62 protein-coding genes and 1 pseudogene (1 of these 63 cut by a window edge) are annotated in these 54487 nt (G+C 68.7%); 35 read left to right on the top strand and 28 right to left on the bottom strand.

What is annotated here, in order from left to right:
- Window positions 1-165: the 5' portion of a YciI family protein gene (locus ABZ321_RS45515; protein WP_354902306.1), read on the bottom strand. 207 nt of this gene lie to the left of the window's left edge; only the first 165 of its 372 coding nucleotides appear in the window; it begins with the start codon at window positions 163-165; its stop codon lies off the left edge, out of view.
- Between the two features lie 33 nt (window positions 166-198).
- Window positions 199-849: a DUF998 domain-containing protein gene (locus ABZ321_RS45510; protein ID WP_354902303.1), complete on the bottom strand. Its 651-nt coding sequence runs from the start codon at window positions 847-849 to the stop codon at window positions 199-201.
- Between the two features lie 150 nt (window positions 850-999).
- Between ABZ321_RS45510 and ABZ321_RS45505 the strand changes: the two genes are divergently transcribed.
- The gene (locus ABZ321_RS45505; RefSeq protein ID WP_354902301.1) at window positions 1000-1425 is read left to right on the top strand and encodes a hypothetical protein; all 426 of its coding nucleotides are present in this window, start codon (window positions 1000-1002) and stop codon (window positions 1423-1425) included.
- Window positions 1426-1599: 174 nt separating this feature from the next.
- Here ABZ321_RS45505 and ABZ321_RS45500 read toward each other — a convergent pair whose 3' ends face one another.
- On the bottom strand, window positions 1600-2610 hold the full coding sequence (locus ABZ321_RS45500; protein WP_354902298.1) for a hypothetical protein: 1011 nt from the start codon (window positions 2608-2610) through the stop codon (window positions 1600-1602).
- 601 nt (window positions 2611-3211) lie between these two features.
- Between ABZ321_RS45500 and ABZ321_RS45495 the strand changes: the two genes are divergently transcribed.
- On the top strand, window positions 3212-3424 hold the full coding sequence (locus tag ABZ321_RS45495) for a hypothetical protein (protein ID WP_344505989.1): 213 nt from the start codon (window positions 3212-3214) through the stop codon (window positions 3422-3424).
- A 752-nt stretch (window positions 3425-4176) separates the two neighbouring features.
- Here ABZ321_RS45495 and ABZ321_RS45490 read toward each other — a convergent pair.
- From ABZ321_RS45490 to ABZ321_RS45470, 5 genes are all read right to left on the bottom strand, one after another.
- Window positions 4177-9135 (bottom strand): carbohydrate-binding protein, encoded by a 4959-nt coding sequence (locus ABZ321_RS45490; RefSeq protein ID WP_354902295.1) that lies wholly within the window; start codon window positions 9133-9135, stop codon window positions 4177-4179.
- 10 nt (window positions 9136-9145) lie between these two features.
- Entirely contained in the window at window positions 9146-9910 is a 765-nt protein-coding gene (locus ABZ321_RS45485) for a sulfite exporter TauE/SafE family protein (RefSeq protein WP_354902293.1), read from the bottom strand.
- Window positions 9907-10560 (bottom strand): hypothetical protein, encoded by a 654-nt coding sequence (locus ABZ321_RS45480; RefSeq protein ID WP_354902291.1) that lies wholly within the window; start codon window positions 10558-10560, stop codon window positions 9907-9909. The genes ABZ321_RS45485 and ABZ321_RS45480 overlap by 4 nt, the downstream gene beginning before the upstream one ends.
- A 164-nt stretch (window positions 10561-10724) precedes the next feature.
- Window positions 10725-10901 carry a hypothetical protein gene (locus ABZ321_RS45475; protein WP_354902289.1) on the bottom strand — a complete coding sequence of 59 codons (177 nt, stop codon included), beginning with the start codon at window positions 10899-10901 and terminating at the stop codon, window positions 10725-10727.
- A 258-nt stretch (window positions 10902-11159) separates the two neighbouring features.
- A complete protein-coding gene (locus ABZ321_RS45470; RefSeq protein ID WP_344505993.1) occupies window positions 11160-11687 on the bottom strand; it encodes a GrpB family protein in 528 nt (175 codons plus the stop codon).
- A 276-nt stretch (window positions 11688-11963) separates the two neighbouring features.
- Between ABZ321_RS45470 and ABZ321_RS45465 the strand changes: the two genes are divergently transcribed.
- On the top strand, window positions 11964-12320 hold the full coding sequence (locus ABZ321_RS45465; RefSeq protein ID WP_344506036.1) for a VOC family protein: 357 nt from the start codon (window positions 11964-11966) through the stop codon (window positions 12318-12320).
- Window positions 12321-12472: 152 nt separating this feature from the next.
- On the top strand, window positions 12473-13234 hold the full coding sequence (locus tag ABZ321_RS45460; RefSeq protein ID WP_354902286.1) for a hypothetical protein: 762 nt from the start codon (window positions 12473-12475) through the stop codon (window positions 13232-13234).
- 166 nt (window positions 13235-13400) lie between these two features.
- On the opposite strand, the gene ABZ321_RS45455 is transcribed toward ABZ321_RS45460, so the two are convergent.
- Window positions 13401-13829 carry a hypothetical protein gene (locus ABZ321_RS45455; RefSeq protein ID WP_354902283.1) on the bottom strand — a complete coding sequence of 143 codons (429 nt, stop codon included), beginning with the start codon at window positions 13827-13829 and terminating at the stop codon, window positions 13401-13403.
- A gap of 405 nt (window positions 13830-14234) precedes the next feature.
- The gene (locus tag ABZ321_RS45450; RefSeq protein ID WP_354902281.1) at window positions 14235-14540 is read right to left on the bottom strand and encodes a hypothetical protein; all 306 of its coding nucleotides are present in this window, start codon (window positions 14538-14540) and stop codon (window positions 14235-14237) included.
- Window positions 14541-14613: 73 nt separating this feature from the next.
- Between ABZ321_RS45450 and ABZ321_RS45445 the strand changes: the two genes are divergently transcribed.
- The 4 genes from ABZ321_RS45445 (at window position 14614) to ABZ321_RS45430 (ending at window position 17136) form a co-directional block, all read left to right on the top strand.
- Window positions 14614-14739, top strand: a complete 126-nt coding sequence (locus ABZ321_RS45445) for a hypothetical protein (RefSeq protein ID WP_354902278.1) — start codon at window positions 14614-14616, stop codon at window positions 14737-14739.
- Window positions 14740-14766: 27 nt separating this feature from the next.
- Window positions 14767-15201, top strand: coding sequence for a hypothetical protein (locus tag ABZ321_RS45440; RefSeq protein WP_354902276.1), 435 nt, complete (start codon window positions 14767-14769; stop codon window positions 15199-15201).
- A gap of 494 nt (window positions 15202-15695) precedes the next feature.
- Complete coding sequence (locus ABZ321_RS45435) at window positions 15696-16640, top strand: M15 family metallopeptidase (RefSeq protein ID WP_354902273.1); 945 nt, start codon at window positions 15696-15698, stop codon at window positions 16638-16640.
- Window positions 16641-16752: 112 nt separating this feature from the next.
- Window positions 16753-17136, top strand: coding sequence for a VOC family protein (locus ABZ321_RS45430; RefSeq protein WP_344505999.1), 384 nt, complete (start codon window positions 16753-16755; stop codon window positions 17134-17136).
- 76 nt (window positions 17137-17212) lie between these two features.
- On the opposite strand, the gene ABZ321_RS45425 is transcribed toward ABZ321_RS45430, so the two are convergent.
- Window positions 17213-17920 carry a hypothetical protein gene (locus tag ABZ321_RS45425; protein WP_354902270.1) on the bottom strand — a complete coding sequence of 236 codons (708 nt, stop codon included), beginning with the start codon at window positions 17918-17920 and terminating at the stop codon, window positions 17213-17215.
- A 126-nt stretch (window positions 17921-18046) separates the two neighbouring features.
- Between ABZ321_RS45425 and ABZ321_RS45420 the strand changes: the two genes are divergently transcribed.
- From ABZ321_RS45420 to istB, 9 genes are all read left to right on the top strand, one after another.
- Window positions 18047-18355, top strand: coding sequence for a hypothetical protein (locus tag ABZ321_RS45420; protein ID WP_354902268.1), 309 nt, complete (start codon window positions 18047-18049; stop codon window positions 18353-18355).
- A 5-nt stretch (window positions 18356-18360) separates the two neighbouring features.
- Window positions 18361-18522, top strand: coding sequence for a hypothetical protein (locus ABZ321_RS45415; protein WP_354902265.1), 162 nt, complete (start codon window positions 18361-18363; stop codon window positions 18520-18522).
- A gap of 397 nt (window positions 18523-18919) precedes the next feature.
- Window positions 18920-19561 (top strand): PadR family transcriptional regulator, encoded by a 642-nt coding sequence (locus ABZ321_RS45410; protein WP_354902262.1) that lies wholly within the window; start codon window positions 18920-18922, stop codon window positions 19559-19561.
- Window positions 19562-19665: 104 nt separating this feature from the next.
- A complete protein-coding gene (locus ABZ321_RS45405) occupies window positions 19666-20631 on the top strand; it encodes an ATP-binding cassette domain-containing protein (protein ID WP_344506004.1) in 966 nt (321 codons plus the stop codon).
- Window positions 20628-21473, top strand: coding sequence for an ABC transporter permease (locus ABZ321_RS45400; protein WP_354902259.1), 846 nt, complete (start codon window positions 20628-20630; stop codon window positions 21471-21473). Before ABZ321_RS45405 ends, ABZ321_RS45400 begins: the two co-directional genes overlap by 4 nt.
- Before the next feature lie 103 nt (window positions 21474-21576).
- Entirely contained in the window at window positions 21577-21999 is a 423-nt protein-coding gene (locus ABZ321_RS45395; protein WP_074946215.1) for a DoxX family protein, read from the top strand.
- Window positions 22000-22026: 27 nt separating this feature from the next.
- Window positions 22027-22860, top strand: coding sequence for an alpha/beta hydrolase (locus tag ABZ321_RS45390; protein WP_069111012.1), 834 nt, complete (start codon window positions 22027-22029; stop codon window positions 22858-22860).
- Window positions 22861-23281: 421 nt separating this feature from the next.
- Window positions 23282-24958: an IS21 family transposase gene (istA, locus tag ABZ321_RS45385; RefSeq protein WP_354902256.1), complete on the top strand. Its 1677-nt coding sequence runs from the start codon at window positions 23282-23284 to the stop codon at window positions 24956-24958.
- Window positions 24955-25734, top strand: a complete 780-nt coding sequence (istB, locus tag ABZ321_RS45380; RefSeq protein ID WP_106536463.1) for an IS21-like element helper ATPase IstB — start codon at window positions 24955-24957, stop codon at window positions 25732-25734. Before istA ends, istB begins: the two co-directional genes overlap by 4 nt.
- A gap of 639 nt (window positions 25735-26373) precedes the next feature.
- Here istB and ABZ321_RS45375 read toward each other — a convergent pair.
- Window positions 26374-26859, bottom strand: coding sequence for a hypothetical protein (locus tag ABZ321_RS45375; RefSeq protein ID WP_354902252.1), 486 nt, complete (start codon window positions 26857-26859; stop codon window positions 26374-26376).
- A gap of 337 nt (window positions 26860-27196) precedes the next feature.
- Here ABZ321_RS45375 and ABZ321_RS45370 point away from each other — a divergent pair, with 337 nt between their 5' ends.
- Window positions 27197-27697 carry a hypothetical protein gene (locus ABZ321_RS45370; protein WP_344506008.1) on the top strand — a complete coding sequence of 167 codons (501 nt, stop codon included), beginning with the start codon at window positions 27197-27199 and terminating at the stop codon, window positions 27695-27697.
- A 184-nt stretch (window positions 27698-27881) separates the two neighbouring features.
- Here ABZ321_RS45370 and ABZ321_RS45365 read toward each other — a convergent pair whose 3' ends face one another.
- Complete coding sequence (locus ABZ321_RS45365) at window positions 27882-28643, bottom strand: DUF4240 domain-containing protein (RefSeq protein ID WP_354902249.1); 762 nt, start codon at window positions 28641-28643, stop codon at window positions 27882-27884.
- A 223-nt stretch (window positions 28644-28866) separates the two neighbouring features.
- Here ABZ321_RS45365 and ABZ321_RS45360 point away from each other — a divergent pair, with 223 nt between their 5' ends.
- Complete coding sequence (locus tag ABZ321_RS45360; protein WP_354902246.1) at window positions 28867-29502, top strand: hypothetical protein; 636 nt, start codon at window positions 28867-28869, stop codon at window positions 29500-29502.
- 492 nt (window positions 29503-29994) lie between these two features.
- On the opposite strand, the gene ABZ321_RS45355 is transcribed toward ABZ321_RS45360, so the two are convergent.
- The 4 genes and pseudogenes from ABZ321_RS45355 to ABZ321_RS45340 form a co-directional block, all read right to left on the bottom strand.
- On the bottom strand, window positions 29995-31116 hold the full coding sequence (locus ABZ321_RS45355) for a HEAT repeat domain-containing protein (RefSeq protein ID WP_354902243.1): 1122 nt from the start codon (window positions 31114-31116) through the stop codon (window positions 29995-29997).
- 92 nt (window positions 31117-31208) lie between these two features.
- The gene (locus ABZ321_RS45350; RefSeq protein WP_354902241.1) at window positions 31209-31514 is read right to left on the bottom strand and encodes a hypothetical protein; all 306 of its coding nucleotides are present in this window, start codon (window positions 31512-31514) and stop codon (window positions 31209-31211) included.
- Window positions 31515-31907: 393 nt separating this feature from the next.
- Window positions 31908-32243, bottom strand: a pseudogene (locus tag ABZ321_RS45345) (DUF4240 domain-containing protein); the annotation flags it as partial.
- A 12-nt stretch (window positions 32244-32255) separates the two neighbouring features.
- A complete protein-coding gene (locus ABZ321_RS45340) occupies window positions 32256-32402 on the bottom strand; it encodes a hypothetical protein (protein ID WP_354902238.1) in 147 nt (48 codons plus the stop codon).
- A gap of 376 nt (window positions 32403-32778) precedes the next feature.
- On the opposite strand from ABZ321_RS45340, the gene ABZ321_RS45335 reads away from it, so the two are divergent.
- The gene (locus ABZ321_RS45335) at window positions 32779-33267 is read left to right on the top strand and encodes a hypothetical protein (protein WP_354902236.1); all 489 of its coding nucleotides are present in this window, start codon (window positions 32779-32781) and stop codon (window positions 33265-33267) included.
- A 265-nt stretch (window positions 33268-33532) separates the two neighbouring features.
- Here ABZ321_RS45335 and ABZ321_RS45330 read toward each other — a convergent pair whose 3' ends face one another.
- Window positions 33533-34090 (bottom strand): dihydrofolate reductase family protein, encoded by a 558-nt coding sequence (locus ABZ321_RS45330; RefSeq protein ID WP_344506015.1) that lies wholly within the window; start codon window positions 34088-34090, stop codon window positions 33533-33535.
- A gap of 414 nt (window positions 34091-34504) precedes the next feature.
- Between ABZ321_RS45330 and ABZ321_RS45325 the strand changes: the two genes are divergently transcribed.
- Complete coding sequence (locus ABZ321_RS45325) at window positions 34505-34801, top strand: DDE-type integrase/transposase/recombinase (protein WP_354902233.1); 297 nt, start codon at window positions 34505-34507, stop codon at window positions 34799-34801.
- Window positions 34764-35048, top strand: a complete 285-nt coding sequence (locus ABZ321_RS45320; protein ID WP_354902390.1) for a DDE-type integrase/transposase/recombinase — start codon at window positions 34764-34766, stop codon at window positions 35046-35048. Before ABZ321_RS45325 ends, ABZ321_RS45320 begins: the two co-directional genes overlap by 38 nt.
- On the opposite strand, the gene ABZ321_RS45315 is transcribed toward ABZ321_RS45320, so the two are convergent.
- Window positions 34973-35326, bottom strand: coding sequence for a hypothetical protein (locus ABZ321_RS45315; RefSeq protein WP_354902231.1), 354 nt, complete (start codon window positions 35324-35326; stop codon window positions 34973-34975). The two genes, ABZ321_RS45320 and ABZ321_RS45315, sit on opposite strands and share 76 nt — an antisense overlap.
- Window positions 35327-35511: 185 nt before the next feature.
- On the opposite strand from ABZ321_RS45315, the gene ABZ321_RS45310 reads away from it, so the two are divergent.
- Window positions 35512-36633: a glycoside hydrolase family 19 protein gene (locus tag ABZ321_RS45310; protein ID WP_354902228.1), complete on the top strand. Its 1122-nt coding sequence runs from the start codon at window positions 35512-35514 to the stop codon at window positions 36631-36633.
- Between the two features lie 420 nt (window positions 36634-37053).
- On the opposite strand, the gene ABZ321_RS45305 is transcribed toward ABZ321_RS45310, so the two are convergent.
- Together ABZ321_RS45305 and ABZ321_RS45300 are read right to left on the bottom strand one after the other, a co-directional pair.
- Window positions 37054-37662, bottom strand: a complete 609-nt coding sequence (locus ABZ321_RS45305) for a TetR/AcrR family transcriptional regulator (RefSeq protein WP_354902226.1) — start codon at window positions 37660-37662, stop codon at window positions 37054-37056.
- Between the two features lie 74 nt (window positions 37663-37736).
- Entirely contained in the window at window positions 37737-38030 is a 294-nt protein-coding gene (locus tag ABZ321_RS45300) for a putative quinol monooxygenase (RefSeq protein ID WP_354902223.1), read from the bottom strand.
- 108 nt (window positions 38031-38138) lie between these two features.
- Between ABZ321_RS45300 and ABZ321_RS45295 the strand changes: the two genes are divergently transcribed.
- Entirely contained in the window at window positions 38139-38744 is a 606-nt protein-coding gene (locus ABZ321_RS45295; RefSeq protein ID WP_354902221.1) for an NAD(P)H-binding protein, read from the top strand.
- Between the two features lie 271 nt (window positions 38745-39015).
- Here the strand turns inward: ABZ321_RS45295 and ABZ321_RS45290 are convergent, their stop codons facing one another.
- A complete protein-coding gene (locus ABZ321_RS45290; RefSeq protein ID WP_354902218.1) occupies window positions 39016-40239 on the bottom strand; it encodes a D-alanyl-D-alanine carboxypeptidase in 1224 nt (407 codons plus the stop codon).
- Between the two features lie 230 nt (window positions 40240-40469).
- Window positions 40470-41444: a WYL domain-containing protein gene (locus ABZ321_RS45285; protein WP_354902215.1), complete on the bottom strand. Its 975-nt coding sequence runs from the start codon at window positions 41442-41444 to the stop codon at window positions 40470-40472.
- 62 nt (window positions 41445-41506) lie between these two features.
- Between ABZ321_RS45285 and ABZ321_RS45280 the strand changes: the two genes are divergently transcribed.
- Together ABZ321_RS45280 and ABZ321_RS45275 are read left to right on the top strand one after the other, a co-directional pair.
- The gene (locus ABZ321_RS45280) at window positions 41507-41956 is read left to right on the top strand and encodes a hypothetical protein (protein ID WP_354902212.1); all 450 of its coding nucleotides are present in this window, start codon (window positions 41507-41509) and stop codon (window positions 41954-41956) included.
- 308 nt (window positions 41957-42264) lie between these two features.
- Window positions 42265-42771, top strand: a complete 507-nt coding sequence (locus ABZ321_RS45275; RefSeq protein WP_354902209.1) for an SMI1/KNR4 family protein — start codon at window positions 42265-42267, stop codon at window positions 42769-42771.
- A gap of 209 nt (window positions 42772-42980) precedes the next feature.
- On the opposite strand, the gene ABZ321_RS45270 is transcribed toward ABZ321_RS45275, so the two are convergent.
- The 3 genes from ABZ321_RS45270 to ABZ321_RS45260 all read right to left on the bottom strand — a co-directional run bounded on the left by ABZ321_RS45270 (window position 42981) and on the right by ABZ321_RS45260 (window position 45189).
- On the bottom strand, window positions 42981-44153 hold the full coding sequence (locus ABZ321_RS45270; RefSeq protein ID WP_354902207.1) for a hypothetical protein: 1173 nt from the start codon (window positions 44151-44153) through the stop codon (window positions 42981-42983).
- Window positions 44154-44235: 82 nt separating this feature from the next.
- Window positions 44236-45042 carry a hypothetical protein gene (locus ABZ321_RS45265; protein ID WP_354902205.1) on the bottom strand — a complete coding sequence of 269 codons (807 nt, stop codon included), beginning with the start codon at window positions 45040-45042 and terminating at the stop codon, window positions 44236-44238.
- Window positions 45043-45189 carry a hypothetical protein gene (locus ABZ321_RS45260; RefSeq protein WP_354902203.1) on the bottom strand — a complete coding sequence of 49 codons (147 nt, stop codon included), beginning with the start codon at window positions 45187-45189 and terminating at the stop codon, window positions 45043-45045.
- Between the two features lie 207 nt (window positions 45190-45396).
- On the opposite strand from ABZ321_RS45260, the gene ABZ321_RS45255 reads away from it, so the two are divergent.
- The 4 genes from ABZ321_RS45255 to ABZ321_RS45240 all read left to right on the top strand — a co-directional run bounded on the left by ABZ321_RS45255 (window position 45397) and on the right by ABZ321_RS45240 (window position 48242).
- The gene (locus tag ABZ321_RS45255) at window positions 45397-45669 is read left to right on the top strand and encodes a hypothetical protein (protein WP_354902200.1); all 273 of its coding nucleotides are present in this window, start codon (window positions 45397-45399) and stop codon (window positions 45667-45669) included.
- A gap of 335 nt (window positions 45670-46004) precedes the next feature.
- A complete protein-coding gene (locus ABZ321_RS45250; RefSeq protein WP_354902197.1) occupies window positions 46005-46577 on the top strand; it encodes a hypothetical protein in 573 nt (190 codons plus the stop codon).
- Window positions 46578-46818: 241 nt separating this feature from the next.
- Entirely contained in the window at window positions 46819-47169 is a 351-nt protein-coding gene (locus ABZ321_RS45245; protein ID WP_344506030.1) for a PadR family transcriptional regulator, read from the top strand.
- A 56-nt stretch (window positions 47170-47225) separates the two neighbouring features.
- Complete coding sequence (locus tag ABZ321_RS45240; protein ID WP_354902195.1) at window positions 47226-48242, top strand: hypothetical protein; 1017 nt, start codon at window positions 47226-47228, stop codon at window positions 48240-48242.
- 173 nt (window positions 48243-48415) lie between these two features.
- Here the strand turns inward: ABZ321_RS45240 and ABZ321_RS45235 are convergent, their stop codons facing one another.
- On the bottom strand, window positions 48416-48727 hold the full coding sequence (locus ABZ321_RS45235) for an EthD family reductase (RefSeq protein WP_354902193.1): 312 nt from the start codon (window positions 48725-48727) through the stop codon (window positions 48416-48418).
- Window positions 48728-48739: 12 nt separating this feature from the next.
- Window positions 48740-48955 (bottom strand): hypothetical protein, encoded by a 216-nt coding sequence (locus tag ABZ321_RS45230; protein WP_354902190.1) that lies wholly within the window; start codon window positions 48953-48955, stop codon window positions 48740-48742.
- Between the two features lie 168 nt (window positions 48956-49123).
- On the opposite strand from ABZ321_RS45230, the gene ABZ321_RS45225 reads away from it, so the two are divergent.
- From ABZ321_RS45225 to ABZ321_RS45205, 5 genes are all read left to right on the top strand, one after another.
- Window positions 49124-49411 (top strand): helix-turn-helix domain-containing protein, encoded by a 288-nt coding sequence (locus ABZ321_RS45225; RefSeq protein WP_354902188.1) that lies wholly within the window; start codon window positions 49124-49126, stop codon window positions 49409-49411.
- 81 nt (window positions 49412-49492) lie between these two features.
- On the top strand, window positions 49493-49702 hold the full coding sequence (locus tag ABZ321_RS45220; protein ID WP_354902186.1) for a hypothetical protein: 210 nt from the start codon (window positions 49493-49495) through the stop codon (window positions 49700-49702).
- Window positions 49702-50592, top strand: a complete 891-nt coding sequence (locus ABZ321_RS45215; RefSeq protein WP_354902183.1) for a PhzF family phenazine biosynthesis isomerase — start codon at window positions 49702-49704, stop codon at window positions 50590-50592. The genes ABZ321_RS45220 and ABZ321_RS45215 overlap by 1 nt, the downstream gene beginning before the upstream one ends.
- A 280-nt stretch (window positions 50593-50872) precedes the next feature.
- The gene (locus ABZ321_RS45210) at window positions 50873-51742 is read left to right on the top strand and encodes a DUF1152 domain-containing protein (protein WP_354902180.1); all 870 of its coding nucleotides are present in this window, start codon (window positions 50873-50875) and stop codon (window positions 51740-51742) included.
- Between the two features lie 378 nt (window positions 51743-52120).
- The gene (locus ABZ321_RS45205) at window positions 52121-54280 is read left to right on the top strand and encodes an FAD-dependent oxidoreductase (RefSeq protein WP_354902177.1); all 2160 of its coding nucleotides are present in this window, start codon (window positions 52121-52123) and stop codon (window positions 54278-54280) included.
- Window positions 54281-54487: the final 207 nt, after the last annotated feature.

The raw sequence follows: 54487 nt of genomic DNA, 5'->3' as shown, positions 1-54487 counted from the left end.
CGGGTGACCGAGCCCCTCGCTGCTGACGAACTCGCCGGTCTCGACCAGCTCCTGTTCGAACCGCTGGTACGCGGCGAACGCGGCCAGCGCCTCGTCAGACGGGGTGTCGGCGGTCGCAGCGTCCCAGGCGGCGGCCGGCGTGTAGCTGAGCAGCAGATACTTCATGGTCATCCTCGTGCTCGCAGGGCTCGGATCACGCTACGCCGACCAGCTCGAACGGCGCAGGGAGACGGCGACGACCGTCGTCCAGGTGAAGGCGACCAGGCCGTTCACGGCGATCTGGATACTCATGTGGCTCGGCGACATCGGCATCAGCAGGATGAGCGCGGCGAGGCCGTTCAGCACCGCCGGCAGGGCAGTGCGACGGCGGGCCTGACGAACAGCCAGCACGATGGCTGCGGCGGCCAGCGCGGTGAAGGCGACCGCGGCCGCCGCCGAGTGCGCGATGCTGTGCCAGGACATCTCGCCGACCGGCCCGTCAGCAGTCCCTACCGGGAAGCCGTACTCCGGATCCATGGTGAACACCCCCGCCGCGACGAGCCCGGCACCGAAGATCCCGACGAAGATCGGCAGCACACGCCGGCCGGTGCCCTCGGTGAGCGTGCGTCGGACACCGACGGCGAGGGCGATCCCGCCGAGGCCGGCGAGCACGAACGTGGTGATCTGGATCCAGCCGAGACCTCCGGTGGCCAGCTGGCTGATCGGGTGCCGCGTGATGTCGTAGCCGTCCCGGGTGAGCATCTGCGTCGCGGCCGAAGCGAAGAAGACCGGCCCGGCGAGGCTGCCGGCGAGGAGCAGGCGGTCGGCCGAGCGGCGGACGGCGGGACCGGTGGCGGCGATGGTGGCCATGACGTCCTCCGTGGTGAGTGGTTGCCGCTACCTCGTGGCCGCACCGCGAACCTTGACGCCCAGGAGGGGTGTCCTGGGTCACATCACGGAGATGTCAAAGCCCGGGCGTCACCTCCGAGGTACCGGCAAGCACCCGCCGAGGAGGACACGATGACTGAGAACACCCAGCCGAGCGCCGAACTGACCGCCCTGGACCGTCTGGTCGGCACCTGGTCGGTGACCGGCGGCGCCGAGGGAACCGTGCGGTACGAGTGGATGGACGGCCGGTTCTTCCTGCTCCAGCACGTCGAGCTGAGCCAGTTCGGCCAGGCCGTCACGGGGCTGGAAGTCATCGGTAACCTGCACCCGTTCGGTGAGCCGGCCGGCGCCGACGTGGTGTCGCGGTTCTACGACGCGGCCGGCAACACCTTCGACTACGTCTACGAACTCGTCGGCGACAAGCTGACCATCTGGGCCGGGGCGAAAGGCGGCCCGGCCTACTACGAGGGCACATTCAACGCCGACGACACCACGGTCACCGGCGAATGGACCTACCCCGGCGGAGGCGGCTACGCCTCCGCCATGACCCGGATCTGAGATCGGAAGGCCGCAGCGACCCGGACGTTCCCGGACGTCCGGATCTGCCGCTGAGAGGCGCTCAGCGGTGGGCCGACGGTAACTGGCTCTCAGTCAGCGGAGCGCCCTTTCATCGGCAGATCGGTAACTCGTTCAGCGACGCTCGCCGGGGCCGGTTCTGCCTGCGACGGCGGGTCATCGGCGATGATGCGGCTCGTCGAACTTCGGCCATCGAGGGGCGGGCCAGTGCCTACGGGTGATCGCCTCCAACGCCGCGGACAATTCACGACGGGTGATGCCGGTCTGCTCTCGCGCGCGGAACCAACCGTCCTCGCGTTGCAGCTTGACGTGTTTCTTGCTGAGGACCGCCTTACGGCAGTTCTTGCTGAAATCCTCGGCGACGAAGAACGACCAGGTCCGCATCACGCTCGTGGCGAATTGTCCTCGGCCGAGCGGTTCGGCCAGCGGAAACGCGACCGAGCCGGCGCACCGCTGGAGTTGCTCGCTGCCCCGGTCATCCCAGCGGAGCAACGTCCAACCTGGCCACAACCGCGGCCAGGATTCGGACAGCCCGCGCAGCGGTCGCACCGCGCTCCACACGCCGGCGGTGAGACTGACCGGGTCGAGGTGCATGCCCGCCTCGGGCATGGTCGCGGCGGCGGTGATCCGGTCGCCGGGACGCAGCTGCTCCTGCAGCCCGGCACCCACCTCCCACGGCTCGACTGCGTTCCACGCCAGGCCATACGCTTGCGTCTCACCGATGGTGACGACATAGCGCAGGTCCATCCGCTCGATGCCGTCGTGCCAGTACAGGGCCTTCGGTTCGGTGCGCTTGCGACGAACCTGCGAGACTTCTCCGCCCACGTAGTCGACCAGATCGGCGATACCGTCGTAAGCCCAGCGCACCTGCCAGCCCGGCCACGTGCGAGTCACTGCGTCCAGGCATGCCACCCTCAGCGCCGCCCCCCGCTGGGTGCTGAACATCATCAGCACCTGCTGATCGAAATCGACCAGCAGGCCGCCGTCGCTATCGGCGTTGTCGGTCCACTCATCCCACGGATCGAGCTGCTGCCACGCCTCAAGAAACCGGCCGACCACGTCCGGGCCGAGCACACTGATCTCAAGGATCTCGTACCCGCCGACACGGTTATAAGCGACGGTGATCTTTCCGTCGCGCACCGTCACGTAGGTCGCTGGTACCGCCATAGCCGGCGATCGTATCCGGGCCACCCGGCAGAACACATGGCGCTCGTCGGCACGAGCGACGAGCCGACCCGACGACAGCGCCACGTATGCAGCCACAGGGCGTGGCGGTCGTCGGGTTGATTATCGACGCGGCACTACGCGAGGTCACACCCGCGGCAACAGAGGCTGCGGCACTCTCGGGCCGTGAGCGCGAGACCTTCGTGCGGACGACCAAGCCCGAGGTCTGATCAGTGTGAATACACCGGACCCTCCGTCGGTCATGTCCCGGGCATAACCGACGACGAGATCATCGCCGCCACGCGAGGGAAACCCACCTCGCCGACACGCGGATCACCCGAAGCGGGGCGGAGACGCAGGTGCTGCCTTCCGCCCCTGGGCCGTTCTTGATGATCAGGCGCGCAACGTTCGGCACGACCGGAGGCCCCCAGGGCGCCGTGCCAATTGCCGTTGGCAACGACCCGTTCCGACACGAAGCGCGCAGCGGCATGAGCGTGCGTGTGACCTTGAGTGGCGGCGCTGCCCCAACTCTCCGCTGAGGGCCTTGTATCCATTGGGCTGGCCGGGCATTGGCGAAAGCCGGCAGCGTGCGGAAGATGTGGAAATGAGCCGCCTCGTGCCCGCCGAGCAGCTGTCCGTCGGCGACGTCGTGCTGCTGTACATCAGCACCGGCGATCGGCGAGTGCGGCTTGAGGTCGTGCAGCAGCGAGCCAGCAGCGTCAAGCTAATCGGGCGCAATCTCGACGGCGGGTACGTCGTCAGCTATCACTTCGGGATGAAACACGGCGAGCTGGCAACCGTCCTCGACGAGGAGTAGTTGCACCCCACACCCGTCGCGCATCACGCCCGCATCACCACGCCAACCCGTACGGCGGATCGCAGCAGGACCGTCGACCGACCAGACCGCAGTTTCCGCCGCAATCTGTTCGCGCTCATCGGCCACGAGTGCATGGCAACGGTCTCGGCCGAAAGGCCAACGCGACAGTGGGTGGGGTGCGCCGAGCCATGATCGAATTCTGTTCCGACCCGACGGTGACGAGCCGTTTCCCTCAGGACCGGGGTTCGTGCGCCGACCAAAGGCGTGAGCCCGTGAGAGTCGGAGTCAAATGGAGCAACATCGGACACGCTGGCGACGTCTGCGGTACCGGCGCTCCCTGCCGGTCCTGACAGCCGGGATCGCCGCACTCGTGCTGGGTGTCACTGCGGCGGACTCGTCTGGACCGGCCGTTGAGGCACGGCAGCGTCCGCGCGGCTTCGCCTGCACGTATGTGGCGCCGGCCCCTTCGGAGGACTACTGCGACCGGCTCGGTAAGGACCGTTTGCAGCGGGTACCGACGCCGGACGGCAGCACCACGGTCGACGAGGACACCGTCAAACGCGTTCAACGAGCAGCGGTCTATGGCAGCTGGTGCCCGACACCTGTTGACGAGTCCTGCCACACCAGGCCGCCCGAGCACGCACCGACCGGAACGGATGAGCGAGCACACACGATGCGCAAAAGGGTCCGGGTCCTGCTGCTGGTGCGCCCGGCATCAGGGACGGCACCAGCAGCAGGACTGCATGGCTGATTTAGCTGACCAGCTTCCAGGGGCCATTCTTGTCGCCCGGCTTCTGGTTGCGGGTGTACCACTTCGCCTCGTACACGTGGTTCTGGTACGTCACCCGGTCACCGGCGTTGTAGACCCGCGTCGGTGCCCACGCCGCCGGGCCGCCGCCCGGCGGCGGCGGGGCGATCTCCTCCCACGGGCCGTTCGGGTCGCCCGGTGCCTGGTTGCGGGTCCACCACATGGCACGCCACTGTTTGTCCTGGTACGTGGCGTACTCGCCGTTGTTGAAGATCCGCGACGCCGTCCACAGCGCGGCGCCGTCCTCGGCCATGGCGATCTCCTGCCATGGGCCGTTCGGGTCGCCGGGCTTCTGGTTCTGCGTCGCCCAGGCCGCCTGGTACACCTTGCCCTGGTAGGTGACCCGGGCGTTGAACTTGTACTGCGTGGTCGCGACCCAGGTCGGCGGCAGGTTCACCGTCACCGCGACGCCGGCCTCGGCCGGCTCGTAGCCGTCGGTGCCGAGGTAGGCCGCGGTCAGGTTGTGGACGCCGCCGGACAGGCCGGCCGGCAGGGTGAAGCTCGCCTTGCCCGCGGCGAGTTCCGCGGTACCGCGCGGCGTCGTGCCCTCGCGCAGCTCGACCTTGCCGGTGACCGGCAGGCCGCCGGCGGCCACGGTGACGTCCACCTTCGCCGCGGTGCCCCAGTCGACCGGCGCGGCCGTCGCCGTCACCTGCGGCTTGGCCTTGACCGTGCGGAAGACCGCCGGCTGGGCCACCGCCGCGCCGCCGTCGGCGCTCGTCGCCGAGACGATCCAGCCGTACGACGTGGCCGGCGCGAGCCCGGACCAGGTGACCGTCGCGGTCCCGTTCGCCATGACCTCCTGCTGCGCGATCGTGCCGCCCGGCACGTACAGCGCGAGGGAGTCGGTGGCGAACGACGTCTTGCGGGTGGTGAGGTCGACCGGCAGGGTCAGGTTGTCCTCGGCCCCGTTGTACCGCGGCTTCGTCTGGCTGCCGTCGGCCCGGATGTCGTACTCGGTCGCCCCGAAGTTGTTCAGGAACGGCGAGTACGTGTCGATGTGCACCTCGGCCCGGTCGACGTCGAACTGCAGCAGGCGCAGGAAGCTCGCGCCGAACTGGAGGCGGTCGGTGGCCTTGTGGTCCACCGTGCCGTCGCCGTTGACGTCGATGTTGCCGCTCGCGTCGACCCGGCCGGGCCACAGGTCACCGGCGGACACCGTGTAGAACTGGTAGTCCGCCAGCAGCTCCACGACGTCGTGGGTGACCGTGACGCCGACCTTCGACTTCACGTTGGTGCCGACGCCGTGCTCGTGGCCGGCCAGCACCAGGAAGACGTTCGGGTTGGCCTCGACGACCTGCTTGTAGAGCGGCGAGCCGTCCGGCGCCGAGAAGTCCGCGCCGCGGCCGTCCGGGTTGACCGACGGCTTCAGGTAGTCGTGCGACAGCAGGATGCCGTTGCGGTCCTTGTACCGCTTGAACACCGAGTCGGCCCACCTGGCTTCCTGCGGCGTCACGCCGTAGGACAGGCCGACCGCGACGAAGTCCAGGCCGCCGGCGGAGAACAGCACGTAGTTGTTCTGGTTGTCCTTGCCGGGGATGACGCTGCCGTCGGCCGCGACCTGCTCGTCCCAGGCGTGGTACTCGGTGCCCGCCGGCCAGCTCTTGGCGACACCGTAGTACCGGTCGGCGCTGAACGTCTTGCTGAACCGCGAGTCCGGACCGGTCTCGGCGCCCAGCTGGTCGTCGTGGTTGCCGGCGATGACCTGGTTGACCACGCCGTTGTCGTCGAGCACCTTCTGGTACTCCGACGCCGCCGTGAACTCCCGCTCGACCTGCTCGTTGAGGCCGGGCCGCAGCAGCGTGCCGTCCGGGTTCTTGGCGAGCGGGTCGTAGTAGTCGTTCTCGATGATGTCGCCGGTGTGCGCGGTGTACGCGATCTTGCGTCCCTCGCGGTTGTCGGCGATCCACTGGGTGGTGTTGCGGTACGCCGCGGCCCAGATCGCCTGCTCCTCGGCGGCCATCACGTCGGAGGGCTCGGCACGGCCGTCCCAGTCGTCGTAGGTGCCGCCGGCCGCGCCCTCACTGAGGTACTGCGTGTCGGTGAAGTGCGCGAGCGCGAAGTCGTAGGTGCCCGGGTCCTCGAAGCGGTCCTTGTCCTGCTGCGCCGTCGCGTCGCGGGGCGACAGGTCGTCGGCGAAGGGGTCCTCGCCGGTGACCAGGACGTGGACGGTCCCGCCGTCGCGGTGCTCGGCGCCGACCGGCGCGGCCAGCACCGTGGTGTGGCCGGCCTGCCCGCGGGAGCTGGTGAGCACCGTCCAGCGCTTGGCCGCCGGGTCCCACACGCGCAGCGCCACGACCCGCTCGGGGTCGATGCTGCCCTCCCACCGCAGGATGGGGTCCTGCGCGGTGCCGACGCTCAGGTCGTAGCGCTGGAACACCACGTCACGCCCGGACGGCGTGTCGATCGTCCGGCCGTCGAGCGGCTGGAGCGACGCCAGCTGTACCGCGGCGTCGTGGGCCACGTCGAGCGTGGTCGGCACCGACGTCGCCGTGCCCTGGTAGCCGCCGGTCGGCAGGACCTGGTCGGCCTTGGTGAAGGTCGCCGTGAGCGGCACGCCGGCCGGGCCGGGGATCTTCGCCGACAGCGTGGCGCCGGGCGCGTTGGGGTCCCCGACGGTCGCGGTCAGCTCGGACGGCACGTCCGGGATGCTCGCGCTGGTGAAGTGGATCTCCCGGGTGGCCGTGTTGCCGAGCACGTCGGCCACAGTGACCGCGATCGTGTGCGCACCGGCGGCCAGGCCTCGGCCGATCAGGGCGCCCTGCGCGACGGCCTTGCCGTCGAGCGTGATCACCGGCGTGCCGGCGACCCCGGAGGCGTCCTTGACCTGCACCACGAGCGCGACGGTCGACGTGAGCCGCTGGCCCTCGGCCGGCACGCTGTCGGCCACCTCCGGCGCGGTGTTGTCGACGGTGAACCGCCGGGTCGAGGTCTTGTCGCCGACGACGGCCGTGATGCTGTGCCCGCCGTCGCCGAGCTTGGTGGTGTCGACGTCGGCGCGCCGGCCGAGCGCGGGCAGCGCACCGCCGTTCTCGGCGGTGACGTCGAACAGGACGGTCTTGGTGAGCACGCCGTTGCTGCTGCTGCCGCAAGTGCCGTCGCCGATGTACACGGTCACCGGCTGGCCGGCCGGGTAGCTCGCCGAGCCGATCGTGACAGTGTTCTCGGCGATCTCGCGGCTCAGCAGCGTCGCCTTCGCGCCCGCCGGGGCGAGCTGGAAGTCGCGCAGCGTGAAGTCGTCGTAGTTGTCGCAGCCGCCGGCCTTGGCGCTGCCGTGGTCGCTACCGGCGACGAACTCGACGACGTTGACGCCGGGGACGAGCCACTCGTTCGGGAACGCGAGGTCGGCGACCTCCTTCTCCCAGATGCCGAGGCTCAGCGGGATGCCGTTGATCCGCACGACGTTGTCGAAGCCGCTGTCGGCGCCGTTGCCGCCGACGAACACCCGCAGGTGGGCGTCGGTGCCCGCGCCGAGCGTGTCGACCGTGCGGGTGGTGGGGGCGTCGGCCACGTCGAAGTGGAACTCGGCCTCCTTGTTGGCGCCGCAGGTGCCGTCGCCCAGGGCGAGGGAGGCGGCGGTCGTCGCCTCCCTCGTCACCGCGCCGCTCGTGGCGGTGGTGACCAGGTACGTCGGGCCGGCGGTGACCGTCCCGGACGTGCCCAGCGTGAGGCTCACCGACGCCCGGGTGACCCGGAAGTCGTCGTGGTTGGCGCAGGTGGCGCCGCTGAGGGTGCCGTTGTAGTCGCCGGTCTTGAGCAGGATGGTGTTGTCGCCGGACTTGAGGTACCGGTGCGGCACCTTGAGCGTCGCGGTCTCGGCGCCGGCGACGCCGTAGTCGCCGCCGAGGTCGACCCGGTTGCCGTTGACGAGCAGGTAGTTGTGGTACTTCGCCTCGGCCGAGTTGCCGGCCTCGACGGTCAGCGCGAGCGTCGCGGTGCCGGCCGCGAGGGACTCGGCGTTCTCGGCCGGGCTGCCGTCGATGGCCAGCGACTGCACGCTGCCGACGCCGGGCGCGCCGGCGAGCGCGGCGATGACCGGCCGGGTGCCACGCACGAGCGAGCCTTCGGCCGGGGAGATCTTCGGGGCACCAGCGGGCGCGTTGTTCACGGCGACGAGCGCCTGCGCGGTGGCGCCGGACCTCGTGGTGGCCACGACCGTGTGGGCGCCGTTGTCCAGCGTGCTGGTGTCGAGGTCGACGCCCAGGCCGGCGGTCGAGCCGGGCTCGCCGGAGACGACGAACGTCAGGTCCTTCACCAGCAGGTTCTTGGAGCTGCCGCAGGTGCCGTCGCCGAAGCTGTAGCTGAACGCGTTCTGCTCGCCGTCGGCGACCACGCCGAGCAGGCTGAGGGCGAGGCTGCTCAGCGGGAAGTCGTCGTAGTTCGGGCAGCGCAGGCCCTCGCCGAACGGCAGCGTCTCCACGCCCACCGCGTTGGCGTTGGTGGTGTCGACCCAGTTCGCGCCGGCGTGCACGGTGACCGTGTTGACGCCCGCGTGCAGCCAGGCGCCGGGGAACTCCAGGACGCCGCTGCGGCCGCCGGGGATGTCCGGGAAGTAGACCCGGTCCGCCTCGGCCGTGTGGTCGTTGACGGTGATGTAGTTGTGGTAGCGGGCCTCGGTACCGTTGCCGCCCATGTCGAACGCGAAGCGCGCGGTGCCCTTCGTCGGCGCGGCCCCGACGGCCTTGCCGTCGACGGTCAGCGCGACGACGGAGTCGTTCTCCACGGTCGGCTCGGCCTCGACCCGGACCCGCCCTTCGAGGGTCTGCCCGTCGCTCAGGTTGAGCACGGGCGCGCCGCCGGTCAGCGGCGGTGCGTTCTCGGCGACGGCGTCCGTGGGCACGGACCCGCCGGCGAGGACGACGGCGAGCGCGATAGGGAGCGCCCGCCGTAGTCGGTGCCTCATGGTTCTCCTTTTATGTGACAGTGACGAGGTGCATCGCGGCGAACGCGACGATGCCAGCGCCGAAGACGGTGATGCCGCCGGCGGCGAGGACGGGGGCCACGCGGGCGGCGGCGTGGAGGCGCGGTGTCCGGCTGAGAACGGTGCGGCCGGCGATCGCGAGGACACCGACGCCGAAGAGGACGACGGCCATGCCGGCGCCGAAGGTGAGCACGAGCAGCAGCGCGAACCCGGCGCGACCGACGAACAGGCCGGTGGCGAGGACGAGGAACGCGGCCGGCGAGGGGGTGAGCCCGCCGGACATCCCGAGCAGCACCAGCCCGGGCTTCTTCACCTGGCCGTGCCCGTGGTCGTGCTCATGGCCGTGCTCGTGGTCGTGGTCGTGCGCGTCGTGATGATGGTGATGATCGTCGCCGTGATGATGGTGATGACCATGCATGTTGCGGCGGATCAGCCAGATGCCGGTGCCGATGACGAGCAGGCCCGCGACCAGCTGGAGCCAGCCGGTCAGCTGCTCCATCCGGACCAGGTCGGACAGCGAGAAGAACGTCCAGGCGACGCCGATGGCGAGCACCGACACGGTGTGCATCGCGGCGACCGTGCCGCCGAGCCAGGCGGCGTCGCGGACCCGGCCGCGGGAGCCCGCGAGGTACGCCGCCGCGAGGCTCTTGCCGTGCCCGGGCCCCAGCGCGTGCCCGGCGCCGGCCAGGAACGCGAACAGGAACGCGAGCGGCGCGATGCCCGGAGCGTTGACGAACTCCTGCAACCGGTCGCTCATGCCGGTGCCCTCCTGCGCCGCATCCGACGGCCCACCAGCCAAACGACAGCGATCGCGACCAGCACGCCGGCGACGACCGCGCCGAGCTGGATCGCGGCACTACTGCCGGACGCGGGCACGGTGGCCGGCGAGTCGCCGAGGGGCCAGTCGTGGGAGTCGGCGCCCTGGCGGTACACCGTCCGCTGCCCGTCGGGCCCGGTGGCCAGAGTCTGGTAGGCCGGGTGCAGGTCGGTCAGCGTCCGCACGGCGACCGACGCGGTCCCGACCGGCCCCGGGCAGGTGTAGTCGATCGTCACGCCCCGCTTGGCGAGGTCGTCGATCGGCTGCAGCACCCCTGGACAGGCCTGACGGTTGGTCTGGACCGTGATCCGTTCGAGGAGGTACTTCGCGAACGCCGGCGCGGGCGCGATCGCCGCCGCGTCTGTGTCGCGGTAGAAGACGGCGCCGTCGAGCATGACCCGGTCCTGCGGCAGGATGCCGAGCGACACCCCGAGCAGCGTCAGGTCGTCGGACCCGCCGACCCGCCACCGCACCCGCACGACGTCGGGCCGGTCGTCGCCGAGGCCGACGGCGACGGTCTGCGGGTCGCCGAACGGGTGCGCCGCCGCCGTCCCGGGAACGGCGAACCCGGCGAGGACCGCGAGCGCCACCAGGCACACCGCTCCCCGCCAATGCCGTCTTCCGCGCGTGGCCAAGGCAGTACTCCGAATAGAGGATCTTGGTTCGCGCTGAGTCTTGCCGATCGTTGGCCAGCAGGAGGGAACACCCGGATGAACATTCGGGTCCGGCAGTTTCGTCACACAACTGTCATGATTCAACGGCAATTCGGCCATTGGGGGTCGCCGAGGCACGTGTAGCCGTATGCGGTGCAGGTCTCCGGCTCGTACTCGCAGATCCACCAGTCGCAGCTACCGATGAAGTAGTGCACGGCGACGAGCTTGTCCGGGGCGGCGATGTGCTCGGTGGCGTACAGCCGCGGCAACGCGTCCACCGGCGATGGATAGAGGCCGTTGCCGCGGCTGGACGCGGTCCTGGCTCGACTGGCTCGACGCGCGGCCCGTCGTCTGCGGTGAGCGGAGCCGGCGCACGCTGAGAGCGTTCCCGTGCGCCGGCAGGGCGACAACGAGTTGCTCACCGTGCGGACCCAGCCCTATAACGTGCCGGGCGAAGACCGGCCCCGCCCACATCGAGCACCGCAGCCATCGACACAACGATGTTCAGCGAGGATCGCCGGGATCCGGCATGTTGATCACGGGGTGGCGGGACGCGGGGCCAGCGTGATGCCTGCGGAGGCGAGTACCCGTGCAACGAAGCCCCGTTTGTCTGCGGTGTAGCCGTCGACCACGTCGTGTGATTCCGCCAAGCTGAGCTTCAGCGCCTGGTACTCCTGGCGAAGAGCGGGGTTACCGCGCAGTGCGTCACGGAAGGCGAGCCGCTCGCGCCACAGGTCGCTGCCAGGTTCGGTCAGGTGCAGGTGGTGGGTGTGCTCGGCTGAGCGCGTCGCCGTTCTGTAGAACCAGTAGGCCCGTGGGCGGTGCGGTGCATGCACGTACCCGTGCTCAGCCAGCACCCCGATAGCCGGCGCCGCGCCGGCCAGGTCCTGGACGCCTGCCACCATGTCGATGATCGGCTTGGACGCCAAACCCGGCACAGCCGTCGAACCGACGTGGTGTACCCCACCTGCCAGCCAAGGCGCCAGCACCTCCTCCAACACGGCACGTTCCCGCCTGAAGCGCAACGGCCAGTCCGGGTCGTACGCCACCACGGTGATCGGCATACATGCCAGGCTGCCACATGCGCCGCCGGACCGAGGCGGCTCGGCCTGCCGCATCGACATGTGCCGCCGGTCTACAGCACTGTGAGGCTCCACCACGGCATGATCGGGTGCGCGCTCATCGGCAGGACAGGAAGCCAGCGTCGCCGGGGCCTGTCACTCGCTGTGACGACCGCAGTTCTGCCGTCGCGCGAAACCCGCGGCAGCACAGGTCGTTGCGGCGGCCGGCGGCGCTAATTGCGTTAGATGCCGACCTGATCATGGCCTACGGTGCTGCGGATGAGACTACGTCATGTGACCGTCGATTGTGCGGACCCCTACGAGCTGGCCACGTTCTGGAGCCGGTTGACCGGCTGGCCGATTTCCGGGATCGATCAGCCGGGCGACGACGAGGTGCTCGTCGAAGCGCCGGACCCGCTGCCAGGTCTGCTGTTCGTTCGAGTTCCCGAGCCGCGCTCGGCCAAGAACCGGGTCCACCTCGACTGGAAGCCCGACGGGCGGACCCGCGACGAGGAGGTCGAGCGGGCCGTCAGCCTCGGCGCCACGATCCACGAGGACCACCGCGGTCCCGAGGACCGCGGATGGGTAACTTTGCGCGATACCGAGGGCAATGAATTCTGCATCGAGCGGCACTGAATCGCGTGCACCAAGACCGGCTGCACGCTCATCGGCTAGATCCGGTAGCGCCGCGGACGGCTCGGCGACCGCGTCGTAAGCGGCAGATGCGGATGCTGGCCTTGCCGTGTATTCCATGGACATCTGGCTTGGACGTGTGCACACTCCGCGGAGTGCGTACCTCGGATGCGGACCTGGCCCTGCAATGGCTTGCCGGGGCAGGGATAACACCGCTCGCCCCCGGCCGGTGGCTGGACCGTGAGCCGCCCGGCGTGACGGAGATGTCGAACGACGACGTGGCGTTCGCGTGCGCGTACAGCATCCTGGACGACGACGAATCAAGTGGTGTACAGCGTGTTCACACCGCGCTGGGCCTGCTGGACCTGACGGGTTCGTTCCAGGTGATGATCTTCATGAACGGCTACGTCCACGACCACGACGACCCAGCGGTCATCGACGCCTTCTGGGCCGGCTGTCGAACCCGTCTGGAAGCAGCCGATCCGATCGAGCACCTGCGACTGTCCCTACGAACGTACTGGTTCCTCGGCAGGACCGCAGAGGCCGCATTCGCCGCGTTGCTCGGCGACGACGTACGCCGTCTCGCCACGAACGGTCGCCTGCCTGAACTGGCCCACGGTCCGCTGCACCACCGCGCCCGTCACGTGCTGGAAGACTCCGGCACGATCCGCTGGACCCACAAACACCACATCTTCCAGGCCGTCACGACCGTCACCACCGAACTCCACCCGGCGGTCTTCCTCGGCCTGCTGGACGGCTATCACGAGCTCTACGGCGACCTGCAACCGGCGGACGCGCTCACGCTGCTGGAGCGCCTGCACCTTCCAGCCGACACCGAACACCTCTCACAGTTGCGGACGGTGCTGGCCAAAGGCGCCAAGAACCACCGCGACGACCCAGCGTTATGGAATGCGTAGCACCTGCATGTTCGTGACCCAATAAACATGATCGATGCTCGCTCATCGGCAGTTCAGGAAGCCACCAGTGCCGCCTGGTCGATCACCAATCGTGACGAGCAGTGATCGGTCGCCGCACACGATCGGCGGCAGATCCGGACGCCATGATCATCGTCAGGAATTGGCCTCATTCCAATGTCTTCCAACCCTGATCTACGCCCAGGCAACCGATTACAACGGTCGCGGACAGGTTCAGGAAGAGTTGGAAGTGATACGACGGATGCTGTACATCGACAGCGCCAATCCGCACGAGCTCGTCGCCGCACGCACGTAGCGCCTGTACCGCCTCGGCGAACCCGACCTCCGGGGTACCTCGCTGGTGGATCAGGCGCAGCCGCCGCACGTAGATGGCGGCAAGTGTGGAGGCCGGCGTGCCGCCGTCCCAGACCCGGATGACGGCGCCGGCCGCCACTTCGCGCCGACACGCCGCGAACGCCTCGCCGTCCCGTTCGGGGTCCATGGCGACCTCGAGGAGCGCGCGGTGCAGCGTATCTGCCGCGACTGAGCACTTCATCGCGGACAGCGGCGCGTACTGGGACCAGATGAAGCTGGCCATCATGGTCTGCGAGTGCGACGGTGATGGCGACGAAGAGCACTTCAATGTCGCCGTGGGGTATTTCCTCTACGCCGACAACGCGGGCATTCGCGCGTTGTCGGTCACGAGTCGCTGCGTCGCGTGGGCGGCTCGGCTACTGGATCGACTGGATGGTCCGTACCGGCCGCATGGAGCTGCTGGATCTTGCGTAGGTCCGTCGGGCAGCAGGAACGGCTCATCTCGGCACCGGCGCACCGACCGCAGACCCACCCGTCATCCTGCGAAAAGTGGCGGCTATTGGAGGGCCGCGTGCACGATCCGCGGCTACCGGACGCCGGTTTGATCAGTGGCAGTGCCTCGCTGACCGTCTGGGGATACGGTGCGTTCGGATGGTCGGTGCTGGTTGATCCACGCATAGCTGTGGGTTCATCTGATGGTGCTGTGGTCGGCGGCCGCGGCGCCGATCTCGAACTGGTGCGCCCGGATCGCCACCATCGTCAGGATCTCCGGCTGGCCGGTGTCGTAGCGCTGCCGCAGCACAGCGGTCCAGATCTCCTGCGCGGTGGCGATGAGGCTCGCGTCGGTCGTCTCGGGCTCCGCCGGCGCCGGCTCGACGAACCGAAACGCTTCACCACCGAAACCGTCTACGCGATCACCGATCTCCAAACCCCACCAAGCCAAACCATGGCACCTGGCCGACTGGATCCGCAGCCACTGGTCGATCGAGAACAAGGTCCACTGGGTCCGCGACGTCACCTACGACGAAGGCCGCTCCCAGATCCGCACCGGTACCGGACCCCAAGTCATGGCCGCCATCCGCAACGCCGCCATCGGCGCCCTACGCCTCGACGGCACCACCAACATCGCCGCCGCCAACCGCCACTACGCCCGCAATCCCAACCGCTCGCTGGCCCTGCTCGGCATCACCTAACAACGTGCCAGGGTCATACTCGGCGCCATGGACGACTGGGATTCGGTGGCGCGGGCCGCACAGGAGCGTGATGACTGGGATGAAGCCATCGCGGTTGCCGGCTCCGCTGCCGAGTGTTACAGCCCGGACCCCTACCTTCACAACGCACACCTGTGGCACATGGACCTGCTCGCGAAGGCGGGGCGGCTCGATGAACTCGCCCGCCGGGGCGAGAGCGATCGGTGTGCACGCCGACGGCTGAACCGCCTGCTGTACGAGCAGGGGCGCGGCAGCGACCTCCGACATCGCGCCGAACGCGGCGACAAGACCGCGTTCTACATGCTTGTGCGCCTGCTCCGTGATCGGGGCGACGAGACAGCGGCTCGCCAGGCGGTCGCCGACATCGATCAAACAGACGTGTACGCGACGCAACTCGCGCACGAGCCGCGCACGCGCGTTGAGCGGAACGGCAGCGATGAATGACAGTGATCGACACTTCGGGCGTCATCGAGCCGACTTTGCCGGGGCCTGGTAGGGTCCGCCTCCGGCGGTCGCTCGGCGATCGACCACGGTCTCCTGTTCGGCGCCGGCGCCACCGTCATGCGCTGGCCGTCGGTAGCCGTGCCCAGTTCGCCGACATGAACCGCACCATCGCGGCCCATCGCCTCAGGCCCGTCATCGACCGCGTCTCCCCTTCGCGGAGGCCGCCGCCGCGTACCGCTACTACGAGTCGGGCAGCCCGTTCGGAAGGTGGTCGTCCGGACCAGGTAGCGGACGTGTCGCACAGGCTGCATCCCCGAGCACAGCTGACTCCACGCAGGGCCTTGAACGTGGTCTCCGGACGAACCGCAGGCGAGCGCCCGAGCCGCTGCGGCCCGGAGCGACCAGGTGGCAGCACCGCCCTGCGGCAGGTAGGAGGGGCGCCGACCGTGCGGCTCGCGGGCATCGACCACCGTACAAAGCACAATAATCTGCGCATGTACCTCACGACAGGCGGGCCCACAGCGTCCGGTCGGGCGGCGGCGACCGGGGCCGGCGCACGCCGGCGTGCCGGGCACTGCGTCCGCGTCCTGGCCGCCGCTGTGGCCTGCACACTGATCGCCGCGTGCGGCGGACCTGCCCGGCCGACGCAACCGCCGCCCGCCCCGACGATCCCGGCCCCGGCCCGCGAGTCGTCCCCGCCCGCCGCGGGCGACACGTCCCCGCCGGCACCGCCGAGCCCGTCCACGGCCGCCGCGGCTCAGCTCCCGCCGGGATTCGTCTCGCTGCCCGACATCGATCCCAGCATCCTGACCGACATCCGTTACGCCACCGCCCACAACTTCGTCGGCCGGCCGATCACCGGCTACCAGCGGCCACGCTGCCTGCTCACCCGCCAGGCCGCCGAGGCGCTGCACCGGGTGCAGACAACCGCGCTCAGCAAGGGGTACAGCCTCAAGGTGTACGACTGCTACCGGCCCCAGCAGGGCGTCGACGACTTCGTGCACTGGGCGACGACAGCCGACCAGCGGATGAAGGCGGAGTTCTACCCCGAGGTCGACAAGTCCGTGCTGTTCGACGACGGATACATCGGCGGGCCCACCGCGCACAGCCGGGGCAGCACGATGGACCTGACACTGGTCGCCACCCCCTCGCGCGCGGAACCCTCCTACCGGACGGGCGAACCGCTCCTGCCCTGCACAGCGCCGGCGGCGCAGCGGTTTCCCGACAACAGCATCGACATGGGAACCGGCTTCGACTGCTTCGACCCACTCGCACACACGATCACCGCGGGCCTGAGCGGCTTGGCGAGGAACAACCGGGCGCTGCTCACCGGCCTGATGGCACAAGGCGGGTTCACCAACTACCCGAAGGAATGGTGGCACTACACGCTCGACAACGAGCCGTATCCAAGCACATATCATGACTTCCCGGTGGCGTAGCGACACCCTCGCACCGGCGAGGAGCATCCCTGCCCGTTCGCCGACCGACCGGTCGCCGCGTGCACCACGTGGATCCGCTGCGGAGTGGCCGGAGGGCGGGGATGATCGAGCCGTGGAGGTACTGAGCAGCCGCATTCTGCTGCGCCCGGCCGATTTCGGGCGCAGCCGGAGCTTCTACCGCGACATCCTCGGCCTGGCGATCTACCGTGAATTCGGACCGGCCGAGCACCCGGGCGTGGTCTTCTTCCTCGGCCAGGGGCTCCTCGAAGTGTCCGGTTCGCACGATGAGCCCGGCGGACCGCTGCAGTTGTGGCTGCAGGTCCGTGACGTCCGGGCCGAGTACGAGCGCCTGCGGGCCGCGGGGGTGACGGTCCTCCGGGAGCCCCGGCGGGAGTCGTGGGGGCTGGTCGAGGTGTGGATCGAGGACCCGGACCGCGTGCCGATCGTGCTCGTCGAGGTCCCTGCCGACCACCCGCTGCGGCGCGACCCGCGATGACCGTCGGCGCCGGCGCTCCGGACGGCCGCAGCACCGCAACGCGAGCCACCGCTACCTGCCGGCGCAGCTGATCGGCTCAGCTGCGGCCGGCTCCGGACGACCGCGCGTCGCGACGCCCCTCCTCCCGCCCGACCCAGGCGGCGCACTCCTCGATCGCGTCCACGAGCAGCGCGCGCAGCAGGCGGTCCCGATGCGGCATGCAGGTCGCGGCGACCCCTTCCACCGCCGAGCGGACGGCGTGCGGCGCGACCCGCCGGCGGAAGGCCGCCGCCGATGCCGCAGGCACGCCACGGGTGAACTTCCCGGCCCACCGGGTGGCCCTGGGGGCCTGCGCCAGCGCCTCCTGAGAGCGCTTCTCCAGCGTGTCCGGCGACCGCCCGTCGAGAACGGCAAGCATGTGATCACAGGCCAGCACGGAGACCGCCATGGCGCACTGCCGCTCCGCGGCCACGACCGGCAGCGCCGCCGTCGCCAGCCGGAGCGCGATCCGCGCGTCGACGCGCAGGTCGGCACTGACCAACCCGATCACCGACGGGACCAGGCCGGCCAGCTGCTGACGGCCGGCATCGGAGGTGTTGTCGTTGACGAGACGGGCCACCCCGGCGAGCAACGGGTGGGTGCAGACCGGATGGTCGCTCCACCGCCCACCGGCCAGAAACGACGCCAGTTCCATGAAGCAGGCACCCTTGCCCGGATGGCGATGCTTGCCTCGCGACAGCATCGGAACCGCGTCCGGCGCCCGGACATCCTTCATCAGCACGGAACACCTCCTTGCCGACACCATCCGCTGTTCTCTTCCCCGCGCCCCGCGCCAGTAACTCGGCGTGTTCGACTCATCTACCGATCTTGCGCGCTCCTTCCGTGCTCGGCCCGGCATGCACACTGAGATGATGGCGGAGCGCCTGATGCCATGTGGCAACGACTGTGCGACGTCGCGCGGACGATGCCGCCCCGCCGGCGCCGCGCCGTCGCGATCACACTCATCCTGCTCACCAGCGCCGTGTGGGCGGTGAACTCCGCACCACTGAGACAGACCACGCTGCCGCCCCTGGAGCCGGTGTCGCCGCACGACGAGCACAGCCCCCCAACCGACGCACTGCCCGCGGATCTGCGGCGCGGCCACTACCACCCAGCGATGCAGCGCTTGGCGAGCCTCACAGCCGCCTACCCCGACGACCTGAATCTGCGTGCTGAGCGTGCGGCTCTTACCGGCAGGTAGGCAACTTGGTTGAAGCCGGACGCTGGGGCTTCCTCACGGAGGATGCCACCGAAACGGAGATTGCCGCATTCGAGAAGGCCAATCCTGGTGCCTGGATGCGCCTGCTCGTGTTGAGGGTCAATACAGACCCGACTGGCTTTGGAGGTCTCCACCAGCACCGTTTGTAGGTCAGTGCTGACACAACCCGGACCAGGAGGGCACCCTAGTGTTGGCGGGAGTTGACACCACCCTGGCGGGCGCGCAAGCGGAGCTCGTAGAGCAGGCCAAGTGGCGGGAGCACCCCAATCGGGACACCCCCGAGCACGTCCGCGATCAGGCCGAACTGTGGGCGGGACACGCACGCACCGAACTGGAGTGGGCGAAGAGCCTGAGCAAACGACTGTCTGAGGGCGCCTACACCATGGCCGATGATCCGGGTTCGTGGCGAACGGTCCCCGATCACCTCAAGATGCGCTTCTAATCAAACTTGACTAGATGTTTCCTCCTCGTGTACTTTGGCCAAGTAATCAAACTTGACTAGCCTCAACCAATCCGTTCGCAACACCGAGAGAAGGAATCGAACCCATGGGAAAGCTCGCGATCGAGACGAGAGGGTTGAGCGGAGGTGGGCGCGTGTCGGCGACGAAGCTCCTGGTGCTCGGTATCGTGCACCTCTCCGGCGGCGCGCATGGCTACCAGGTGCGGTCCGAACTGCAGAGCTGGGGTGCGGAGAGTTGGGCCAAGATCAAGCCCGGCTCGATTTATCACGCGCTGAAGAAGGCGGCGGCTGATGGCCTCCTCACCGAACACGCCGAGCCGGGCAACTCTGGGCCGGAGCGCGTTCTGTACCGCGCGACAGCTCGGGGACGTGACGAGATGGTCGAACTGGTCCGCGACGGTCTGCGGCGCACCCACGACCCGGACATGCTCAACGCGTCCATCGCCATGTTGCCCATGCTGACCAGGACAGATGCCATCGCGCACGTTAACGAGCGGGTCGCGCGCCTGGAAGCGGAGCTCGTAGTGCAGGCCAAGTGGCGGGAGCACCCCAATCGGGACACCCCCGAGCACGTCCGCGATCAGGCCGAACTGTGGGCGGGACACGCACGCACCGAACTGGAGTGGGCGAAGAGCCTGAGCAAACGACTGTCTGAGGGCGCCTACACCATGGCCGATGATCCGGGTTCGTGGCGAACGGTCCCCGATCACCTCAAGATGCGCTTCTAATCAAACTTGACTAGATGTTTCCTCCGCGTGCACTCTGGCCAAGTAGTCAAACTTGACTAGCCTCAACCAATCCGTTCGCATCACCGAGAGAAGGAATCGAACCCATGGGAAAGCTCGCGATCGAGACGAGAGGGTTGAAGAAGAGCTTCGGCAAGACCCACGCGGTCGCCGGTGTGGACCTGGCCGTGAGCGCCGGGGGCGTGTACGGCGTGCTCGGTCCGAACGGGGCGGGCAAGACCACCGCGATCCGTATGCTGGCTACGCTCCTGCGCCCCGACGCCGGAGAGGCGCAGGTGCTCGGCTACGACGTCGTGCGTGACGCCCAGGCGGTGCGGAGCAGGGTGGGCCTCACCGGGCAGTTCGCGTCGGTCGACGAGGACCTCACCGGGGTGGAGAACCTGTTGCTGCTCGCCAGGTTGCTCGGCTACTCACGCCGCCGAGGCAGGGAGCGGGCGGCCGACCTGCTCGACGCGTTCGGTCTTGCCGAGGCGGCCGACCGGCAGGTGAAGAAGTACTCCGGCGGGATGCGCAGGCGCATCGACATCGCGGCGAGCCTGGTCGTCACCCCCGAACTGATCTTCCTCGACGAGCCCACGACCGGGCTCGACCCGCGCAGCAGGAACCAAGTCTGGGAGATCGTCAGGGGCATGGTCGCCGAGGGCGCCACCGTGTTGCTGACCACGCAGTACCTCGACGAGGCCGACCAGCTGGCCGACCGGATAGCGGTGATCGACCACGGGAAGGTGGTCGCCGAGGGCTCGAGCGGCCAGCTCAAGGCATCGGTCGGCGCCGGCTCGCTGCACATACGGCTACGTGCGCCCGAGCAGCGGGCCGAGGCAGAGCGGGTCCTCGCCGGCGTCCTCGAGGTGCCGGCCGAGCCGTCCGCTGACCCGGCCGCGCTGTCCGCGCGGATCTCCGACCCCGACCGGGTCGCCCGTTCCCTGGCCGAGCTGTCCCGCAGCGGCATCGACGTCACCGAGTTCGCGCTCGGTCAGCCGAGCCTAGACGAGGTGTTCCTCACCCTGACCGGACACGTCGCCGAGGAGACACCCGAGGAGGATGCCGCATGAATGCCACGACTGCGGAGCAGGCGTCGGCGCCGGTCACCGAGGACGCGCTGCGCAGTGTGCTGTTGGCCGGTGAGCGGCCGTCTCGGCCCGGCCCGGTGCTCACCTCGTTGACATTCGGCTGGCGGGCGCTGCTGAAGATCAAACACGTGCCCGAGCAGCTCGTCGACGTGACCATGTTCCCGATCATGTTCACGCTGATGTTCACCTACCTGTTCGGTGGCGCGCTCGCCGGGTCGACACAGGCGTACCTGCAGTTCCTGCTGCCCGGCATCCTGGTGCAGGCGAACGTCATGATCACCATGAACACCGGCATAACGCTGAACACCGACATCCAGAAGGGGGTGTTCGACAGGTTCAGGTCACTTCCGGTGTGGCGACCGTCGCCGCTGGTCGGCGCCCTGCTCGGCGATCTGGTGCGCTACTCGATCGGGTCGGCGATCGTGATCACGCTCGGCCTGGTCCTAGGGTTCCGGCCGGAGGGTGGCGCCGTCGGCGTGGTGCTCTCGGTGGTGCTGCTGCTCGTGTTCTCGTTCTGCCTGTCGTGGCTGTGGACGATGCTCAGCCTGATCCTGCGCACGCCGAACTCGGTGGCGGGGGTCAGCATGATGGTGATGTTCCCGCTGACGTTCGGGAGCAACATCTTCGTGGACCCGAAGACGATGCCCGGGTGGATGCAGGCGGTCGTCGAGGTCAACCCGATCACCCACCTGGCGACCGTGGTACGCGGCCTGATGCACGGCTCGGTGCCCGCCGGGGAAATCGGCTGGGTGCTCGTCTCGTCAGCGCTGCTCGTCGCGGTCTTCGGTCCCATCACCATGGTCCTCTACCGCAACAAGAAGTAGATGCCGCTCCCGCGAGCACTTGGTCGAAATCAACTCCGACAACCCGGCCCACTCGGCCAACGCCATCACCGGTACCAGGCCCGGACACGACAAGGAGAGCCGAATGAGCACCATCCCCAAGAACAACTCGGAAACCGTTGCGCACACGCCCGGGCGGGCGAGCAGCATCGGGGTCTGGATTCTGCAAGTCGTGCTGGCGGCGATAATCGCCGGCGGCGGAATCTCGAAGCTCGCCGGCGACCCGGTCATGGTGGACATGTTCGCCGACATCGGGGCTGGCCAGTGGCTCCGGTACCTGGTCGGAGCGCTGGAGGTCGCGGGAGGGGTTGGACTTCTGATCCCGGCTCTGGCGGGCCTGGCCAGTCTCGGGTTGGCGGCATTGCTGACCGGTGCTGTCATCACCGATCAGTTCGTGCTCGAGCAGAGCCCTTGGCTGCCGCTCGCCTTACTCGTCGTGGCGGCCGTGATCGCAAGGACGCGGTGGTCGCGCACCGAGGCCGTCGTCGGCACGCTGCTCAGGCGCTGAGACAAACCTCTCGAACGGAGATGTGAGATGAACGAGATGGCCTTTCGCGTGACATCAAACGATGGCACCACCATCGCCTACGACAGGGAAGGAAGCGGTCCGGCCGTCATTCTGGTGGGCGGAGCACTCGACGAAGGGGTGGAGAACGCTCCCTTGGCGCCAGCTCTCGCCGAGCACTTCACGGTCTACAACTATGCCCGTCGGGGACGCGGCGCGAGCGGCTTCACCGAGCCGTACGCCGTGGAAAGGGAGATCGAGGACCTGGATGCGTTGATCGCGGAGGCGGGCGGCTCGGCACACCTGTTCGGGGCGTCCTCAGGCGGCGCGCTGGCGCTGGAAGCCGCCGCGGCCGGGTCAGCCATCGACACGATCGCCGTCTGGGAGGTGCCCTACGCGGTCGGGGACGACATACGCCCGCGATTCGAGGAGTACATCGCGGACACCCGACGCGCCTTCGACGCCGGGCGAGACGAGGAGGTTCTCGAACTGTTCATGCGCATGACCGGCGCCTCCGACGACAACATCGCGGCCAGGAAAGCGGCAGGCAAGCAGACGGCGCATTGGGCGCATTCGGTCGCCCTCGCGCCCACGCTGGTCCACGACAGCGTCTTCCTCAATCGCTACCAATTGCCGGCCGATCGACTGGCAACGGTCACCCAACCGGTCCTGGTCACCACCGGAGGGCCGATCACGGTCCCTTATATGGCAGGCCTGCCCTCGGACTTCTTCGACCGCGCAGCCGACGAGCTTGCAGACCAATTACCCCACGCTCAACGGGAGACCCTCGAGGGGCCGGATCACGTCGTCGACCCACAGACCGTCGGCCCGCTGTTGCTACGGTTCTTCAGCACCGAACACTGAGGGGCCCGCGAGGTGTTGCGGGAATACCGATTAGGCACCGCGCAAGCAGATCTTCGTCGCGCCAGGGACACGGGGCGGACAGGTAGTGTCGAGGTTGATGTCGTCGGCGGCATCACAGGCCTGATCCTGGGCGTGCTCGTCACCAACGTCTTCGTCACCACGCAAGGCCGGGCCGTCGTACTGACCTGGGCCTCAGTGGGACTCGACCTGGCCTACTCGCTGCTCATCGGCTCCGTCGTCGGTCGTACCCCGCACTCCGGGCCGACTCAGTACCGCCCACCGAAGCCCTGCGCAGCACATGACCAGGCACCTCGGTAGGGCCAGTCATTCCGGGCTGTGGTCGCATGCGGTCACCGTTCCCAGGCGGTGGCCCGGTGCCGAAAGTCGTGCCCACGGCGTGCTCACGTCAGGAGTGCCACCGATGACGCAGCCGCGTTCCCGGGTCGACCTGTACGCGGCGATCCGACGGGATGCCCGATCTGGGATGTCCAACCGCGCGCTGCAGCGCAAGCACGGCGTCGGCTTCCGAACCGTGACAGCGGCGCTGGAATCTGCATGGCCGAAGGAGAGAAAGCAGCCGCCCAAACGCGGCTCACGGCTTGACGCGTACCGAGTGGTGATCGACGACTGGCTGCGCTCGGACCTCGACGCGCCGCGGAAGCAGCGACACACGGCGAAGCGGATCTTCGATCGACTGCTTGACGAACATGACGGGGCCGGGGTGGTGTCGTACTGGATGGTCCGCGAGTACGTCGCCACCCGACGCCGCGAGATTCGCGTCGAGGTCGGACGGGAACCTGCCAACGCGTTCATCCCGCAAGAGCACCTCCCGGGCCGCGAGGCCGAGGTTGACTTCGGCGACGTCGCCATCCGCCTGCGCGGCGAGCTCGTAACCTGCGCGCTGTTCAGCCTTCGGCTCTCCTACTCGGGCAAGGCCGTGCACAGGGTCAGTGCCTCGGCTGGGCAGGAAGCCTTCTTCGAGGGTCACGTCCACGCCTTCAACGTGCTCGGCGGGGTGCCGACCGGGAAGATCCGCTACGACAACCTCAAGGCCGCCGTCGCGAGCGTGATCGGGTTCTCCCGCCAGCGGGTCGAGGCCGACAGGTGGACCGCCGTCCGTTCCCACTACGGCATCGAAGCCTTCTATTGCCAGCCCGGAATCCAAGGTGCGCACGAGAAGGGCGGCGTCGAGGGGCAGATCGGCTGGTTCCGACGCAACCACCTCGTCCCCATCCCAGAAGTCGACTCCCTCGCCGAGCTCAACGCTATGGTCGACGCCTGGGACGAAGCCGACGACGCCCGGCGGATCGGGTCCCGCGCCCGCACGGTCGGGGAACACTTCGCCACCGAGCAGCCACTCCTCGCGCCCCTTCCGACCGAGCCGTTCGAGACCGGCCGCTGGTTCACCCCGCGCGTGGACCGGTACGCCCAGGTCACGGTCCGGATGAACAAGTACTCCGTGCCCGCGCGCATGGTCGGCCGTCAAGCCCGGGTGCTCCTGAACGCCAGCGACCTGGTCGTGTTCGACGGCAGGACCGAGATCGCCCGCCACGAACGGCTCATGACCAAGGGCTCGACCCGGGTCGACCTGGACCACTATCTCGAGGTCCTCCTCCGCAAACCGGGCGCGCTACCCGGTGCGAAAGCGCTGGAGCAGGCCAGGGCATCCGGGCGGTTCACGCCCGTTCACGACGCCTGGTGGGCCGCGGCCTGCAAGGCCCACGGTGACGCCGACGGCACCCGTGCCCTCATTGAGGTCCTGATGCTGCACCGGCACCTTCCACACGACCACGTCGTCGCCGGACTCGCGACGGCGCTGCGTGCAGGCGCGCTCACCGCGGACGCTGTCGCGTTGGAAGCGCGCAAGTACAACGACACAGCAGATGGCGGAGCCGACGACACGACAGCGAACCACCAGTCCCTGATGAGCGGCGACAGGGCACGCGGAGAAGGCGAGATCCCTGCCGTGCGATCGCTGACCGAGCGCCGGCTCCGCGCCCACATCCCGGCCGACACTCGGCCGCTGCCGAGCGTGGAGAAGTACGACCAGCTGTTGGCCAGCCGACGTGACACCCCGAACGAAGGAGCCGCACCGTGACCACCAAGCGCCGTGGAATGACCGAAGAAGCAGCCGACGCCGCGATCGACCAAGCGTGCCGGATGCTGCGAATGCCCACCATCCGCAACTCCTTCACCGACTACGCCGACCGGGCAGGGCGTGAGCAGATGTCTTACCGCGGGTTCCTCGCCGAACTATTGCTTGCCGAGTGCGACGATCGCGCCCGACGCCGGTCCGAACGCCGGATCAAGGCCGCCAAGTTCCCCCGCGAGAAGTCCCTGCGGGCCTTCGACTTCGACGCCAACCCCAACATCGATCCCGCCGTGATCCACACCCTCGCCAAGTGCGAATGGGTCCAGAAGGGACAGCCGCTGTGTCTGATCGGGGACTCCGGCACCGGCAAGTCCCATCTGCTGATCGCACTCGGCACCGAGGCCGCCATGGCCGGCTACCGGGTCAAGTACACCCTGGCGACCCAGCTTGCCAACGAGCTCGTCGAGGCCGCCGACGAGATGACGCTGGCGAAGACCATCGCCCGCTACGGCCGCGTCGACCTGCTGTGCATCGACGAACTCGGCTATATGCAACTCGACCGCCGCGGCGCGGAACTCCTCTTCCAGGTCCTCACCGAGCGTGAGGAGAAGGCTTCGGTCGCGATCGCGTCCAATGAGTCCTTCGGCGGCTGGACCAAGACCTTCACCGACCCCCGGCTATGCGCAGCCATCGTCGACCGACTCACCTTCGGCGGCACCATCCTCGAGACCGGCACCGACTCCTACCGTCTGGCCCAAGCCACAAAGCAGCGGACAACCTGACACCCGTCGGGCGCGGAAGCGGTGTCGACGCAAACCAACATCCGCGGCACCGACACGTGCCCGGCGGTGTCAGAACTCGCCAACAAGCGGTGTCGGACGAAACCTCCGCAGCCACCTGACAAGCTCGGGCCGGTGGCGAGCGCTCGTTTGGCGCGGTTGATCGAACGGGCCAGGCAGGACGGCCCGGCGCCGGTGGCTTGGACTGAGGCCGGCTCCGGCCTCAGTTCCCCGGTTCATGGCGCGACGAGCTTCCCTGCCTGCTGGCAGCGGTGGTAGGACTGATCGTCGTGACGCTGGCCGTCCTCGGACTGATCACCGTGATCCGGTGGGCACTGTAGGCCCACTGCCCGCAGGCGATCCGAACCGAGGCGTCGTGAGGGTGCGCAACTGCCTATCTCCCTCCGGGCGGTCGCTGAGGTTGGCGAGCAGCCGATGGATCGCCGGCGCCGCCGATGCGTCGCCCCGTTCGCTCATCGGCTCCTTGTCCGGACGCCGACTGGGCCAGCTCGCAGTGACGTTGCGTAGCGAGCGGATCGGCGGCATGAGCGTGCACGTGATCAAGGCGGCGCTGAGCCTCAGGTGTTGCTTGACCGTTGAAGGTCAGGTTTTGGGTGCTGGTTGCGCAATCACCGTGGCGTATCAGGCGCGCAGCAGAGACGGGGACGGCCACGGCGAGAGGCTCGGGCCGAGCGAGGGGGTCGGCATCGTCGCGTAGGCTTCGACGTCCCAGGAGGTGATGGTGTCGGCGCGGTCGAGCGCCACGGTGAAGGGCCCGAGGTCGATGCGGCCGACCGCCAGCTCGTCGGCTGGAAACATCATCGTTAGGAACCGCCACTGACCGTCGCAGGTCCAGCCGTCCGTGAAGTACATGCTGACAGCGATCATGCGCACTTTGACCACGCCCGAGCCGGTACACCGCCCGCGGAGATGAATGCTCCACCCTTCGCGGATCGAGACCTCGACGTACGGCTCGCCGTACTGCGTCGAATGCCACGCGCCGACCAGCCGGTCGTAGGAACTTACCTGCCCATCGATGGTCCCCAGCACGAGCGGCGCCTGCGCGGGATCCGGGTTGGACGAGCGGGTGCAGGCGGCCAGCCCGATGACCGCGACCACCACCGACACCAACAGGACCGCCGTCTTCTTCACAGAGCGAGGCTATGGGTGCCAGCCGCGATCCGCTGCCCCGCCGACGTCCAGCACTGCGCCAACGTGCCACGATCCCGCCGCATTCGTGCGACCCACCGCTGCGACCCGGTGATCAAGCTGGCCGTAGCGACGTATGGAACGCGACGATCGTCGGCCAACCGCCGCGCACGAATCGGCGGCAGATCCGGACACGTGATCAGGAGCACTCGCTCACCCGGCGGTCGCTGCGCTCACCGCCGTCCACGCCGGCTGCTCGCCGGTACCGGCGCGGAGCAGGGCCACGCGAGCGCGCCGCGCGTCGTACCCTGCTGTCATGACACCAAGGGTGGTCGCACGGTTCCTCGCGGCAGCGGTGGCGGCGGCCGGCCTGACCGCCTGCACCATGAGCACAGCGCGCCCGGCCGTCCCGCTGCGCGAGGCCACCCCCGACACCGAAGACGTGCTGGTGGGCGCCTGGAACTCGACGACGAACGGCGTCGCACACGTCGAAGGCACGTTTCCCGTCAACCCGCTGCCCGAGGTCCGGAGACCCGAAGGGTGGCTGTTCCGCCTGCGGACGCGATGCGCCGGTGACGGCACCGTGTCGATCCGCGTCAGTGGAAAGACCGGCTCCATCCAGACACAGGAGTGCAAGTGCATCGGCACGTGGGCCTTTGAAGGGACGGCGCTACCGCCCGGCACCGCTACCGGCCCTTCCGACCCCGGACCGTTCAGCCTCGCCATCGACCGGCCCGGCGGCGTCACCTCCTGGGACGTCGAGGCCTACGCGTTTCGGGTCGTCAACGTCTACCCGGAACCGAGTGCATCGACATAGCGGCGCAACGCCAGCTGCCCTCCGCACAGCCCAGCCGGTGCGCCGCTGCCACGGCCGCGTAGCGGGGGCGGCGGTGGTTGCGGTGGCTGTACCGCATCCGCGAGTTGCTCCCCACCCGGGACGTCGAGTTCAGCCGGCCGCTACCGAGATCGGCATGAAGGGACCGATGCGCGACGTACCCCGGTCATGGCACCAACTGGTCTAGCGATAGAACGCCACATCCGCTCTTCGGCACGAGCGAGCACCGCAGGCACCGAGCCACTGCTACACAGCGCGACGATCTTCGTGTCGCCCACCGCGCGAGACTCGCGGCCATGAGCGTGCATCTGTGCGCTCGCTGGCAGGACTGGGCGTTCGGCACTGATGCCGGTAGGCCCGGTACGTCTTCGGACTGCAGGTAGATCTCGGCCAGGCGGGGGTATCGGGCGTGCACCGCGTCGTCGTCTTCGTGGTCGAAGTCGTCGCCGAGTAACGGCCCGTTGAACGTGTCCGCGGGCAGCTCGGCCCGGGCCGCGTCGACGGCGTCGAAGAAGTCGGCGTCCTCGTCGAACGCCGCTCGCCCGACGCTGAGCATGCTCTCGCACAGCAGGAAGTCGTCGTCCGGGTCGATGCCCAGTTCGGCGAGCGTGTCCGGGTCCCGCAGGGCGCGCTCCCAGATGCTGCGGCCCTGCGTGACGAGCCAGCCGCGGAAGTAGTCGAAGGCATCGTCGGAGCAGCCACCTCTCATGAGGTAGGCGGCGCCCCATAGGTTCCAGTCGTAGGACTCCGCATCGAGCACGGCGTAGCGCAGGTCGAACGCGACGGCCGCCTCGCGGCCGAGTTCGGCGAGGCGTTGCCCGACCTTCTCGGCCACCTGCTTGGCACCCTCGGCGGTCCGGGTGTCCTCGATGCCCTCACGGGCGCGGTCGACGATTGCCCAGAACTCGTCCTGATCCATGATCGCCATGCCGCGATCCTGCCATGCCGCCGTGGCCCACCGGGTGCGGACACGGCAGACGTCCATGATCGGATGTGCACGTCCGCGAGCATGCACTCTACTGCTGGGTGTCGCCCTGACCCGACTATGCCGCACCTCCCGGAACATGGTTCGGCACATCGTGCTGCGCCCGCTCAGCGGCAGATGAGGGTGCCCTCTCGTCGTACATGCATCGAGACGACATGATGTCGCCATGCAGGACACGGGGATGGATCGAACTTCGGTCAGCGTGCCGGAACGGCGGGACGGCTGGATTGGCGTCGCGGTGGCGTGGGTGTGCGTGAGCCTCATCGAGCTGGTCAACGTGCCGAACGAGGCCATGTTGGCGTTGCTCGTCATGCCGGTCGAACTCGTGCTGTGGCTCGTCGCGGGCTGGCTCACCCTACGGCTGACATTCCGGGCGCGACGGTCGCTCCTGCGAACCGTGGTGGCACTTGGGCTCGCCGTCTCGTGTGCGCACTTCACGAATTGGTCGCTATTTCACCCGGTCTCGTACTACGTGACACACAAGTACGCCTTTGATGCCGTGGCAGCCCAGGTACGCGAAGGTGCCATCGGTTCGTCCGACGACTACTACGGCAGCGACCTGCCGCTGTATCTACGGGACCTGTCGACAACAGGTAAGGCGGCCGTGATCGGCCGGCGGGACGGCCGACCTGTCGTCTTCCTTCCGCAGTTCCTGGGCATTCCAGACGACGCCGCGGGGTACGCATTCTTCGACGGGCCGACGTCTCCCAGCATCGAAGTTGACCTGTTCGGGGCAAGGGCCAACCTCCCGGGTGGGATCAACCTTCGGGATGGCTGGTGGTATCTACGGCCAGGCGATTGAGGTCAGCGCATGTACACGCTCCAACCGGTTCGACACCCCGGCGGCCATTGCCAGTCGACCGCTCATCGGCACGATCAGAAGCCCTCGGCTTGTCGGGCCGCTCACCCTCAGCAACGACCCTGGCCAGCGTCGAGCGCTCGAAGCGGCATGAGCGGACGTCGGTAAGCTGCCGCCACGCCTCATCCACGGTTTCGAGTGCCGCGGCCACCTGGACCGCTTCGTTGACCAGCACGTGAGCCACGACGTAGTCGTCGCCCTCATAGTGCTGGCCACCGCCGAGTACGGCCAGGTCGAGAGGGGACAGGCGGCGGCCGCTGCCGAGGGTGCCGTCGCTGAGGCACCGAAAGAACATCCCTCGACATGCCACGGCCGCACGCTACCCCCGCTGGTCGGCGGTGCAGGCACTCAGGTTCGCATTGCGATCGAAAGGGCCGAACCGGCAGGGCGATGGTCCGATCGCAGGCATCCACTTCGCGGCAGATCGGGATGGCGTCATTTGTGAGGCTTGGTAGCGGTGATGCGGGTCAGGGCTACCTCGGCGCGGGCCCGCACTGTGCGGTCCGGGTCCGCAGTGAGGGTGTCGATGATCGGGCGGATGCCGGGCCAGCCGCACACACCGAGTGCGGTCACCAGGTCCGCGCGCACGGCGGCCAACGCGTCGCCGGCGAGACTGGACAGCGTTTCGGTCAGCGCCGGATTCGCGTGGCGGCCAAGCGCGGCGGCGATCGCAGCGCGCACGTGCGGGTCGGGATCGCGGGCGCCGGCCTGCAGAGCGTCGAACGGGCCGCCGAGAGCGCTGATCCCGCGGGCCGCACCGGCGCGCACCTGCGGCTCCAGGTCGGCGAGCAGGAGCAGCAGTGCATCGAGCGCGGCCGGCCGGTCATGGGTGTCGAGGGGCAGGTTTCCGATCGTCTCGCCCAGTGCTGATCGGACGTTCGCGGACTGGTCGCGGGTCAGCGGGGTCAGGGAGTGGACGGCTGCCGCGTTGGCGAACCAGCGCAGGTCCAAGACAGCTGATCTGCGGACCTGTTCGTCGGGGTCGTGGAGGGCGGCGGTGACCAGATCGTACGCGGACGGTTCGTTCTTGAGGCTGGTCAATGTGCCAAGGGCGGTTTGGCGGAGCCGCGGGTCTGGATCGGTCAGGGCCTGCCGCAACAGGTCAAGATCGCCGGGTCGAACGACGTAGCCGAGCGCCCACAGTCCGGCGTTACGCAGGTCGGGGTGTTCGTCGGTAGCGAACGACAGGATCGTGGGTCGGCAGCCGTCAGGGTCGAGATGGATGAGATCGCCCAGCAATGCACAGAGCGAGTCGCGATCGTCGTGCGGCACCGGGCGGGCGAACGCACGCAGCAGCAGCGGAAACGCCGCTGCGCCGCGGATGCCGGCAAGGACGTACGCCATCATGTCCCGCCCGTACCATTCGCCCTCGTCGAGATAGCGCTCCAGGGCGGCCTGTGCGGGTGGAATCAGCGAACGGTCACCGCTCGCGGCCAACTGCTGGACCGCCTGCCACGGGTCGCCGTTCAGCGACGCCACCTGACGCATCACCTCGGCGAGCGTCATCGCACGAGTCACGGGCACGGGCGAGATCACGTACTCGACCGGAGCGTCCATGGCCGTTGATTCTGCCATCTGGGCAGACCAGCGCGTTGGGTGGCGAGCGCATCGCGGCGGATCAGAGCACGTGATCTCGACCCGGTCAGGCTTCAGCGGTCCCGGGCGACGTCGCTGTCGTCGAGCGGGTAGGCGATCCACGTGCCGTCGGCTGGTTCGCCGTTCTCGTCCTGCGGTTCGTTCAGGCACGTGTACACCTCGTCGTGTCCATCGTGGAGGACGACGTACGCGCCGTGGTGCAGCAGCAGGTGCTGCCGCTCGATGTCGGCCATGGTCTGCGGATGGCGAAGTCGGATGCCGCCGCTCTCGTCGCGGTCGGTCAGGTCGGCAAAGATCCTGATCATCCGCTCGCACGGCACATAGGTGTGGTACTGGCCGTCACCGGCCTTGTCCCACATGATCGCTTCGCAGTTCGGGCAGGAGTGCAGGCGGCTCAGCGCGGCCTGGCGCAACTGCCTGATCTCCCACTCTTCCGTCGTGGTTGCTTCCGCGTACAGCAGTCTGTCAGTTGCCCAATCGGGAAGACCCGGAATCCGTCGTCGGGAATCGGTGACAGGTTGTGGATGTATCCGCAGCGGCAGGCCAGTTTTGGCATGGCCACATGATCGCCTTCCCGGTCTGCGTCACGCGACCCCGATGCACACCCGCTCCCGGGGCTGGCCGTTGCCGTTTGGGCCACGATTCGTGAGGAACGGTGACCGCCCGCGCCCCCGCCGCGGCCCGTGCGCACGGGCGCACCGGGGCCGGTAAAGGACCGGCAGCGTTGAAGCCGCGGAATGTGCGGCGCGACCTCAGCGCGCATCCTCGTCGTCGAAGATGGCGGTCAAGCGTGGCAGGAGGCGGCGCATCCGCTGTTCGTCGTCGAAGTCGAAGCACTCTCCTGCTGGCCGAGGCGGCAGATACTCACCCTTGTCCGGCAGCGCTGCCCAGAAGGCCTCCTCGTCCGCGGCCGCTGTTGGCGCCACGTAGAGGACCTCCTCGCAGCCGAGGTCACCGGCGTCCACCTCGACGACGTCGGCGAGCGAGTCGGGGTCGGCGAGTGTCGCCTCCCACCGCATTCGACCCTGCGCCATCAGCCAGCCGAGGAAGTACTCGAAGCCGTCATCGGACGCGCCGCCGTTGATGAGATCCGCGGCGGCCTACAGGTCCCAGCGATAGGCATCCCGCCTGAACAGCTCATCCTGTACCCCGCGGAAGGCCACCAGCTCGGCGAGCGGAAGACCCCGTAACACCTCGACGAGCGACGCAGGCACGTCGCCGACGTCGTCCACCCTCGCGCGCGGCATCGACGATCTCCCAGAATCGATCTCTGTCCACCTCGGCATTCGGCCTGTGCGCCGCGGCCGGCATCGTCCCGCCCTCCACCCGAGTCGAAGATCAGCCGCGCGCTCATCGGACAGGAACAGGAAGCCTTGACCTCGCCGTGCTGGTCACCAGTTGTCACGTACACGGGCTGACCGCCGCGCACCATCGGCGGCATTTCCGCACATCCAATCATGGTGTTGGTGCTTGGGGGTCACGCTCGCCAACCGTTGGAGGGAGCGGTGGTGGAGGGATGTTCCTGCCAGGCGCAGGGACGCGTGGGCTGACGTAGCCAGGTTTCACCGACCTTGCCCTCGTCCCAGGGCGACGAACCGAGCCCTATATGCTCGCGCCGCTTCGATGACAACGGGGAGGTACGAAGCGGTGCGGATTTTCATGGTTGCAGGGGTTGCCGCGGCGGTGCTGGCACTGGGCGCAGGGTGTGCGGACGAGGGCGGGGCGACCGATGCGGGGGCGTCCGCGGCGGCCACGACTGCAGCGGCGTCGCCGTCGGTGGCGGGTGGGGAGGCCGCTTGCGAGCCGATCAAGGCGTTGCAGGTGCAGTACTTCGACAAGGTCATCGCCGCGCTGCAGAAGGCTGGGCAGGCCGCCCAGAGCGGTGACTCAGCCGGCGGCGCCGCGGCACTCGCGGACGCCCGGAAGCTTGCCACCGAGTGGGCCGGCAAGCTCGAGCCGGCGGCGGGCCAGGTCAGTGACCCGGAGTTGAGATCGGCAGTGTCGCAGTTCCTGGGTCAGCTCAAGCAGTTCGGCACCGGCCAGGCGAACATCGCCCAGATCCAGACGGCCGCGCCGGCCCTGACCTCCGTGCTGCTCAAGGTGTGCCCATAGGGCTGACCAATCTGGTCGGGTGCGCGCATATCAAGCAGTTCAGCGCGCCGGTCGCCGCGTGACCTCATCACGCGGCGTAACGGACGCGGTCAACTCGCGTTCACCCTCGGCGGCATGTGCGGAACGTGATCGCGGCGCTCTACGACTACTGGAGCGCGCACCCGATCGGCCGGTCGCTGTCCAGATGACCTTGACTAGGACGGCACCGGGGACGGGCGGGCGCCCACCCCCGGTGCCACGCTGACTGTGCGTCGTTTGCCGGGTCCTACTTGTCGGCTGGCGCGTACACCAACTCGAGGACTCCGGACGGGAAGGCCGTGCTTTTCACCAGCCGCAGGTTCAAGGGCTTATCCAGCTCGGGGAACAGCGGCGCGCCCTTGCCCGTGACGGCGGGCAGCACCCACAGCCTGTACTCGTCGACCACGCCGAGCTTGATCAGGGAGTGCATGAACCTGGTGCCGCCGGCGGCGACGAGGTCCTTGCCGGGCTCGGCCTTGAGCTTGGCAATCTCCTCGGCCGTGTCACCGCTGGCGATCCGGGTCTCGCGCCATTCGTCGGCGGATTTCAGGGTGCGGGAGAACACGACCTTGGGGATGTCGTTCATGGCCTTGGCGGAGGGGTGGTCGGAGGTGGGCCAGAATCCGGCCATGGCCTCGTAGGAGTTCCGCCCCATGAGGAAGGCCCCAGCCTCCCACAGCTGGCTGACAAAGTACTCCTCCTGCTTGGGGTCGTCGACGCTCATCATGACGTCCCGGATTCCGTTGTCCGCGTCGGCGCTCTTGCCGTCGAGCGAGACGTAGAAACCCAGAATCAACTTCCGCATCCCAATCCTCCATGTGTTTCTTGGCGCGCTGGGACAGTCCCAACTCCGGCCCACGGCCCCTTGGGGCCGCTTACCTAGTTCTCGAGATCATGGTCAAGCCGACCGCCGTATCATGACCGCCGGATTCCCCGCGAAGGTCGATCGTGCGGTCCACGTCGCTGCCACGCGGCCGACGCAAGCCAGGACCACCTAGCCGACTCGATTCGACACGCCCCCCCCCGAGATCTCCTGGTGTCACCAGCCGTGCGCGCAGTTGCCCTGCGCTTGGTATGACCGATTTGAGATCCTATGGAAGCGGCTGGCCAGGTGCCTCCGCCCGCAGACCGATATTTTGTCTCCGACTTCCGAATGAGGGCGGGCAGCAAATCAGCCGGAGGTGTCAGCACATGATCACGTGAACGCTCATCGGCTTGAGTGCGCGCTGGCCGCCTGGCCGGGCACCCTCTTCGCAACGTGTCCGTCACGGCCGGCCGCCATTCACCCGGTGACGGGTGGCATGTCGATGAGACGTGCGTCAGGGTCAACGGGGTGTGGCGGTACGTGTACCGGGCGGTCGATCAGTACGGGCAGGTCATCGACGTGTTGGTGTCGGCGCGCCGTGATGCCGACGGGGCCCGGCGGTTCTTCCGGCGGGTGCTGTCGACGTTGAAGGTCAAGCCCACCAAGGTGGTCACTGACGCCGCCGCGGTCTACCCCGGCGTGCTGGGTTGAGCTGATTTCGCAGGCGTGGCACCACGTCGAACGGTATGCCAACAACCCGATCGAGGCTGGTCACAGCCAGCTGAAACGCCGGTTGAGATCGATGCGCGGACTACGAACGGGCAAGACAGCTCAGGTGGTCATCGCTGGACACGCGTTCATGCAGAACCTCCGCCGCGGACGCTACGAGCTCGCAGTCGACGCCCCACCGGCAGTGCTGGTGTCTGCGGCGTTCGCCGGGCTCGCCCTGGCGATTTGACCTTGGGACCCGACGCGGGCGGGGAGTTTGGGCGCGTCCGTCGATCCCACAACGCAACGGCGCCCGAAATGGCTCCAGGCAAGGATCCGCAGCGCCCCGGACAGCTTGGCCGTCGGCGGCGCGAAGTGCTCCGCCGGCCCGCCCGCGAGCACACCGGCGCCGTAGGTGTCGTCATCTTCATGGGCGCAGCCGGCGGCCAGCGCCATGCCGGCGACTGCCGCGCCACCGACGAGCTGGCGGCGGCTCAGCCGCGCGGACAGCAGATTGGATGAGATCACACCCTTCTGTTGCCACAGCGGCCAGATCGTTTACCGGCCGGAGCCGTCCAGCCGTCACCGGCCGTCGGTTCAGGGACGCACGCAAAAGGAAGGACTCTTTACAGTAAGCCAAGTTTGCGATATGAAAAAAGTCCGCCAATTCGATCCAGGTCCATGTCCCACCAACACCCCTCAGGAGCAGCCTCATGGACAGACGACGATCTGGGTACCTACGCCGGGTTCTCGTCGCGGCCGCCACCGCCGTGCTCGGCACCGTCATCCTCGTCCCGGGCGCCGCATCCGCCGCGGGCACGGGTGCGATCACCGGCTACGGCGGCAAGTGTGTCGACGTCGCCTCGGCCAACAGCACGAACGGCACCCAGGTGCAGCTGTGGACGTGCAACGGTACCAACGCGCAGAGCTGGACCGTGGGCACCGACGGCACCATCCGGGCCCTCGGCAAGTGCCTGGACGTCTCCGGTGGCTCCACGGCGAACGGGGCCAAGGTCCAGCTCTGGGACTGCAACGGCACCGGCGCCCAGCAGTGGGTCGCCAACGCGGCCCGCGACATCGTCAACCCCCAGGCCAACAAGTGCCTCGACGCTACCGGCGTGAGCTCCGCCGACGGTACTCCGCTGCAGATCTGGGACTGCGGCGGTGGCGCCAACCAGAAGTGGAACGTCCCCGGCGGTGGTGGCGGCGGCGGTACGAGCGGGTTCGTGGTCAGCGAGGCCCAGTTCAACCAGATGTTCCCGAGCCGGAACTCGTTCTACACGTACGCCGGGCTGACCGATGCCATGAAGAAGTACCCCGCGTTCGCCACCACCGGCAGCGACACGGTCCGCAAGCAGGAGGCCGCGGCCTTCCTGGCCAACGTCGGCCACGAGACCGGCGGGCTCGTCTACATCAACGAGATCAACACCGCCAACTGGCCGCACTACTGCGACTGGAGCCAGCCCTACGGCTGCCCGGCCGGGCAGTCCGCGTACCACGGTCGCGGCCCGATCCAGCTCAGCTGGAACTTCAACTACAAGGCGGCCGGCGACGCGCTCGGCGTCAACCTGCTCAACAACCCGGACCTGGTGGCCACGAACTCGTCGATCTCCTGGCAGACCGGCCTGTGGTACTGGATGACCGGCACCGGCGGCGCGGGCACCACGTCGCACAACGCGATGGTGAACGGGCAGGGCTTCGGCACCACCATCCGGGCCATCAACAGCATCGAGTGCAATGGCGGCAACCCGGCGCAGGTGCAGAGCCGGGTCAACCTCTACAACCAGTTCGTCGGCATCCTGGGCGTGCCCGCGGGCGGCAACCTCTACTGCTGACGCGGACGAGCACTATCATCGGACGGACCGGTCACGCCCGCGGCGCGACCGGTCCGTCGCATCGGCGACGAAGCACGCGCCGGGCCGGCTCGACCCGGTGCAGGACGCGTGTGTTCCGGCGTCCGTTCGCCGAAGGCGCAGACGGCGGGGCATGGATCGCATCAACGACGCCGTCGTCCTGTTCCGGAGCCAGGGTTGTCACGACATGCACGATGACGTTCGGCTCATTCAAACGCCGGGCAGTTCGAGGTGACATACCTCCTCAAGGTCACGTGCCCGCTCATGGCAGGTCCCGCGCGGCTGCCGACATGGAGATTGTCATGCTTCGTGGCGGCGGTCCGGCGCGTCGAACCACGGCCGCGCTGCTCGCACGTACCGACGAGCGGACGCTGTGTCGCTGAGGCCGATGCCCGTAATCGTCTAGATCGGACCGGGTCGAAGTCCGTCGCAGGCAATCTCGATCATGCGTTGTTGGGCGGTCGCATCGCCGGCGCGGGCGATGCAGCCGGCGATGAGGGCTTTGACGTCGGCGTTGTCGGCGTCGCCACGGACCGCTCCGGCCTGTTGAGCTCGGGTGAGGAGACCCGTCAGGGCCGCGTTGAAGTCGCGGATGGCCGTGGACGCTGCGGTCTCGAGGTCGACGCCGGCGCCGATGAGGGCATCACCGACGGCGTGATCGGCGGCGCTCTGACGCACCAGGTGCGCGAAGAAGGAGAAGAACGCTGTTGTCGGGTGTTCCCGGGCGGCGATTTCTTCCGCGCTGTGGACGAGTTGCTTGATCCGGTGCAGTGCGACCGCCAGGAACAGCGCCCCCTTGGTGGGGTAGTGCCGGGTGACGGTGCCGGTGCTGACACCGGCCCGGCGGGCGATCTCGCGGATCGAGACCGAGACACCGTGCGCCGCGAAGGCGTCGAAGGCCACCTCCAGTACTCGTGCCTGATTGCGTCTGCCGTCGGCGCGCTGGGGCCTGGACGGCTCCGCGATCGCGTCGAGGTGGGTGGCATCCGGGTTATGGTCCGATGGTGGCATCGCTGTGATCGTAGGCTGTGCCGCGCCGACATCCCGTCGCGCGTTCGGCGATGCCGGCACGGATTCAGGTTCGTTCAGCCGTGCAGTGGCCGGGACCCGCTGATTTCGTACCGCACGACCTCCACGCTGCGCACGTCAGGCACCGCGGGCGCCGACTGTGCGATGCCGGCCAGGTGCGTGGTGAGGTGCGCCTCGGACTCCCACCGCTCGTAGATGTTGACCCGGTCCGGCTCGATCGGGTCGGCCGCCACCACGTAGTCGAGGCATCCCGGCGTGGTTCGGACGTGACGAAGGACCGGGGCGAGGCTTTCGAGAAGTGCGCCTCGGCGTTCGGGATCGACGTAGCCGGTCCCGGCAACGATCAGCATGACTGGCCTCCAGGGTTGACGTCTCGCTATCTCCGGGGCACTGTAGCAGCTAAACGGCACATGCGTGCCGGATAAGTTGATCTTCTGCTGATAGGAGCACCCATGCGATTGGCGGTCTTCGGCGCGACCGGCCGAGCCGGCCGGGTCGTCGTCGACCACGCCCTGCGAGGCGACCACGAGGTCTGCACACTCGCCCGCGACCCGGCCCGACTCCGTCCACGCGCCGGGCTTCGCGTCGTCGGCGGCGACGTACGCGATCCGGCGGCGGTGGCCGAGACGCTTGAGGGCGCCGACGCGGTCATCAGCACGTTGGGCAGGCGGCGGCAAGATGGCGACGTCTGCACCGACGGCATCCGCACGGTGCTCTCCGCCGCAGCCGGCAACGTGCCCCGTCGCCTCATTGTCCTGAGCAACTACGGGGTTGCGGACAGCCGCCGCCGCACCGCGTACGTCGCCGTGTCGTGGCTGCTCGAACGGGCCGTTCTTCGCGACAAGGAACACATGGAGGCGCTGCTGCGGGACAGCAACGCCGACTGGACCATCGTGCGCGCACCGGTACTCACCAACGGACCCCGAACCGGCCGCTACCGCACCGGCGTCGACCTCCAACTTTCCTTTACCGCCAAGGTCTCCCGCGCCGACCTCGCGGAATTCATCCTCACCGAGCTACGCGACAACGTGCACATACGTCAATCCGTCACCATCACCTCGTAAGACGATGCCGACGACCGCCTGGCCGCCAGGCCCGCACGCGCCACGGCGGGCCGATGCACTCATCTGTCATGCGACGCCCCGCCGCGACGACGAGTTCATCCGCCGCCGGCTGGGCCGACGTGTACGTCCGGCGGCCGTACGGTGATGTGGCAGCCCTTGCAGCGTTCACAGAGATCATCGCCGCGGAGACGGACACCCCGCCCAGTGAACCCGGGCGCTGACCGCGTCGTGCCGGACGCTCACGCGGGCCATGCCGCGTGAGCGGCTGCGCTCACCCGTGCGTGATGCGTTCCCACCAGCTCGGTGGTTCGAGCGCGTCGGTGGCGTGCACGGCCGTGGTCGCGGCAGTGGCCAAGGCGGTGAACTTGAGCGTGCCGGCACCGGTGCCCGCCGCGATGCGGCTCGGCAAGGCGCCCACCGTGTCGATCCGGTACGTCAGGCCGGGCCAGCCGACCACGTCCACGTCGCCGGTCGCGGCGAGAGGGGTGCTCCTGCCCGTCGGTCCCCGGAGGGTCGCCACGACCTCGCCGGCGTGCACGGCCTTGTACTTGTGCAGCAGGCCGCTGCTGGCCTGTATCAGGCGACGGCTGGCCTCGAAGGCGTCGGCCGGGCTCGGGCCGGGAGCGAGCACGGCACCGATGACCCTGAACCGTTGCCCCTCCGCGGAGAACTCGGCCGCGAAGAGCAGGCAGCCGCCGGCCTCGTCGGTGAAGCCTGTCTTGATGCCCACGAGCCCGTCCTTGCCGAGCTGGGTGTTGACGTTCTCGACCTGCCCGACCACGGGCAGCGTGGCCTTCGGCATCGCCACGATCTGCGCCAGCACCGGCACCTGCATCGCCACCCGGGCCAGGGTGACCTGGTCGGCGGCGGTGCTGACGGTGGTCGGATCGAGCCCGGACGGGTCGGTGTACTTCGTATCGGCCATCCCGAGCTGGGCCGCGGCCTGGTTCATCTTCGTGACGAACGCGTCGCTGCTGCCGGCGTCCCACCGGGCGAGGATGTGGGCGACGTTGTTGGCCGAGGGCAGCAGCAGGGCCTCGAGGGCCTGCCGTTCGGTGAGCACCTCACCGGCGACCACCCGGACCACCGACTGGCCGGAGGCGAGCTGGGCCGGGTATGCGGCGGCCTCCTCCGGCGAGACGATCAGCGTGGGGCCGTTCTCGTCGAGGCGCAGGGGATGATCCCGCAGGATCACGTACGCGGTCATCACCTTGGTGACGCTGGCGATCGGCACGGGCCGCGACGCACCGGAGCCGCCCACCCGGCCGAGTCCGTCGATCTCGACCGTCGCCTGACCGGCCTGCGGCCACGGCAACACCGGCGCAGCGCCCGGGATCGTGTACGTCTGCGGCAAGGTCTGCTTGATCTGCGGCGCCGGCACGGTACGGGTGAGCCTGAAGGTGACGAACCCGCCGACGGCGAGCGCGACGACCGCCGCGGCCACGGTCAGCCACAGCCGCAGCCCCTGACGACGAACCGGCGACGGCGCAACCACCGGCTCAACACTGATCTTGGTCAACCGAACCCCCCACGGCGGATCGCTCGAAGGTCAAGCCGTGGCACGAACACGGCAAGCCGCCGCTACCCAGTGCGACCGCCGGCTAACGTCCGAAACGCTCGATCGACTCCAGGCGGCCGGGAAGCTGGCAGCGATCCTCCGCTCACCAGCTACCGCCCGCCGTCCTGTACATCAGGCCGGCTGGAGCGGCGTACGGAGCGCAACGTTCACGGGTACAGTCGGGCCATCGCGTGGATCGTGTCGGTCATGTGGGCGATGAGTTCCGCAGGGGCGAGGACCTGAGCGTTCGCGCCGAGCTGGAGCAGACCGGCGGCGGCATGGCCCACGCTCTCCAATGGGATGGTGACGCGCTGCCAGCCGTCCGGGTCGGCGGGCGTGAGCGTTCGCAGCGCCAGCCGGCTTGCCTTCGGGCCAAGGACGTCGGGCAGGGCAGCAAGCCCGGCGGGTGACAGCCGCACGACGGCGACGTCCGCGATTTCGGCCCGCTCGTACCGTTCGACGTTTGCCCGCCAGAACTCGGCCAGATCGAAGCCATCCGGCCGGGCGAACGTCTCTGGTAGCGGCCGCAGATCCACGATGGACGCGACCCGGTAGGTGCGCGGTTCGCCAGTCCCGTCGGCGATCAGGTACCAGACCCCGGCCTTGAGGACCAGGCCCAACGGGTGCAGCCGCCGGGTGACCTCGCCGGGTTCGGGTGCCCACCGCCGGTACCGGATCTCGACTGCCTGGTCCTGCCAGAGCGCCTCGGCGGCGGCGGTCAGGTGCGGCACGACGTCCGGATCCCGGTACCACCCCGGTGCGTCGAGGTGGAATCGCTGCCGGATCCGCATCGACGCTTCCCGGTACGGGGTCGGCAACGCCGCCATCAGCTTGAGCTCGGCGGCGGCCAGCTGGGCACCGAAACCCAGCTCCGCGGCCGGCTGCGGTATGCCGGTCAAGGACAGCGACTCGGCCTCGCCGGCGGTCAGCCCGGTAAGCCGGGTGCGGTACCCCTCCATCAGCTGGTAGCCGCCGGTGGGGCCGGGCTCGGCATAGATCGGCACGCCTGCCGCGGCGAGCGCCTCGACGTCGCGGTACACGGTCCGCGGGGTGACTCCGAGCTCCGCAGCGAGTCGTGCCGCGCTCATCCGGCCGCGGTTCTGCAGCAGTAGGAGCAGGGACAACAGTCGACTGGCACGCACCGGGGACAGTCTGCCAGGCCACTGACAGAAGATGTCAGGGGTACTCCCACATGATCGTCCACATGAACGACTTCGACTTCCTCATCGGTTCGTGGAACGTGGTCAACCGGCGCCTCACCACCCTCTTCACCGGCAGCGACGATTGGGAGCACTTCCCGGGTACCTCGACCTGCCAGCACATCTTCGGCGGCAGCGGCAACACTGAAGAGATCATCTTCCCGACGCTGGGCAGCCGCGGCTTCACGTTGCGCCTGTTCGACGTCGAGCGCGAAGAGTGGTCGATCTACTGGGCCAGCAGCCGAACCGGACTGCTCTACCCGCCGGTGGTGGGCACGTTCAGCGATGGTCGCGGCGACTTCTACGGCGACGACACGCACGACGGCAAGCCGATCAAGGCTCACTTCATCTGGTCAGACATCACTCCCACCTCGGCACGGTGGGAGCAGGAGTTCTCCGCCGACGGCGGACAGACGTGGGAACCCAACTGGACCATGGAGCTCACCCGCGCATGACCTACGGCCCGGCGACCACCATCCGGCGACTACCTGCATATCAAACAGATGCGGGCGCCTCGGCTTGTCCGGTCAGGACGCCGGCAACGCGGGAAACGTTGGATTGCGCTTGCTCTTTCCATCCTTGGCGGTGCGACCGTCTCGTTCACCGTGGCGTCCTATGCACCGTGGCGGTTCGTCGCGTCTATCCCGCTCGAGAAGCCATCGCGGGTTACGTTCCCGACGCCACAGCCCGCTGCGGCAGATGTGCGCACGCGGGTCGATGCTCGGTGCGCTGGCTGTCTGCAGGGCGGGGTTAGGGTTCGCACGTGGATTTTGCGGAGTTCGACATGCTGGCCGAGCCGTTGCGGCAGAGGTCGGCCCGGGAGCAGGCCCGGCATGGTTTTGCGCTGGTCGATGGGCTCGTCTCCACGCCTGAGGTGATCGCGCTCGTTGAGGGCCGGATGGGCATCGTCCTTCCGGACAAATACAAGGTGTTCATGACGCGATACGGCGGTGGCCGGTTCGGTTTCGTCGAGCTGTTCCCGCTCGTTGAGCCGGGCAAGCCGGCCAGGTACGGCGATGTCTGGTCGGAGTACGAGGAATGGTTCCCCGAGGGTGACTTCGTCGCCGTGGCGGCGGTGGGCACCGGCGACTACTGGGGGTTCCCGGTCACCGAAGGGCGCTGTGACGAGCAGGTCTGGTTCCATTTCCACGACCAGGACGATCACAAGCCGGTGGCCGCGGACTTCCTGGAGTTCATCGCCGAACAAGGGCTGAAGAGTCCTGCCGATCGCGTCATGGAACGCCGCGCTCTCGACGATCGCCGTTCTTGATGATCAGGCGCGCAACGTTCGGCACGACCGGAGGCCCCAGCGCGCCGCGCCAATTGCCGTTGGCAACGACCCGTTCCGGCACGAAGCGCGCAGCGGCAGATCCGGACAGCGGTTCTTGCGTGTCACCTAGCTCGGCGTACGAACGCTGGAGCGTCGGGATCGTACTGGTCGGGGGAGGTGCGCCGGCGTGCGGCTGGCTGGTGAAGGCACTAGCTGAGCCAGCGTTGAACCCAGCGATCTGTCTCGACTCGCTGCATCCGACGCAGGCGCGAGTGCAGCCCCGCAAGGTCGTACCGGCGGACCACGGCGACGCCATGTGACCGCAACAACGGGTCGGGATCGTCCAGCAGCCTGCCGGCTTCATCCTCAAGTACGTGCTGCGGGACGCCCGTCGCCATGACCTCCCAGGCCAGGTGGTACGCCGCGCAACGGCGCTGTTCGACATCGGGACTGGACAACTCCGGTGCGACATCAGCGAAGGTCAGTCTGCGGAGTTCGGCAAGGGCTCGCAGGTCCGGTCGTGGTCGCGATCTGGCGTACCGCGCGACCGCGTCGGCCGCCGCCTCCGCGTTGTCCAGCCGGCGGTAGCGGTCGCGGGGCGGCCACTGCAGCAGAAACAACAACTGTGCCCGAACCCCGGCGTCCTCGTCGCTGCTCACGGCCTCGGCCACGGCTGTCCAGCCCCGGTCGCTGACCGCCGCCAGCTGCAGCAGCGACTCGCCGGCGCGGGCACGCCGCTGCGGTGATGCATCGCCAGCGAGTACCGCGACCAGAGCCGGTTCATCGAGCGGAAGCCGCTCCCCGAACCAGTCGACGTCGTACCCCGCAACGGCTTCGTCCAGCCAACGCTCGTACCAGGCGAGGAAGTCGGCGTCCTCGGCCACGTACGGGCCGACCGGTCCCTCGATGTCAAGGTTGAACAGCCGTCCTCTGGCCGGCCCGGTCACGACCAACTGTGTGCACAGCGAGCACCCGTGCCACGCGATCCGCAGCGTGCCCCGCAGGAACACCCGATCCGGGCCGGGCGGATCTTCGTACCGCTGTTCCCAATCGCCGAAGTACCGCGGTCCGGGAAGATACGGACTGGGCAGGGCCAGGTGCCCTGGCTGGCACCCCTCGTCACAGGAGTCCAGTAGCCGTAGCATGCCACCGCCAGGCCCCGCTCCGCCGTCGCCCAACTCCGTGACGAACAACCGGTACGCTGCGGGAAGCGCGACCTCGTGACGCTCCTCCCAATCGACCACAGCCGCCTCAGCAACAGGCGCACCGAGGTCGAACCTGTGCCCATCCACACCGAAGGCGTCCGGCAACGTCGGCAAGGCGCGCGCCGCCACCAGTTTGGCGGCGATTCGCTCCAGCCGGACATGATCAGTATCAGACACCGGCACAGCTTAAGACGCACTGGACCCCGCTCACCGGACGCGCGCTCATCGGCAGTGTTTCGACGCTGCCGCTTCGTTGTGGCTACGGCTGCGGGTACGTCTTCAGCAGCCGGGCCGCCTCGGCGCGCAGCTCCGCTCGGGTGAGACCGCCGCCGAACATCGAGTCGGCGACCCGGTCCAGGAACCGGATGAACTCGTCGGCGCCCGCCGGTGGCCGGCCGGGCAACGGCCGGAGGCGGCCGCGCTTGCGGGCGTTCCACTCCTGGATCACCCGCACGCTGGCGTCGTCGGCGCGCTGCCAGCACTCCCACCAGTCGAGGTCGTCGAGTTCGACGGCCGGGTACACCGTCTCCACCGGCATGAGTCCGAGTGCCTGCACCAGCCCGTCCAAGGCCGTCTCGTTGGTGTGGGTGCCGATCGCCTCGGCGATCCGTGGCGCGGTGGTGTCGAGGCCGGCATGGGCGGCCCAGTCGGCCAGGTGGTCCGCCAGGCCGGGCAGGTCGTTCGCCGGCACGTCGACGCCGGCGGGCAGCGGCACCGTGGAGTCGTCGTGGTGATCGAAGATGCAGTGCTTGTCGTTGTCCGCGGCCCGGGCGAAGTGCGCCAGCCACAGCCGGCCGTCGGGGGTCGCGCCGCCGTACTGCAGGCAGTAGCTCTCCTTGATCTCCACCGCCAGCACCGGCGCGCCGGTGGCGCTCGCCAGCGGCACGGGCCCGCCGTGGATGGCCGGCCACTCGTGATGCATCGGCGTCATGAGGCCGGCCAGCTGCCACCCCTCCTGGTGCCGGGTGATGAGCATGCACCGGCTGCCGAACGCCGACCGCATGCCGGGAACGTGCGGCAGCGGCGTCGCCGACCGGGCCAGTACATAGGTGCCGTAGAAGGCCATTCAGCGCCCCGGTGCCTGGTCGAAGTGGGTCGTGAAGAACCCGATCGGGTCGCGGTGCAGGTCGTCGGCGATGGCCTGGACGGCGGCACGCGCCACTGCCGGCTTCGCGTCGACAAGCTCCGGCCGGACATGATCGACTTCAGGCACCGGCCCAGCTTAGGAGCATGCTGTGCGCTGCTCAATGGGCAAACGCACATCGGCATGTCTGCGCACCGGATGGCGCAGGACGCCCGTCACACCGAGTGATGGGCCTACGCGCTCGGTCGGCAGCAGATCCGGAAACGTGATCAAGCGGTCGGGGTGGCCTCTGTTATCCGGTTGGCGTTCTCGGAGAAGGCCTCGAGACTAAGGACCATGTTGGACTGGCGCTGTCCCGGCTGCGGCGTACATTGCCGGACAAGTCTTCCTGACCGCGTCAACACGGTGTACAGCTTCTGTGCCGCCGCCGTGACCTGGGAGCGGCTGCCGGCCAGCACGCAGACGATGATCGACGACGCCATCCGTCGCGGCAACATACCGGGCCTCCTTGCGATGCGTGCAGCCGATCCGCCCATCAAGTTGCCCCACGCGGCGGACGTACTCGCGCTCCGGCACAGAGCAGGCATCCACCACGACGCCTCACGCTGACAGCTTCGGGCTCCATGAACCGACCGGAGCGCCAGCCGCCGGGGCATGCCGCAGGTCGGGCGACGAGCGCCTCGCGGCATGTGCGGCAACGTGGCTATGTGGTCAGGACGGAGATTTGTGTCTATCCGCTTGGCGATCGAAGGTGTGAGCCCGGAACTGAGGAGCCATGTTGGACTGGCTCCGTCCGCGCTGCGCCGAACGCTGCTGGACCAGCCGTCCTGACCGCGTCAACATGCTGTGCAGTCTGTGCGCCGCCAGCCTGTCCGGGCAGCGGCAGCTCTTGGTGGTCGCCTGGTGATGCGCCAGTCTGCTGGTGATGCGGGTACGGTGCCCTCGTGAGTGACGCCTACACCGTCTTCTGGCGGCAGGACTGCTGGCAGCGGGCGGTCACTGTCCCTCGGCCGCTGGAGGTGTTGTTTGGCGGCCCGCATTTATCGGAGCCGAGCTTCCGCCGGGCCGCGGTGCAGGCAGGCGACCTGCTCTACCCGATCGGCGTGCATCGTCAGGTGCTGTTCGTGTTCGGCCGGATGCGGGTCCGGGAGATCCGGACGGTTGACGACGCGCGGCTGCAGGAACTGTTCGATCGGTATCCGGCCTGGCGGTTTCTGGCATCGACCTGCACTGACGAGGTGATCCTCGGCAACGAGGGCACCCACCCGCACGCGCGTCGAGCCGTTCCCGGGGAGATCGTCAAGACACTCACCTACCTACCGCGGCGCGGGCCTCGCCCAGTCAAACACGTCACCGAAGACGGGTTGCTGACTAAGGTCATCAGTGTGCAGGGCATCTTCCGTATCGCGCCGGCTTCTGCGGCCGACCTCGACGCCGTCCTCGAGGGCCCATCTCCTGAGCGACGCGCAACGGCGATCGTGCCGCCGCCGTCCGACGGCCAGCAGACGCTGTTCTGACCACGCGCCGGTTCGCACCCAACCACGAACTCGGCGCACCTGAATGACCGAGCGCGGATCGCGGCTATGAGCGGATGCTGAGCTTCCACGCCCCATGCGCCGTGGATCGAGCCGCCATCCGGGCGCCGTCGGCGTGTGGCTGGGACAAGGTTCCGGATGCGGTGACGACGCATCTGTATCCGGGTTGTGCCCGGCGGTGGCGATCTTCCCTCATACCTTCGCACCCGATATATTGGCTCGCGTGGAGACCCCGCTGCGAGAGCCCACGTTCTTGATCCTCACTGCCCTGGCCGGTGAGCCTCTGCATGGGTACGGCTTGATCGCCGAGGTGGACCGGCTGTCCGGCGGCCGCGTCTCGCTGCGGCCCGGCACGCTGTACGGTGCGCTCGACCGGTTGGTCGACGCCGGCCTGGTGCGCATTGACCACGAGGAGATCGTCGAAGGCCGGTTGCGCCGCTACTACCAGCTCACCGAGTCCGGCGGTGAGGTGCTGGCCGCCGAAACCGAACGCATGCGCCGCAACGTCGATGCCGCAACCGTCCGGCTGCGTGCCATCCAGGCTGCGCCCCGCCTCAGTGGAGGGGTCGCATGAGCCCGGCGGAACGCCGGCATGATCGCCCGGAAGGGCAGGACCAGGGAGGCCCGACCATGACCGATCTGGAACGCCGCTATGCGCGCTGGACGGCGCTGTTCTATCCGGCCGGTTATCGGCGGGAGCGTGGTTCGGAGCTGGTGGACACCTACCTGTCCCTGGCCGCGCCCGACCGTAAGAGGCCCTCGGCCGCCGACGTCGCGGACCTCGCGGTCGGTGGGCTGCGCCAGCACCTGCGGGTCGCGCAAGGCCTCGGTCCCGGTTTCCGGCTCGCCGGCGTGCTCGCGCTGGCCACGCTGGCCGCGTTCGCGACCGGGTGGGCGATTTTCGAGGCGGTGGTGCCCTGGGCGCCGTGGTTTCCGTATCGCGGGCCTTTCTTGTCGTCGCTCGGCGTCCCGGTGTGGGCAGCCTGGTTGCTGGCCGTCGTCGTGCACGTTGTCGCGCCCGGCCGGTGGTTCCGGTGGGCGGTCGGCCTCGCCGTGTTGGTGACTGCGGGAAGCGTCGTGCTGGCTGCGATGCCGACCGGAATGCACCGGCCGCCGCTGCTCGTGCTGCTGCCCCAGGTCGTGCTCGGTGTCGTCGCGCTCGGCGCGGCCGGGCCGCAGCCCCGGTGGGTTCGGCTGATACCGCTCGCCGCCGCGGCAGCGAGCGTGCCGGTCGCCGCCAGCACCGCGCCGCGCTTCGTCTTCTTCGGCGACTTTTACTACGCAGCTGCCCCGACAGCATTGCCTGCCGCTGCGGTGACGCTGCTGATCGTCGGGGCGCTGCTCGCGTTCGGCCTGGCCGCCCGGCACGACTACCGCGGCGTCTGGGCGCTGCTGATCCTGCTCACACCGATCGGAATGCTGGCATTGAACTCGCTCGGTGCGATGCTCGACGGCAGCGGCGCCGGCAGGCCCGTCACCCCGCCGTGGTCATCCATGGTGGCCGCGTCAGTGCTGGTACTGATGGTCGGCCTGGTTTCGATGCCGCTGGCCATCGCGGCGCGGGGTCGACTGTCGTCAGGTGGCCGGCCGTTCCACACCGACGCGGGTCGTTGCCCGACGTGCGGCGCGCGCTCAGAGTCGGCGTAGGTTCCGGCTCCGGACGGCGGTCCCGAACCACGACCGGGCACGGATTCGCGACTCAGCGCCGACCGAGTACACGCACATCGGCGGAGTCGGTTCAGTGAGCGCCGGACCGTTCCCGTGCCGGCGCGCCACATATGGAGAGCCACACCGGCCCGGCCATCCGCCGGGGTTCAGGCTCAGCCGGTGCCGTTCTGCACCGGATAGTGGATGACGACCGCACCACCGGTGGCGTAGTTGGCGACATCGGCGGTCACCTGCCGGCCCTGCGGAGACGCCCTCGCCGCGGTCATTGCCGCAGCGTCGGCGAACTCGGCTTCGAAGACCGCGAAGTACGGCGTCTGACCCTGCGTCGCTGCCACGTCGAAGCTGTAGCGCCACGCGAGCAGGCCGGGCAGGCGCGTGACCAGCGGGAGGTGGTTGGTCACGTAGTAGTCGCGGAATTGGTCGGGATCGGTGGGTGTGGGATACAGGACAACCAGCTTGTGCATGACAACCTCCGTTTACACGATCCAGTCGGTGATGAGGGGGATGGCGTCGGTGAGGGTGTCAGCGCGGTGGTGTGCGTTCGGCCTGAGGTGACGACGCCCCACGGGCCGGCGGCCGTGGGTGTATGACCAGATCAGGTCTGGATCGAGGTTGCGGTGGTCTGCCCATCGGCTCCAGATCCGGCGGTACGCGGGGTACGAATCGACGAGCACGCCGTCGACGTCGAACAACACCGCCTTGTAGACGCCTCACAAGGCCACCTCTGCCGCTTCGGAAATCGAATCACCTCACCGGACGCTAGTGTATCGAAGATCGAAGCATCAAGAGGGGCGGCGCAGGCGATGACGGCACCCAGGCCAGGCCGGCCCGTGCGCGGATCGAGCACCGGGCGACCCCTCATGGCCGCCCTCGACCTCTTCGGCCGTCGCTGGAACCTGCGTGTCGTCTGGGAGCTGCAGCATGGGCCGGTCGGGTTCCGCGCGCTGCGGCAGCGCTGCGACAACATGTCCTCCAGTGTCCTGCGGCAGCGGCTGACCGAACTCCTTGACGCCCAGCTCGTCACCCAGCAGTCGGACGCGGCCTACGCGCTCACCGATCTGGGTCGGGGCGCCTGCCAGGCATTGCGCCCGCTCGCCCGCTGGTCCGACGCGTGGGCCTCGGCCCTGAGCGAGGACGGCAAGGACTGAACCCGTGAAGCGCCGTCCCTGGCGCTTCGGAAACCGAATCGCTACCGTGCTTCTGAATCCGAATCACTTGGAGGGGTGGCCATGCTCATCCGGATGGTGGACGCCCTGCACGACTCGTGCGACGTCGACGACGAACTGTGGCGGTCCGCGCAGGAATTGTTCGACGAGCGGCAGCTGCTCGACGTGCCACTGCTGTGCGGGTGGTACCACGCGATCTGTTTCGCCGCCCGCACCGCTCGCGTCGAACTCGAGCCCGGTGCTCCCCGCTTCGTCGACGTCACGGCCGCCTGATGGCCGGCCCGCCGGTGGCAGTGGTGAACGCCTGCACCCGCGATGGGGAAGGCGGCAGCCCCACCGCGGTGGTGATCGACGACGCCACGCTCACCGACGACGACCGTCACGCCGTCGCCCGTAGGACCGGCACCTCCCACACCGCGTTCATCGACACCAGCACAGCGGATGCGCCCATGGTGCGCTTCTTCACCAGCGCCGGGGAACTCACGAACTGCGGCCATGGCATCATCGCCGCGCAAGCCGTCCTGCTGCACCGCAGCGGCGCCACCGAGCACCACGGCAGCCTGCGCACCGCAGGCCGCACCTTCGCCACGACCGCCGTCCGCCGCCACAACGGCATCGAAGTCCGGTTCGACCAAGGCGTCATCGCCCTGGCGGACGACGCCGACGCCACTGCCGGCGGCATCATCGCGGCCCTCGACCTGCAACGAGCGGACATCGCCGCCGACGTACGGGTCGCCTCGCCCGGCACGCCACGACTTCTCGTCCCCGTCCGGGATCACCTGACGCTGCTGTCCATGCGGCCCGACTTCGGTCGGCTGGCAACCGAGTGTCGCCGGCTCGGGTATCTCGGCTGCTTCACCTACGCACTGTCGCCGACCGCAAGAACGGCCGCGGCCCGCATGTTCGCCCCCGCGATCGGCGTCAACGAGGACATCGCGAACGCCAACAGTGTCGGCTGCCTTGCCGCCCACCTGCTCGACACATCCGGCAATGGCGACATCGAGATCCACCAGGGCGACACGCTCCGGAGACCGTCATCGACTTTCGCCAGCGCGACATGTACTGGATCCGGCATCGTCGCCAGAATCGGCGGAGTGGTCGACCTCGGCGCGCCCATCGATCTCCGTGCGCCAAAGCCGTCGAGCCACCTTCCCTGCCGATGATCGGATGCACGGTCATCGGCAGCTCAGCGCGCCGGTCGCCGCGTGACCTCATCACGCGGCGTAACGGACGCGGTCGACTCGCGTTCACCCTCGGCGGCAGATGAGCGCGCCGAGCTGTGGACGGGTCTCGCGCCAGTCAAACGACTCAGGGGGGTCGCATTCCGGGCGCATGCGATCAAGAATTCTGCCTATGGGATGGTCGCTTGCTACGCCTCCGCTGTTCGCGGCGCTCGAACCGGCGCGCCGAGTCCTGTTGGCGGGAGCGGGGGGTGGATTCGACGTGTACGCCGGGCTTCCGCTGGCGTTTGCGTTGTGGGATCGGGGTGTCGAGGTCCACTTGGCCAATCTGTCCTTCGGGCCGTTGACGCTGGTGCCACCCGAACAGTGGCTGGAGCCCAACGTCGCTGCCGTCACGCCGGACGTCGCACGGCGTGTCTCGTACTTCCCGGAACTGGCCCTCGCCCACTGGCTGGCCGAGCAGCGACTGCCGTCGACCGTGTACGCGCTGCGCCGAACTGGGGTGCAGCCGCTGCGCGCCGCCTATCGCAATCTTGTCTCGTCGCTCGGTGTGGACGCGATCGTCCTGGTCGACGGCGGCACCGACATCCTGCTGCGCGGCGACGAGTCGGGGCTGGGCACCCCGGTCGAGGACATCGGCAGCCTGGCAGCGGTGGCCGGGCTCGATGTACCGATCAAGCTTGTGACGTGCCTGGGCTTCGGTATCGACGCCTACCATGGGGTGAACCACGTCCAGGTCCTGGAGAACCTCGCGGCGCTCGACCGCGACGGCGGCTATCTCGGCGCGCTGTCCATCCCGAGCGACAGCCGCGAGGCAGCCCTGTATCGCGACGCTGTCGCAGCCGCGCAGGCCGCGACACCGCAGCGGCCGAGCATCGTGAACGGCCAGATCGCAGCGGCGCTGAGCGGCGAGTCCGGAGACACCGGGTTCACCCGCCGCCTGTCCGGGCCCACGCTGTTCGTGAACCCGCTGATGGCCATGTACTTCACCGTGGAGCTCATGGCGCTCGCAGCCAGATGCCTGTACCTGGACCGGCTGGAGGAGACACCTACGGTTCGGCATATCGAGGTCCAGATCGAGCAGTTCCGCAGCGGCGTCGACAGGCGCATCCCCAGGGCTTTCCCGCATTAATTAGACGGCGCTTGGCCTTCGTCGACTCCCTGGCTGGCTACTCGCTGGCCCGGCTGGGCTGGCGCGGTCCGGGGGCATCGTCTTCGACTGCGTGGTGTCGGTGCTTGCGGTGCCGCCGATCGTCCTCACCGTGCCGCTGACGCGGTCCGTACCAGCACCGACCACTGGGCGCTCCGGTTGGCCTATCGGCCCTGGGACCGCGACGGCGCGGGGGGCCAGACGTTTGCCTACCCGGTGATGATGGCTGGCTCGATTCTGACCATCATCCCCATGGCTATCGTCTTGGTTGTCTTCCAGCACTTCTTCGTCCGCGGAGTGGCGCAGTCCGGCGTGGAGCGCTGACCGGGGCCGACGTGTGCCCGCACAGGTGTGGTGGCCGTGCGAGGGGGCAGAGCACAAAGTATGGCGAGGTACAAGGTGGGCTACATCGTCGGCAGCCTCGCGGCCGCCTCCATCAATCGTGCGCTGTCCAGGGCGCTCATCCGCCTGGCCCCGCCGGAGCTGGAGTTCGTGGAGATTCCGATCCGCGACCTGCCGCTGTACAGCTACGACTACGACGCCGACTTCCCCGCCCCGGCCCGGGCGTTGAAGCAGGCCATTGCCTCCGTCGACGCGGTCCTGTTCGTCACGCCGGAGTACAACCGCTCGATCCCCGGCGCCCTGAAGAACGCCATCGACTGGGCGAGCCGGCCCTGGGGCGACAACTCGTTCACACGCAAGCCGTCGGCAGTGATCGGCGCGTCCCCGGGCAAGATCGGCACCGCGATCGCGCAGCAGAGCCTGCGCAGCGTGCTCGGCTACTGCAACTCCCCCCAGATGAACGCCCCGGAGGCGTACATCCAGTTCCGGCCCGGCCTGATCAGCGAGACGGGCGAGGTCGGCGACGCCGGCACGGAGCAGTTCCTGCGGAAATTCATGGCGGAGTTCCACGGGTTCGTCGCCCAGGTCATGACGGCGCTGCCCCCGGCCGGGGCACGCAAGGCGGAGCAGCGGCGGCCGCCCGCCGCTGGCGAGGCGGACGCGCTGGTGGTCGGCGCCGGTCCGGTCGGCCTGATGGCCGCACACGAGCTGTTGCGCCGCGGGATCGCCGTGCGGCTGGTCGACGCCGCATCCGGCCCGGCCACGACGAGCCGGGCCGCCGTGATCCATCCGCGCACCATCGAGATCCTGGACCAGCTGGGGCTCTACGAGGAGTTCAACGCCCGCGCGGTGCAGGGCAGAGGGATCGCCTTCGACGCCGACGGCCGGCAGTTGGCCTCGATGGACCCGTCGTTCACCGGGCACGCCACGCGCTTCAACCGGATGTGGCTGCTCGACCAGGCCATCACCGAGCGGCTGCTGCGCTCGGCGGTCGAGCGGCTCGGCGGTCGCGTGGAGTGGGGTGTCCGGCTGACCGGCGTCGAACAGGACGCCGGGACGGTACGCGCGACGCTGGATCACGACGGCCAGGTGGAGGAGACGACGGCGCCGTGGCTGGTCGGCTGCGACGGCGGGCACAGCACGGTCCGGGAGCAGCTGGGCGTAGTGCTGAAGGGCGAGTCCACCGAAACCTGGCTGATCGCGGACGCGGAGATCGACTTTGCGCGGCCGGTCGAGCACGACCGGATCCGCTGGATCCGGGCGGACGGCGCGTCCATGATGCTGTTTCCGCTGGTCGGCGAGCGCCGCTGGCGCCTGCTCGACACTGTCGACGTCGACTACGGGGGCGATGACGACGCGGTCGCCGAGCGGTTCGCCAGGAAGCTCAGCCGCGGTCTGGGGACCGAGGCGCGCGTGGAGCGCCCGACCTGGGTGTCGGTGTTCACCATCCAGCAGCGCGCGGCGCCTGTCATGCAGTCCGCCCGTTGCTTCCTGGCCGGCGACGCCGCGCACGTGCACAGCCCGGCGAGCGGACAGGGCCTGAACACCGGCGTGCAGGACGCCTTCAACCTGGCCTGGAAGCTCGCCGCGGTGATCCGCGGCCTGGCCGGCCCGAGCCTGCTGGACACCTACAGCGCCGAGCGGGTGCCGGTCGGGAAGGCCCTGCTCCGCTCGACGCGGACGGCGACGGAGCTCGTGGAGCTGCGCAACGCCGTGATCGACGAGCACCTGCCCGCCGTGTTCGAGGTGGCCAATGCATGGCCCCCGATCTTCCAGGCACTGAACCGGAGCCTCTTCGGGGCGATGTCGGGCCTCGGCATCGCCTACCGGACGAGCCCGCTGACGGTACCGGACACCGACACGCTCCGGCCCGGGCCCGCCCCCGGGGAGCGCGTGGTGCAGGTCCGCCACCCCGAGGCGGACACCGCCGGCTGGCGGAAGCTGTTCGACGCGTTGCGCGGCCCGAGCTGGCTGCTGGTCACCGCAGACCAGACCACCGGCGGTCAGGAACTCTCACTACCGAGCCTGGCGCAGACGTGCGCCGTCGGCAGGCCCGCCTCCGACACGCTCGGCCTCGAAGATGGCGGGTGGCTCCTCGTCCGGCCCGACGGCTACGTAGCCGCCCGCGGGCATGGCCAGGACCAACTCAACCGCGCTCACTGCCGCATGCCGCTGTGAACGCCGAGACGACGCTGGCGGTTCGCGCGCACCGCCGCAGCGGATCGGGCGGCTCCGGGGATCCGCGACGCGCCATTCGGGGAACCCTACCGACCATGATCAGGCGCGCACACATGCCGATTTCAGTGCACTCAATCATGGAGTCGAGGCCCGCTGCCGAGTCTCGATACCCGGTCTGTCTCGACGCATCCAGCGGCACTTGACGAC

The sequence above is a fragment of the Dactylosporangium sp. NPDC006015 genome (assembly GCF_040614215.1).
Taxonomy (GTDB): Bacteria; Actinomycetota; Actinomycetes; order Mycobacteriales; family Micromonosporaceae; genus Dactylosporangium; species Dactylosporangium maewongense.
The sequence above is the reverse complement of the archived record's forward strand: the minus strand, read 5'-3'. Positions and strand labels throughout refer to the sequence as shown.

Coding starts and splice junctions, on each gene's coding strand:
- ABZ321_RS45355 (WP_354902243.1), bottom strand. CDS start 31,116: ATGGACGCTCCGGTCGAGTACGTGATCTCGCCCGTGCCCGTGACTCGT.
- ABZ321_RS45300 (WP_354902223.1), bottom strand. CDS start 38,030: ATGCTGATCGTTGCCGGGACCGGCTACGTCGATCCCGAACGCCGAGGC.
- ABZ321_RS45420 (WP_354902268.1), top strand. CDS start 18,047: ATGTGGCAACGACTGTGCGACGTCGCGCGGACGATGCCGCCCCGCCGG.
- ABZ321_RS45490 (WP_354902295.1), bottom strand. CDS start 9,135: ATGAGGCACCGACTACGGCGGGCGCTCCCTATCGCGCTCGCCGTCGTC.
- ABZ321_RS45310 (WP_354902228.1), top strand. CDS start 35,512: ATGGACAGACGACGATCTGGGTACCTACGCCGGGTTCTCGTCGCGGCC.
- ABZ321_RS45340 (WP_354902238.1), bottom strand. CDS start 32,402: ATGCCGCGCGCGAGGGTGGACGACGTCGGCGACGTGCCTGCGTCGCTC.
- ABZ321_RS45390 (WP_069111012.1), top strand. CDS start 22,027: ATGAACGAGATGGCCTTTCGCGTGACATCAAACGATGGCACCACCATC.
- ABZ321_RS45255 (WP_354902200.1), top strand. CDS start 45,397: ATGTTGGACTGGCGCTGTCCCGGCTGCGGCGTACATTGCCGGACAAGT.
- ABZ321_RS45370 (WP_344506008.1), top strand. CDS start 27,197: ATGACACCAAGGGTGGTCGCACGGTTCCTCGCGGCAGCGGTGGCGGCG.
- ABZ321_RS45215 (WP_354902183.1), top strand. CDS start 49,702: ATGGCCGGCCCGCCGGTGGCAGTGGTGAACGCCTGCACCCGCGATGGG.
- ABZ321_RS45280 (WP_354902212.1), top strand. CDS start 41,507: ATGAACGACTTCGACTTCCTCATCGGTTCGTGGAACGTGGTCAACCGG.
- ABZ321_RS45500 (WP_354902298.1), bottom strand. CDS start 2,610: ATGGCGGTACCAGCGACCTACGTGACGGTGCGCGACGGAAAGATCACC.
- ABZ321_RS45395 (WP_074946215.1), top strand. CDS start 21,577: ATGAGCACCATCCCCAAGAACAACTCGGAAACCGTTGCGCACACGCCC.
- ABZ321_RS45485 (WP_354902293.1), bottom strand. CDS start 9,910: ATGAGCGACCGGTTGCAGGAGTTCGTCAACGCTCCGGGCATCGCGCCG.
- ABZ321_RS45220 (WP_354902186.1), top strand. CDS start 49,493: ATGCTCATCCGGATGGTGGACGCCCTGCACGACTCGTGCGACGTCGAC.
- ABZ321_RS45445 (WP_354902278.1), top strand. CDS start 14,614: ATGGCCGCCATCCGCAACGCCGCCATCGGCGCCCTACGCCTCGACGGC.
- ABZ321_RS45435 (WP_354902273.1), top strand. CDS start 15,696: ATGTACCTCACGACAGGCGGGCCCACAGCGTCCGGTCGGGCGGCGGCG.
- ABZ321_RS45350 (WP_354902241.1), bottom strand. CDS start 31,514: ATGTGGGACAAGGCCGGTGACGGCCAGTACCACACCTATGTGCCGTGC.
- ABZ321_RS45470 (WP_344505993.1), bottom strand. CDS start 11,687: ATGCCGATCACCGTGGTGGCGTACGACCCGGACTGGCCGTTGCGCTTC.
- ABZ321_RS45360 (WP_354902246.1), top strand. CDS start 28,867: ATGCAGGACACGGGGATGGATCGAACTTCGGTCAGCGTGCCGGAACGG.
- ABZ321_RS45400 (WP_354902259.1), top strand. CDS start 20,628: ATGAATGCCACGACTGCGGAGCAGGCGTCGGCGCCGGTCACCGAGGAC.
- ABZ321_RS45235 (WP_354902193.1), bottom strand. CDS start 48,727: ATGCACAAGCTGGTTGTCCTGTATCCCACACCCACCGATCCCGACCAA.
- ABZ321_RS45465 (WP_344506036.1), top strand. CDS start 11,964: ATGAGACTACGTCATGTGACCGTCGATTGTGCGGACCCCTACGAGCTG.
- ABZ321_RS45425 (WP_354902270.1), bottom strand. CDS start 17,920: ATGGTGTCGGCAAGGAGGTGTTCCGTGCTGATGAAGGATGTCCGGGCG.
- ABZ321_RS45305 (WP_354902226.1), bottom strand. CDS start 37,662: ATGCCACCATCGGACCATAACCCGGATGCCACCCACCTCGACGCGATC.
- ABZ321_RS45265 (WP_354902205.1), bottom strand. CDS start 45,042: ATGGCCTTCTACGGCACCTATGTACTGGCCCGGTCGGCGACGCCGCTG.
- ABZ321_RS45225 (WP_354902188.1), top strand. CDS start 49,124: ATGGCCGCCCTCGACCTCTTCGGCCGTCGCTGGAACCTGCGTGTCGTC.
- ABZ321_RS45405 (WP_344506004.1), top strand. CDS start 19,666: ATGGGAAAGCTCGCGATCGAGACGAGAGGGTTGAAGAAGAGCTTCGGC.
- ABZ321_RS45505 (WP_354902301.1), top strand. CDS start 1,000: ATGACTGAGAACACCCAGCCGAGCGCCGAACTGACCGCCCTGGACCGT.
- ABZ321_RS45440 (WP_354902276.1), top strand. CDS start 14,767: ATGGACGACTGGGATTCGGTGGCGCGGGCCGCACAGGAGCGTGATGAC.
- ABZ321_RS45365 (WP_354902249.1), bottom strand. CDS start 28,643: ATGGCGATCATGGATCAGGACGAGTTCTGGGCAATCGTCGACCGCGCC.
- ABZ321_RS45410 (WP_354902262.1), top strand. CDS start 18,920: ATGGGAAAGCTCGCGATCGAGACGAGAGGGTTGAGCGGAGGTGGGCGC.
- ABZ321_RS45240 (WP_354902195.1), top strand. CDS start 47,226: ATGACCGATCTGGAACGCCGCTATGCGCGCTGGACGGCGCTGTTCTAT.
- ABZ321_RS45495 (WP_344505989.1), top strand. CDS start 3,212: ATGAGCCGCCTCGTGCCCGCCGAGCAGCTGTCCGTCGGCGACGTCGTG.
- ABZ321_RS45330 (WP_344506015.1), bottom strand. CDS start 34,090: ATGCGGAAGTTGATTCTGGGTTTCTACGTCTCGCTCGACGGCAAGAGC.
- istA (WP_354902256.1), top strand. CDS start 23,282: ATGACGCAGCCGCGTTCCCGGGTCGACCTGTACGCGGCGATCCGACGG.
- ABZ321_RS45510 (WP_354902303.1), bottom strand. CDS start 849: ATGGCCACCATCGCCGCCACCGGTCCCGCCGTCCGCCGCTCGGCCGAC.
- ABZ321_RS45335 (WP_354902236.1), top strand. CDS start 32,779: ATGACAACGGGGAGGTACGAAGCGGTGCGGATTTTCATGGTTGCAGGG.
- ABZ321_RS45455 (WP_354902283.1), bottom strand. CDS start 13,829: ATGGCCAGCTTCATCTGGTCCCAGTACGCGCCGCTGTCCGCGATGAAG.